Here is a 54,874-nt window from a genome sequence, read left to right as displayed (position 1 = left end):
CTGGCACGACAGGACAACTTGAATATTCAGGTTGTCTTTTTTGTGTTTAAAAGCAAAATCATTGCAAAGAATATATTCTATCCTTTATAATTATCGTCAAATATAGTCAAGGTCAAGGTGGGGAAACCAATGAGAAACGTTTCTGATATTATTGAACAGTATTTGAAACAAGTACTCGAACTTAATGGAAGCGAAATCGTTGAAATTAAAAGAAGCGAAATCGCTGATAAATTTCAATGTGTCCCTTCTCAAATTAACTATGTCATTAATACTCGGTTTACTATCGAACGTGGATATGTAGTCGAAAGCAAAAGGGGCGGCGGTGGCTACATCAGAATTATTAAAGTGACCGTCCATGAACAAAGTGACTTACTGGATCAACTGCTTGGACTTGTCGGCACTGGACTTTCACAAGCCAGCGCGGAAAATTTTGTGTATCGTCTGCTTGAAGAAGAGGTAATTTCCACCCGTGAAGCGAAATTAATGGTAGGAGTAATGGAACGTTCCGTGCTCAATACTGAATTACCCGAACGGGATGAATTGAGAGCAAGAATGATGAAGTCTTTTTTAGCATCACTTAAATATGTGTAAGGCAGGTGGGGAAGTTGATATGTCAAGAATGCCATGAGCGGCCAGCAGCACTCCATTTCACTAAGACGGTGAATGGGGAAATGAGGGAAGTTTATTTGTGTGAGCATTGTGCACAGGAGAAGGGAGAGCATTTATTTAGTGGACATCCCGCTTTTTCTTTAAACAACTTATTGGGAGGACTATTTAATCCGGAGCCACATTTTGCTTCAAACCCTTCGTTTCATCAAAAAGAAATACATTGCGAAAACTGCCATATGACATTCCAGCAATTCCTGCAAAGTGGCAAGTTTGGCTGTGCTCAATGTTACCAATCATTTGATTCAAAGCTGTCATCTATTTTAAAACGCCTCCATGGTGGTAATACTATTCACCATGGAAAGATTCCAGCACGTATGGGCGGTACTCTTCATTTACAAAAAGAGCTCCAGCAATTACGTGAACAGCTTCAGGAAATGATAACAAATGAACATTTTGAACAGGCGGCGAATGTTCGTGATGAAATCCATGCGCTGGAAAAGAAATTGCTGGATGAAGGGGGCGTTCAGTAATGTCTCTTGAACGATTTATAAATCAACAAACAAGTGCCTGGATGAGCGGTACGGGTCCTGACTCGGATGTTGTGCTCAGTACTCGTGTGAGGCTGGCTCGTAATTTAGATAACGTTATGTTTCCAACAATCTTTGCACTGGAAGAAGCCAAAAAAGTGGTGGAACGAATAAACGAAGCCGCTTTTGATAAGTTATCTCTCGAACTTTTAAAAATGGAAGATTTGTCATCGCTTCAAAAAAGAGTCCTGGTGGAAAAACATTTAATCAGCCCCTTTCTAGCGGAAACGTCTCTCTACGGCGCGGCGCTTATTTCAGACCAAGAAGATGTAAGTATTATGGTAAATGAAGAAGACCATGTGCGTATTCAGTGTCTTGCTTCGGGTTTGCAGCTAAAAGAAACGCTGGATAAGGCAAATCGAATTGACGATGTGATTGAACAACAAGTGCAATATGCTTTTGATGAAAAAAAGGGTTATTTAACTGCTTGTCCGACAAATGTGGGCACAGGGCTCCGCGCATCCGTAATGATTCACTTACCCGGTTTAGTGTTGACGCGTCAGATGAACCGGATTATCCCGGCAATTAGTCAATTAGGGCTTGTTGTTAGAGGAATTTACGGGGAAGGAAGCGAAGCTTTAGGTAACATCTTTCAAATTTCAAACCAGTTGACACTGGGTAAATCAGAAGAAGATATTATTAATGATCTTGATAGTATCGTCCATGAGTTAATGTCTCGTGAGCAATCTGCTCGTGATGCATTAATGCAGACGTCCCCTACGCAGCTGGAAGACCGTATTTTTCGGTCTTATGGAATTTTGTCCAACAGCCGTGTTATCGAAACAAGTGAAGCGTTTCAATGTCTGTCAGATGTTAGGTTAGGGATTGATTTGGGGTATATTACTCATATATCGAAAAGCATTTTAAGTGAGTTAATGGTTTTAACACAGCCGGGCTTTCTGCAGCAATATGCAGGCGGGCCGCTTCGGGCGGAAGAGCGGGATATTCGTCGGGCGGCACTAATTCGTGAACGGCTTGAATTTGAAGGAACGAATTGAGATAAGGGGGAAATGGATATGATGTTTGGACGTTTTACAGAGAGAGCACAAAAGGTATTGGCATTAGCGCAGGAAGAAGCGATTCGTCTGGGCCACAATAACATTGGAACAGAACACATCTTACTCGGCCTCGTTCGTGAAGGTGAAGGAATTGCCGCAAAAGCGCTTTATGGTTTAGGTCTTAGCGCGGAAAAGATCCAAGAAGAAGTAGAAGAATTGATTGGAAAAGGTGACGGTGCTTCCAAAACGGTTCATTATACGCCGCGTGCGAAAAAAGTGATTGAGCTTTCAATGGATGAAGCGCGGAAATTAGGTCACTCTTATGTAGGAACAGAGCACATTTTACTTGGTCTTATTCGTGAAGGTGAAGGTGTAGCAGCGCGGGTACTTGGCAATCTCGGTGTCAGTTTGAACAAAGCGCGCCAGCAAGTGCTGCAGCTGCTTGGAAGCAGTGAATCTGGAGGAAGCCAAGGAGGACAGGCATCGAATGTGAGCACACCGACACTTGATGGTCTTGCCCGTGATTTAACGGTCATTGCTCGTGAAGGAAGCCTTGATCCGGTCATTGGCCGCAGTAAAGAAATTCAGCGTGTTATTGAAGTATTAAGCCGCCGCACGAAAAACAATCCTGTTTTAATCGGTGAGCCGGGGGTCGGTAAAACAGCCATTGCTGAAGGTCTGGCCCAACAGATTATTAACAATGAAGTACCGGAGACGCTGCGTAATAAGCGGGTTATGACACTTGATATGGGAACAGTTGTAGCGGGAACAAAATATCGCGGTGAATTTGAAGACCGTCTTAAAAAAGTAATGGATGAAATTCGCCAGGCAGGCAACATTATTTTGTTCATTGATGAACTGCACACATTGATTGGCGCTGGTGGAGCAGAAGGCGCAATTGATGCGTCAAATATTTTAAAACCATCGCTTGCACGCGGAGAGCTGCAGTGCATCGGAGCAACAACACTCGATGAGTACCGGAAATACATTGAAAAAGATGCCGCACTGGAGCGCCGTTTCCAGCCGATTCAAGTGGATGAACCAACGCTTGACGAATCTATTCAAATTTTAAAAGGGCTGCGTGACCGCTACGAAGCGCATCACCGTGTAGCGATTTTAGACGAAGCGATTGAAGCAGCTGTGAAAATGTCCGACCGTTATATTTCTGACCGGTTTCTTCCGGATAAAGCGATCGATTTAATCGATGAAGCGGGTTCAAAAGTTCGTCTTCGCTCCTTTACAACACCGCCGAATTTAAAAGAGCTGGAAGTGAAACTGGAAGCACTGAAGCATGAAAAAGATTCTGCGGTTCAAAGCCAGGAGTTTGAAAAAGCGGCTTCATTGCGTGATGCCGAGCAGAAACTTCGTGAAGAGCTGGAACAAACGAAAAACAGCTGGAAGGAAAAGCAGGGTACAGAAAACAGTGAAGTAACGATGGAAGATATCGCGATGGTTGTCTCAAGCTGGACAGGAATTCCGGTGTCGAAGCTCGCTCAAACGGAAACCGATCGCCTGCTGAACTTGGAGGAAATTCTTCATTCCCGCTTAATTGGCCAGGAAGAGGCAGTCACGTCTATTTCTAAAGCTGTCCGCCGCGCTCGTGCCGGACTCAAAGATCCAAAGCGTCCAATCGGTTCTTTTATTTTCCTCGGACCAACAGGTGTCGGGAAAACAGAACTTGCTAAAGCGCTCGCTGAATCAATGTTTGGTGATGAAGATGCGATGATTCGTATTGATATGTCTGAATACATGGAGAAACATTCAACATCTCGTTTAGTCGGTTCGCCTCCAGGTTATGTAGGCTATGAAGAAGGCGGTCAGCTGACAGAGAAAATCCGCCGCAAGCCGTATTCGGTGGTGCTGCTTGATGAAATTGAAAAAGCGCATCCGGATGTGTTCAACATTTTGCTTCAAGTGCTTGAGGACGGCCGCTTAACAGATTCAAAAGGCCGGACTGTTGACTTCCGCAACACTGTGCTCATTATGACATCAAATGTTGGGGCACAGTCACTGCAAAAAAATAAATATGTTGGCTTTAATATTCAAGACGCAACGCAGGATCATAAAGATATGAAAGGAAAAGTGATGGAAGAATTAAAACGTGCATTCCGTCCAGAATTCCTGAATCGTATCGATGAAATTATCGTGTTCCATGCGCTTGAAAAGAAACATTTGAAAGAAATTGTTACCCTTATGACGGATCAGTTGACAGCACGTTTGAAAGAGCAGGACATTAATGTAGAACTGACAGATAAAGCGAAGGAAAAAATTGCGGATGAAGGATATGATCCGGAATATGGTGCACGTCCATTGCGCCGGGCTCTTCAAAAGCAAGTAGAGGACAGATTGTCAGAAGAGTTACTAAAAGGCAATGTGTTAACCGGACAGCAAGTTGTTGTTGATGTAGATGAAAAAGGAGACTTTATCGTTCGCACAGCAGCTGGATCAGCTTCGTAACGCAATACTAATTATTCGGCGGGTCTATCATGGACCCGCCGTTTTTTATGGAAAGGAGCAGAAATTTGGCTAAAGCAAAAACAAAATTTGTCTGTGGGTCTTGTGGATATGAATCACCAAAATGGATGGGAAAATGCCCAGGCTGCGGTCAATGGAATCAAATGGTTGAAGAAATGGAGATTACCGGAAAACCGAAGCGGACTTTTATGCATTCAGATACCGTCATGGACAAGCCATCCCGGTTGATTGACGTAGAAACGTCCCAGGAACCGAGAGTCGAAACGGACTTAAAAGAATTAAACCGCGTGTTAGGCGGCGGTGTTGTACCTGGCTCACTTGTTTTAATTGGCGGTGATCCAGGAATAGGGAAATCAACCCTTCTTTTGCAAGTTTCTTCCCAGCTTTCTTCAAAAGGAAGCAATGTACTGTACATATCGGGTGAGGAATCGGTTAAGCAAACAAAAATGCGGGCGTCTCGCATGGGGATTAACGATAAGAGTCTTTATATTTATGCGGAAACAAATTTGCAGCTTATTCATTCAGCTATCGAAAACATGAAGCCGGAATTCGTGATCATTGACTCCATTCAAACCGTTCACCATCCGGAAGTAACGTCCGCGCCAGGCAGTGTATCGCAAGTACGTGAATGTACAGCCGAATTAATGCGCATTGCTAAAATGAACAACATTGCTATTTTCATTGTCGGGCATGTGACGAAAGAAGGGGCCATTGCCGGGCCTCGACTGCTTGAGCATATGGTTGATACAGTTCTTTATTTTGAAGGAGAGCGCCATCATACGTATCGTATTTTGCGTGCGGTAAAAAACCGGTTCGGATCAACGAATGAAATGGGTATTTTTGAAATGAAAGAAGCCGGTCTTGAAGAAGTAGCAAATCCATCTGAAATTTTCTTAGAAGAACGGACGAAAGGAACATCCGGTTCTACAGTTGTCGCTTCCATGGAAGGGACAAGGCCGGTGCTTGTGGAAATACAAGCGCTCATTTCGCCAACCGTATTCGGTAATCCAAGGCGGATGGCAACAGGGATTGATCACAACCGGGTCACGCTTATTATGGCTGTACTTGAAAAAAGAGTTGGTCTTCTCCTGCAAAACCAAGATGCTTATTTAAAGGTTGCAGGCGGTGTAAAGCTGGATGAACCGGCGATTGACCTGGCAGTAGCCGTAAGCATTGCGTCCAGCTTTCGGGATGAGCCGACAGGTGCTGCTGATTGTTTGATAGGTGAAGTGGGCCTGACTGGTGAAGTGCGGCGTGTGTCACGCATTGAGCAGCGTGTAAATGAAGCAGCAAAACTTGGCTTTACCCGCGTTATTGTGCCAGCAAATAATATCGGCGGCTGGGCAGCTCCCGCAGGTATAGAGATCATTGGTGTGTCAACGGTGAATGAAGCGCTGAAAACGGTATTTGGCAAATAAGAAAATGAAACTAATCGTATTCGAGTCTCGTATTAATAGCGCGGGGCTCGAAACGTGTTTATAATAAAAAGAATAGGAGGTGAAATAAATATGTTGAAGCGTCTTGTACAGGGTGGGTTCATTATTTTAGGTGGTACGCTTGGCGTATTTCTTCTTTCGGACTTATTTCTTTATTTTCATCTTGATCATCCATTTATAAACAACCCATATGTAACAGCGCTTTTAGGGGCACTCCTTTTCTACCTGCTTACATTTTGGGCGGTAGACTACATCGTGGAGTTTATTAAGTGGATTGAAGATCGGATCGTAAATGCGCCGTTGACAGATATCGTCACTGGTGGACTCGGGTTATTGGTAGGCCTGCTTGTTGCAATGCTGGTCGGCATCCCGCTTTCACAGCTTCAGCTGCCAATCGTCAATACGGTCGTTCCAATTCTTTTGACCATTGGGCTAGGATATCTCGGCTTCCAGTTCGGATTTAAACGCCGTGATGAGCTGACATCTCTTTTTTCATCTAGTAAAGCATCAAAACGGAAAGAAGTTCAGGCAGAAGAAGTATTACCGGCGCCGCCAGCCAAGTCGTTTAAAATCTTGGATACAAGCGTCATTATTGACGGACGGATTGCGGACATCTGTGAGACAGGCTTTTTAGATGGAACGATTGTTATCCCACAATTTGTCCTTGAAGAATTACAGCATATCGCGGATTCTTCTGATACATTAAAGAGAACGAAAGGGCGCCGCGGACTTGATATTTTAAACCGCATGCAAAAAGACGTCCCGATTGATGTGGAAATGACGGAAAAAGATTACGAAGATGTTCACGAAGTAGATTCAAAACTTGTGAAGCTGGCAAAGGATATTGACGGCATCGTCGTGACGAATGACTTTAATTTAAACAAAGTGTGTGAATTTCAAAAAGTGCAGGTGCTCAATATAAACGATCTCGCAAACGCGGTAAAACCGGTCGTCATTCCAGGAGAAGAAATGCACGTGCTAGTAATTAAAGATGGAAAAGAGCAACGCCAGGGCATTGCGTATCTTGATGATGGAACAATGATCGTCGTAGAAGACGGTCGTGATTTTATCGGCAAGCATATTGACGTAATTGTTACAAGCGTTCTGCAGACATCTGCCGGCCGAATGATTTTTGCTAAACCAAAGCATGCATGATGAGAAAGGAAAGGTTTAAACGAATGGATTATTATGTCGTGATTCCGGCTGCCGGAAAAGGGAAGCGCATGAAAGCTGGCATGAATAAAGTGCTGCTTGAGCTTGAAGGACGGCCGCTTATTATTCATACGCTCGCTGTGTTTGAATCGGACACATTCTGTAAAGGAATTGTGTTATCCGTTCATCCTGAGGAACGGATGGAATTTAAGCAGCTTCTAACTGCGCATCAAATTACAAAAGTATGCGCATTGGCTGACGGCGGAAAAGAGCGGCAGCATAGCGTTTACAGCGGCTTAAAAGTACTCCCGCCGGAATCAGACATTGTCCTCGTTCACGATGGGGCAAGGCCGTTTATTACAAAAGAAACGATCACCCTGCTCGTCGAAAGTGCCCGAAATACCGGGGCTGCCATCGCAGCTGTTCCGGTAAAAGACACAATTAAAAAAGCGGAAAGCGGTGCAGTTTCTGAGACGGTGGATCGGGCGAGTCTCTGGTCTGTGCAGACACCGCAAGCTTTTCAAAAAGCAGTTCTCCTTGCCGCACAGCGAAAAGCGGAAGAAGAGAAGTTTTTAGGAACAGACGAATCATCGCTCGTTGAACGGACCGGGTACCCTGTTCAAATTGTCGAAAGTGATTATGATAATATTAAATTGACGACGCCCGAAGATTTATACTTTGCCCGGGCGATTATAGCAAAAAGAAACGAAAGTCAGGTGTGAATAAAATGTTTCGAATTGGACAAGGATTTGATGTACACCAGCTGACAGAAGGGCGGCCGCTTATTATTGGCGGCGTAACCATTCCTCATGAAAAAGGCTTGCTCGGCCACTCGGATGCTGATGTGCTCCTTCATACTGTAGCGGATGCCTGTCTCGGTGCTATTGGAGAAGGTGATATCGGCCGTCACTTTCCGGATACAGACGAAGCGTTTAAAGACGCGGATTCTGCGAAGCTGCTTGAGCATGTTTGGCAGCTCGTAAAAGAAAAAGGCTATGAGCTTGGTAATATTGACTGTACGATCATTGCCCAAAAGCCGAAAATGGCGCCTTACATTGGCGCGATGCAAGAACGAATTGCCCAGCTGCTTGAAGCACAAACAGATCAGGTAAATGTAAAAGCAACAACAACAGAAAAACTTGGATTCCCGGGACGGGGCGAAGGGATTGCTTCGCAGGCCGCCGTCCTATTAGTAAAAAAACAAAGGTAAAAAAGCATCGGAGGAAAAAGCTATGACAAATAACGTGCGTGTTCGTTACGCGCCGAGCCCGACTGGTCATTTACATATTGGGAACGCGCGGACGGCGCTTTTTAATTATTTATATGCTCGTAATCTTGGCGGAACATTCATTATCCGTATTGAAGATACAGACCAAAAGAGAAATATTGAAGGCGGCGAACAAAGCCAGCTGGACTATTTAAAATGGCTTGGCGTTGATTGGGATGAAGGACCCGATGTTGGCGGTGAGTATGGACCATACCGCCAATCAGAGCGTAACGATTTATATAAAAAATATTACGAACAGCTTTTAAAAGAAGGCAAAGCGTATAAATGTTACTGTACAGCGGAAGAGCTTGAAGCAGAGCGTGAGGCGCAGCAAGACCGAAACGAGATTGCGGGTTACTCCGGGAAATGTCGACATTTGACGAATGAAGAGCAAGCCGCCTTAGAAGCCGAAGGACGTCGTCCAAGCATCCGTTTCCTCGTTCCGTCAAGTGAAACCATTTCTTTTAATGATATAGTTAAAGGGGACGTATCCTTCGACTCTGATGGCATCGGCGGCGATTTTGTCATTGTAAAGCAGGATGGGACGCCGACCTACAACTTCGCGGTAGCTGTGGATGACCACTTAATGAAGATGACCCACGTTCTTCGCGGCGATGATCATATTTCCAATACACCAAAGCAGCTGCTTATTTATAAAGCGCTGGGCTTTGAACCGCCAGTATTCGGCCATATGACGTTGATTGTCAATGAAAGCCGGAAGAAATTAAGCAAGCGTGACGAGTCGATTATTCAATTTATCGAACAATATAAAGAACTCGGTTATTTGCCGGAAGCACTCTTGAATTTCATTACGCTGCTCGGCTGGTCACCGAAAGAAGAAGAAGAAATGTATACGAAAGAACAGTTTATCGAACAGTTTGACGCGGATCGTTTATCAAAATCACCAGCATTTTTTGATAAACAAAAGCTTCTTTGGATGAACAATCAGTACATGAAAGAGCAGTCAGTGGAACGGGTTGTTGAGCTTGCCCGCCCACATCTTGTAAAAGCGGGCTTGATTGAAGATTCTCTTTCCCCAGAACAGGAAGAATGGGTGACAAACTTAATCGCGCTGTACCAGGAAAAAATGAGCTATGGTGCGGAAATTGTCGAATTGGCAGACCTTTTCTTTAAAGAAGACCTTTCTTACGAAGACGAAGCAAAAGGCGTTTTGGCAGAAGAACAAGTACCGGAAGTGCTTCGGGCTTTTGCGGACAAAGCGGCTGCCCTTGATCCGTTTGAAGCAGACGGTGTGAAGAAAGCGATGAAAGACGTGCAAAAAGAGACCGGGCATAAAGGGAAAAAGTTATTTATGCCGATTCGAGCTGCAGTCACCGGACAAACGCATGGACCGGATCTTCCAAAAGCGATCGAACTGCTGGGCCGGGAAAAAGTGCTGCAAAGACTAAATAACATTCTTGATTAAACGTCTTTCCTGTATATAATAGAGTATATATTCAAAAAACGTTGAAGAGGAAAAGTAAGCGGCAGATGCCTTTCAGAGAGAACCGCCATGGCTGCGAGCGGTTTAGGCCTCTCTGTCCGCAGAAATGCCCCTCTGAGTCTGCGGCTGAACAAAAGTAAGCGGCGGCGGGTACATTCCGTTATCAATTTGGAGTTGGGAAGATGGCACTGCCATTTTTCAAACAGAGTGGAACCGCGTGTACAAAACGTCTCTGTCTATCAGAGGCGTTTTTTTATATGTCTGAAAAAGGGTTTGAGAGGAGTGGCAAGGAAATGTTTAAGGTGTTAAAGCAAGATATTGATACAATTTTTGAGCAGGACCCGGCGGCGAGAAGCTATCTGGAGGTAATTTTAACGTATTCAGGTCTGCACGCTATTTGGTCGCACCGGCTTGCACACGGATTTTACAAACGGAAATTTTATTTTATTGCCCGGGTCATTTCACAGATCAGCCGCTTTTTTACGGGCATTGAAATTCATCCAGGCGCCCGGATTGGCCGCGGCCTTTTTATTGACCACGGTATGGGTGTTGTAATTGGAGAAACTTGTGAGATTGGCGATAATGTAACGCTGTATCAAGGGGTCACGCTTGGCGGGACCGGTAAAGAAAAAGGAAAACGACATCCGACTGTTCTTGATGGGGCATTAATTGCAACGGGTGCTAAAGTGCTCGGTTCCATTACCGTTGGAGAATGTGCACGAATTGGTGCTGGGTCGGTTGTTTTAAAAGACGTGCCGCCGAATTCAACAGTCGTTGGCATCCCAGGACGAATTGTTGTGCAAAATGGAAAAAAGGTAGAGCCAACCGTGAAAGACTTGAACCACAGCAACATGCCCGACCCGGTAGCTGACCGCTTGAAAAGCCTGGAAGCAGAAATTGTTCGTTTAAAAGAAGAAATCAAGAGAGGGGAACATACGAATGTCCGTTAAATTGTACAATACGCTGACGCGCAGTAAAGAAGAATTTGTCCCAATGGAAAAGGGGAAAGTAAAAATGTATGTGTGTGGACCAACCGTTTACAATTACATTCATATCGGCAACGCGCGGCCGGCGATCGTGTTTGACACGGTACGCCGGCATCTTCAATACCGTGGATATGAGGTCACATACGTATCAAATTTTACGGATGTGGACGACAAGCTGATCCGGGCAGCAAATGAACTTGGGGAAGAAGTTCCCGCTGTTGCAGAACGATTCATCAATGCGTATTTTGAAGACACGCATGCGCTCGGCTGCCAAAAAGCAGACGTACATCCGCGCGTAACAGAAAACATTGAGCTGATCGTTGATTTTATTTCAGAACTGGTCAACAAAGGATTTGCATATGAGTCTGGCGGCGACGTGTATTACCGGACACGTAAATTTGACGGCTATGGCAAGCTGTCCCATCAATCGATTGACGAATTAAAAGTTGGTGCCCGCATTGGCGCTGGCGAGAAAAAAGACGATGCGCTTGATTTTGTTTTATGGAAAGCAGCAAAAGAAGGAGAAATATCATGGAACAGCCCGTGGGGGGAAGGGCGCCCAGGCTGGCACATTGAGTGCTCTGCAATGGCGCGCAAATATCTCGGTGATTCCATCGATATTCATGCCGGCGGCCAGGACCTCACATTCCCGCATCATGAAAACGAAATTGCCCAATCAGAAGCATTGACAGGCAAACCGTTTGCCCGCTACTGGCTGCACAATGGGTATATTAATATTGATAATGAAAAAATGTCGAAATCACTGGGCAACTTTGTCCTTGTGCATGACATTATTAAAGAAATTGATCCGCAGGTACTCCGCTTTTTCATGCTGTCTGTTCACTACCGCAATCCAGTCAACTACAACAAAGACTTGCTGGACAGCGCAGCTGCGTCGCTTGACCGGTTGAAAATTGCCTATAAAAACCTAAAGCATCGGAAAGAATCAAGCACCAATTTAACAGAGCATGACGATCAGTGGGTCGGAAAAGTGGATAGCCACCATGTTCGTTTCTTACAAGAAATGGATGATGATTTTAACACGGCCAATGCCATTTCCGTCCTATTTGATTTATCAAAAGATGCGAATGTATATTTGCTCCAAGCGCATACATCAGCTGTCGTTATTGATGCCTTTTTGTCGAAATTTGAAGATATGTTTTTCGTACTCGGTCTGCAGGTGCAGCAGGAAGAATTGCTTGATGAAGAAATTGAAGCGTTGATTGAACAGCGAAACGAGGCGCGTAAAAATCGGGATTTTTCCCGCGCTGACAGCATTCGTGATCAGCTGAAGGACTTAAATATTATCCTTGAAGATACAGCGCAAGGAATTCGGTGGAGACGCGGATGATGAAGCAGCTAGCAGAGCCGTTAAAAGACGCAAGACAGCTGAATGGGCTGGCTCTTGCGTATATGGGGGATGCTGTATACGAAGTATATATACGCAAATTTTTGCTGGAATCGGGCCGGCTAAAACCGAATGACCTGCACCGGGCTTCGACGAAATTTGTATCAGCGAAAGCGCAGGCGGCTCAGCTTCACCGCTTGCGCGAGAATAATTTTTTAACCGAAGAAGAAATAACTGTAGCAAAGCGCGGCCGCAATGCAAAGTCAGGTCATATTCCGAAAAACACAGATGTGCAGACATACAATCACAGTACCGCATTTGAAGCGGTCATCGGTTTTTTATTTTTGACTGGCCAGCTTGAACGAATGGAAGCCATCATATACGACATCTTAGAGAATGGAGGGACGAGCGGATGACACAGGAACAGGAATGGATCGGGGGCCGAAACCCCGTCATGGAAGCGCTGCGTGCCGGACGCGATATTAATAAGCTATGGGTGCAGGAAGGTGCGCAAAAAGGATCGATTCAGCAAATTTTAACGAAAGCAAAAGAGCTGGGCATTCCAGTACAAATAGTGCCGAAGCGAAAAATCGAGCAAATGGTGCCGGAAAATCATCAAGGAGTTGCAGCATCAGTGGCAGCGTATCAATATGCCGAATTGGATGACTTGTTTATGAAAGCAGAAGAGAGCGGACAGCCGCCATTTTTTCTTTTGCTGGATGAACTGGAAGATCCGCATAATCTCGGTTCGATTATGCGGACAGCTGACGCTGTGAGTGCACACGGCATTATTATTCCGAAGCGCCGGTCGGTCAGCTTAACCGCAACAGCCGCAAAAGCGTCAACAGGTGCGATTGAATATATTCCGGTGGCGCGTGTGACGAATCTTGCCCGCACGATAGAAGAACTAAAAGAACGCGGTGTTTGGATTGCAGGAACGGATGCAACAGGCGCGGAAGATTATCGTCGTTTTGACGGGACAATGCCGCTTTGTCTTGTTATTGGAAGCGAAGGCCGCGGCATAAGCCGTCTCGTCAAAGAAAAATGTGATTTTCTCATTCAGCTGCCGATGAGCGGCCACGTTACGTCACTCAATGCTTCAGTTGCGGCATCGCTGCTCATGTATGAGGTGTACCGGAAGCGTCATCCGCTGGAGAACTGACGATGGATATTCTCCTTGTCGACGGCTATAACATGATTGGTGCTTGGCCTGAGCTTCGCCGGCTAAAAGATACAGACTTTGCCGGCGCCCGCGACCGCCTTGTCACCCTAATGGCAGAGTATCAAGGTGTGCATGGATGCCGTGTGATCATTGTGTTTGATGCGCATTTCGTTAAAGGAACAGAAAAAAAATACCGTGATGCTAAAGTAGAGGTTATTTTCACGCGCGAAAATGAAACAGCGGATGAGCGGATTGAAAAAATGGCCATTGAATTAAATAACGTACGTGACCAGGTAACAGTGGCTACATCTGACTATACAGAGCAATGGGCTGTGTTTGGACAAGGGGCTCTCCGCATCTCGGCTCGGGAACTTTTAACAGAGTTGTCCATTACACAAAAAGCGATTCAAAAAAACCTTGGCGAGATCAGTGAGGTCAAGCCGCATGCAAGAATTCCGCTCAGCAAGGAAACTGCTGAAACATTTGAAAAGTGGCGCAGAGGAAAAAAATGAAAGATTGACGAAGAAAAAAATGGTACTGTATACTAATCTTAGATAAGATTGACAGGCGGAGGGGGATGTGTAGGCGTGAACCGTTTATTAAGTGCAGAGATGGATATGTGTAGTGATGAACAACTAGTGGAGCTTGTGCACAACGGAAATAGCGAAGCCCTCGATTTTGTCATTCATAAATACAGGAATTTTGTCAGGGCAAAAGCCCGTTCCTATTTTCTAATTGGAGCCGATAAAGAAGACATTGTGCAAGAAGGCATGATCGGGTTGTATAAAGCTGTCCGCGATTATAAAGGGGACAAGCTTAGCACGTTTCGGGCTTTTGCCGAACTGTGCATTACCCGGCAGATTATTACCGCCATTAAAACGGCCACCCGCCAGAAACATATCCCGCTTAATTCCTATGTATCACTCGATAAACCGATTTATGACGAAGAATCGGATCGGACGCTTATGGATGTGCTGACAGGAACAAAAGCGAGCGACCCACAGGAATTAATTATTAACCGCGAGCAATTTTCAAGCATTGAAGGAAAAGTGAACGAGCTTTTAAGTGATTTAGAGCGGCGGGTGCTTGCTCTTTACCTCGACGGCCGTTCGTATCAGGAAATTTCACAACAGTTGAACCGTCATGTGAAATCAATCGATAATGCCCTGCAGCGAGTAAAGCGGAAACTGGAACGGTATTTGGAATTTAAAGAAATCACCATTCAGTGAAAACTTGACGAAAGACCGCTTTCAATGATACGTTTTAAGAATTGAAATGGTAAGGTGATAAATATGGCGAAAAAAGTGCCTCTTGCGTGTTCTATATGCGGATCACGCAATTACTCGACGACGGTGAATATAACCAGCGGCGAGCGCCTTGAAATAAAAAAATTTTGCGGTGTCTGCAATCAGCATACTGTGCATAAACAGACGAAATGACACCGGCGCATTTCTTTTGGAGGTTTCAGCAAATGTCACGCATCACGCAGTTTTTCCGTAACGTGCGTTCTGAATTGGCCAAGGTCAGCTGGCCGAAACGAAAAGAGCTTACGACATATACGATTACCGTCATTTCGACAGTAGTTTTTCTTGCTCTTTTTTTCTCGGTCGTCGATCTCGGGATTTCGACGCTCGTCCGCTGGGTTTTAGAAATGTAACAGCTGTCTAAAAAATTACTTGAATACACAGTGTTTTTTCCGTGGTATAATGGATAATATGATTGGAATGACGCATCTTGTGTCAGCGCCTTTATGACCCGCATCATGCGGACCTGAAAAGCCCGTTTAACGGGTTTTTTCATTTGGTTCAAATTTACTTTTGTCTAGCTTCAAGCACCATCAGCGATAAACATAAGCGGAGCCTTCTGGAGGCATAAAACGCCTCCGTCAGTGCCCATCTTATGCTTGTCGCTGATAAACAGGCGCCTTGCGCTTTTCATCTTAAAAAGGAGGGAAGGACACAAGTCCCTTTCTATGGAAAAAAATTGGTATGTTGTTCACACGTATTCAGGGTATGAGAATAAAGTAAAAGCAAATTTAGAAAAACGCGTCGAGTCAATGGCAATGCAGGATAAAATTTTTCGTGTCATCGTACCAGAGGAAGAAGAACGCGATGTTAAAAACGGAAAAGAAAAAATTACGAAACGAAAAGTGTTTCCTGGTTACGTCCTTGTTGAAATCGTTATGACGGATGATTCATGGTATGTTGTCCGAAATACACCGGGCGTCACAGGTTTTGTAGGCTCAGCTGGTCACGGCTCTAAGCCAACTCCGCTTCTTCCGGATGAAGTAACATCCATTCTAAAACAGATGGGAATGGAAGATCGCCGTCATGATGCGGACTATGAGCTTGGTGAAACCGTTGTCGTGAAAGACGGTCCATTTGCAGATTTTGAAGGCGTTGTAGAAGAAATTGATCAGGATAAAGGCAAGCTGAAAGTGCTCGTCAATATGTTTGGCCGTGAAACGCCGGTTGAACTTGATTTTGATCAAGTGAATAAATTATCCTGAAAAATGGGTTGAAATCTTGCGTGGAAAGTGATACTATTTTTTAGGTCAGTATGTCTTGTACTGCCTAAGACTCATTTTATAATCATCTTTATCTAAATAAAGATAGACAGAGTGGGAGGGGCAAAGCCCCATGTACCACATCACGGACTTAAGGAGGTGTGTCTCGTGGCTAAAAAAGTAATTAAAGTCGTAAAACTGCAAATTCCTGCAGGTAAAGCAAACCCTGCGCCGCCGGTTGGTCCGGCACTCGGTCAAGCTGGTGTTAACATCATGGGATTCTGTAAAGAATTCAATGCGCGCACAGCAGATCAAGCAGGATTGATCATTCCGGTTGAAATTTCGGTTTTTGAAGACCGTTCATTTACATTCATCACAAAAACTCCGCCTGCAGCTGTTCTATTGAAAAAAGCGGCTGGTATCGAATCAGGATCTGGAGAACCGAACCGCAACAAAGTTGCAACGGTTAAGCGTGATAAAGTGCGTGAAATTGCTGAAACAAAAATGCCTGATCTAAACGCAGCAGACGTTGAAGCGGCTATGCGTATGGTTGAAGGTACTGCCCGCAGCATGGGTATTGTGATCGAAGACTAATCAGTTGTCTGTTTTTTTGGAGGTTGCGATTGAAGTAGGGATACTTTACTCGCAGCCTTTATTCGTGGGAGGTAAATTCCGCTAAAACCACATAAGGAGGAAACAAAACATGGCTAAACAAGGTAAAAAGTTTCAAGATGCGGCGAAACTCGTTGACCGCACGAAACAATATTCAGTAGAAGAAGCAATCGAACTTGTAAAACAAACAAGCACGGTGAAATTTGATGCAACAGTTGAGGCGGCATTCCGTCTTGGCGTTGACCCGAAAAAAGCGGATCAACAAATCCGCGGTGCGCTTGTTCTTCCAAATGGAACAGGTAAAACACAACGCGTTCTTGTATTTGCAAAAGGCGAAAAAGCAAAAGAAGCAGAAGCTGCGGGTGCAGACCACGTAGGCGACAGCGACTTCATTAACAAAATCCAACAAGGCTGGTTTGAATTTGATGTAATCGTGGCAACACCTGACATGATGGGTGAAGTTGGTAAATTAGGTCGTGTTCTCGGACCAAAAGGCTTGATGCCGAACCCGAAAACAGGAACAGTTACATTCGACGTTACAAAAGCCATTCAAGAAATCAAAGCAGGTAAAGTGGAATACCGTGTTGATAAAGCCGGTAACGTTCACGTGCCAGTTGGTAAAGTTTCATTTGAAAGCAGCAAGCTGATCGAAAACTTTACAGCGATTTTTGATACAATGATGAAAGTAAAGCCTTCTGCAGCAAAAGGCGTTTACATGAAAAACATTGCTATTACGTCAACAATGGGTCCTGGCGTAAAAGTAGATGCTTCATCTTTCACAGCAGTTAAAAACTAAGTTGACAACGTGAGGGTTTTCTGTTAAAGTAAAATCTGTTGGGCTCACAAACGTGAGTTATAAGAACATTATGTTCTTGATCCACTTAACCACATATGTACATTTGTACCGAAGACAGCAGGGGCTCTACGCTTAATCATCCTGCCGAGGACTAACGAGATAGATTATGCGGCTTTTTCCGCTTTTCGTGCCTCCGTGTCTTTCGGGATACGGAGGCCTTTTTACGTCTGATGGTATCAAATGATGAGCGGTTCCGCTCGTACAAATATTACAGGAGGTGTAGCAGATGAGCAGCGTTATCGAGAAAAAGCAAGCACTTGTTGGTGAAATCGCCGACAAACTAAAAAACAGCCCATCGACAGTTATCGTTGACTACCGCGGACTTTCCGTGGCACAAGTAACGGAACTTCGTAAGCAGCTTCGTGAAGCAGGCGTTGAGTTCAAAGTATACAAAAATACAATGACTCGCCGTGCAGCTGAGCAGGCAGGCATTGAAGGACTTCAAGAGTTTCTTACAGGTCCAAACGCAATCGCGTTCGGTGCTGAGGATGTTGTCGCTCCAGCGAAGATTTTGAATGAATTCGCGAAGAAAAATGACGCACTTGAAATCAAAGCGGGTGTTCTTGAAGGCAACTTCGTATCTGTTGAGGAAGTTAAAGCACTTGCAGAACTTCCATCACGCGAAGGACTTCTTTCTATGGTACTCAGCGTTCTTCAAGCGCCAATCCGCAACTTCGCTCTTGCAGCGAAAGCAGTGGCCGACCAAAAAGAAGAGCAAGGCGCATAAAAAAGTGCAAGAGGCCGTTTAGATGCGGCAAGCATAGGATGGCTGATGGAAGCGGCCTGAGCCGCTGGATTCGGACAGCCTATGACCTTGAGCATCTGGCCTCTGGAACTGGATTCGAATAAAAAAACATTTTTAAAACACACTAAGGAGGAAATATAAAATGTCTAAAGAGCAAATCATTGAAGCAATCAAAGAAATGTCCGTTCTTGAGTTGAACGACCTTGTAAAAGCAATCGAAGAAGAATTCGGCGTAACAGCAGCTGCGCCAGTTGCAGCAGCAGGTGCTGCAGGCGGCGCAGCAGCAGAAGAACAAACAGAATTCGACCTTATCCTTGCTGGAGCAGGCGACCAAAAAATCAAAGTTATCAAAGCAGTTCGCGAAATCACAGGTCTGGGCTTGAAAGAAGCGAAAGAGCTAGTTGATAACACACCAAAAGCGCTTAAAGAAGGTATCGCGAAAGAAGAAGCTGAAGAGCTTAAAGCGAAACTTGAAGAAGTTGGCGCTTCTGTAGAAGTGAAGTAATTCTTTGATGCAATGGCACAAAAGTCCGCTGGTTTTACAGCGGACTTTTGTTTATTGAAAGGGGAAATAGATTGTGGGAGACCATTATTTTTCCAAAAACCCGAATAGTGAGCACCGTCCGCAGCATTTCACATTTACATTGCGCGGCAAATCGTATACGTTTGAAACAGATTCCGGTGTTTTCTCAAAATCAGAGGTAGACTTCGGTTCCAGGCTGCTGATTGAAACATTTGAATGGCCGGAAATTGATGGACCGATATTGGATGCGGGCTGCGGTTATGGTCCAATCGGCCTTTCGATCGCCTCCGAACAGCCAAATCGAACCATTCATATGATTGATGTGAATGACCGGGCGCTGGTGCTGGCACGTGAAAATGCAAAACGAAATCGTGTTGACAATGTGCATATCTATGAAAGTGATCGGTTGCAAAACGTGTCGGAAGAAGGGTTTGCGGCTGTATTGACAAATCCGCCGATCCGCGCGGGTAAACAAGTTGTTTTTGATATATTACAAACAGGGTTTGCGAAACTTTCAGATGGCGGTGAACTATGGGTCGTTATTCAGAAAAAACAGGGAGCGCCATCTGCTATAAAAGAAATTGAACGGCTGGCCGGTTCATGTGAAGTTGCAGCGAAAGAGAAAGGCTATTTTATTTTGCGCGGGAAAAAATAATTGACCCTAAAAAAACCGTATGCTATTATTGTAAAATGCCAATATAATATTTGGGCCCATTTGTCAATGAGAATATTTTTTTGCCGAAATGGGAACAATGACAACAAAATAGGGCCAATTGTGATAAAAATGAGGTTTTCTTTGACAAAACCTTTTTCTTTTTGTCTTGTTGAGTATGAAAATACTCCGCCTAAAGATAAATTATAGGCAATAATAACGCTTGATTTGAGGGGTGAATCAGTTGACAGGTCAACTAGTTCAGTATGGACGACACCGCCAGCGCAGAAGCTATGCGCGCATTAGTGAAGTATTAGAGTTACCGAATTTGATTGAAATTCAAACAGCCTCCTATCAATGGTTTCTTGATGAGGGTCTGCGTGAAATGTTCCAGGACATTTCTCCAATTGAAGATTTCACAGGTAATCTGGCACTGGAATTTATCGATTACAGCCTGGCAGAACCGAAATATCCCGTAGATGAGTCGAAAGAGCGTGATGTTACGTACTCTGCGCCGCTCCGCGTGAAAGTCCGTCTTTTAAATAAAGAAACGGGCGAAGTGAAAGATCAAGAAGTTTTTATGGGCGATTTTCCGCTTATGACCGAAACAGGAACATTCATTATTAACGGTGCAGAGCGCGTTATCGTTTCCCAGCTCGTTCGTTCTCCGAGTGTATATTATAACGGAAAACTGGACAAAAATGGAAAACGAGGGTTCACTGCGACTGTTATTCCAAACCGCGGTGCGTGGCTCGAGTATGAAACAGACGCCAAAGATATCGTTTATGTTCGTATCGACCGGACACGTAAATTGCCGATTACGGTTTTATTACGTGCGCTCGGGTTTGGCACTGATCAAGAAATCATCGATTTGCTTGGTGATAACGAATATTTACGGAATACGCTTGAAAAAGATAACACGGAAACAACGGAAAAAGCGCTTATTGAAATTTATGAGCGTCTTCGCCCGGGTGAACCGCCGACAGTTGAAAATGCGAAAAGCCTTTTAGTTTCCCGCTTCTTTGACCCGAAACGGTACGATCTTGCCAGCGTAGGCCGTTATAAAATGAATAAAAAGCTTCACACGAAAAACCGTTTGTTCGGACAACGTTTAGCCGAAACGCTGGCAGATCCGGAAACAGGTGAGATTATCGCAGAAGCAGGCACAGTACTTGACCGCCGCGCACTTGATAAAATCATCCCGCATCTGGAAAATGGCGCTTCATTTAAATCATACCGTCAAACAGGCGGCGTGATTGAAGATGACATGACCGTTCAAACAATTAAAGTATATGCGCCAAACAGTGAAGAAGAGCAGGTTATCAATATTATCGGCAACGGTTTCCCGGAAATGAACGTGAAGAACATCACACCAGCAGACATTATCGCGTCAATCGGTTACTTCTTCAACCTTCTTTACGGTGTAGGCGATACAGACGATATTGACCACCTCGGCAACCGTCGTCTTCGTTCGGTTGGGGAATTGTTGCAAAACCAATTCCGTATCGGGTTATCCCGTATGGAACGGGTTGTTCGCGAGCGTATGTCGATTCAAGACACGCAAACGATCACACCGCAGCAGCTGATTAACATCCGTCCGGTTATTGCGTCAATTAAAGAGTTTTTCGGAAGCTCTCAGCTTTCCCAGTTCATGGATCAGACGAATCCGCTTGGTGAATTAACGCATAAACGCCGTCTATCTGCGCTCGGTCCGGGTGGTTTGACACGTGAGCGTGCAGGCTTTGAAGTCCGTGACGTTCATTACTCCCACTATGGCCGTATGTGTCCAATTGAAACACCTGAGGGTCCAAATATCGGGTTGATCAACTCATTGTCATCTTTTGCGAAAGTAAACCGTTTCGGCTTTATTGAAACACCGTACCGCCGTGTTGATCCAGATACAGGGTGTGTAACGGAACGCATAGATTATTTGACAGCAGATGAAGAAGATAACTATGTTGTCGCACAGGCGAATGTGCCTCTAAACGATGACGGGTCTTTTGCTGAAGAAGAAGTCGTTGCCCGTTTCCGCGGTGAAAATACCGTCGTCAAACGTGAGCGTGCAGATTACATGGACGTATCACCGAAGCAGGTCGTATCGGCTGCGACCGCATGTATCCCGTTCTTGGAAAATGATGACTCCAACCGTGCTCTTATGGGAGCGAACATGCAGCGTCAGGCTGTGCCATTGATGCAGCCGGAAGCGCCAATTGTCGGAACAGGTATGGAATACGTATCTGCAAAAGACTCTGGAGCTGCTGTTATTTGCAAACATGAGGGAATTGTTGAACGAGTAGAAGCCCGCCAAATTTTTGTCCGCCGCATTCAAGAAGTAGATGGACAGGAAATAAAAGGCGATCTTGATAAATATAAACTGCAAAAATTCATCCGTTCTAACCAAGGAACTTGCTACAACCAGCGTCCAATTGTTGCAGTGGGCAACCGTGTAACAAAAGGCGAAATTTTAGCAGATGGCCCGTCAATGGAGCTTGGTGAACTTGCCCTTGGCCGTAACGTTCTCGTTGCGTTCATGACATGGGATGGCTACAACTATGAAGATGCGATCATTATGAGTGAGCGCCTTGTAAAAGATGATGTCTATACATCGATTCATATTGAAGAATACGAGTCAGAATCACGTGATACGAAGCTTGGACCTGAAGAAATTACACGTGATATTCCAAACGTTGGTGAAGATGCGCTTCGCAATCTTGACGACCGCGGCATTATTCGTGTTGGTGCGGAAGTAAAAGACGGAGATTTGCTTGTCGGAAAAGTAACGCCTAAAGGGGTTACGGAACTAACGGCAGAAGAACGCCTGCTTCATGCAATCTTCGGTGAAAAAGCACGTGAAGTGCGCGATACATCACTTCGTGTTCCTCACGGCGGCAGCGGGATTGTCCTTGATGTCAAAGTATTCAACCGTGAAGATGGGGATGAATTGCCACCAGGTGTGAATCAACTGGTGCGTGTTTACATCGTTCAGAAGCGGAAGATTTCTGAAGGGGATAAAATGGCCGGTCGTCACGGTAACAAAGGGGTAATCTCCCGTATTTTGCCTGAAGAAGACATGCCGTTCCTGCCAGATGGCACACCGGTTGATATCATGCTTAACCCACTAGGTGTACCGTCCCGTATGAACATCGGACAAGTGCTTGAGCTTCACTTAGGTATGGCTGCGCGCTACCTTGGCATTCATGTTGCATCACCGGTATTCGATGGTGCATCCGAGGATGACGTGTGGGAAACAATTGAAGAAGCCGGCATGAGCCGTGATGCGAAAACCGTCTTGTACGATGGACGCAACGGTGAGCCGTTTGACAACCGTGTATCCGTTGGAATCATGTATATGATCAAGCTTGCGCACATGGTTGACGATAAGCTACATGCCCGTTCAACTGGACCATACTCCCTTGTTACACAGCAGCCTCTTGGCGGTAAAGCCCAGTTCGGCGGCCAGCGCTTTGGTGAGATGGAAGTGTGGGCACTTGAAGCATACGGTGCCGCTTATACATTGCAAGAGATCTTAACCGTAAAATCTGATGATATCGTTGGACGTGTAAAAACATACGAAGCGATTGTCAAAGGCGAAAACGTTCCAGAACCAGGTGTTCCTGAATCATTTAAAGTATTGATCAAAGAGCTTCAAAGTCTTGGTCTCGACGTGAAAATTATGTCGGGCGACGATCAGGAGATTGAAATGCGTGATCTTGAAGATGAAGATGATGTGCAGCAGACCGATACGTTAAATATCGCTCCTGAAGCCGCTGGAATTGAACCAATTGGCTCAACAGATTGAATCATAAATAAAATATAGCATTTCGTCCAAAAAGCGCTCTTAGCGCTTTTTGGGCGCTTTCAAGGAAATCGGTAAAAAGAAAAGGGAGGTAGGCCCCTTGCTGGATGTCAATAATTTTGAGTATATGAAAATTGGTCTTGCTTCACCTGATAAGATTCGTTCGTGGTCTTATGGAGAAGTCAAAAAACCTGAAACAATTAATTACCGTACACTTAAGCCGGAAAAAGATGGCTTGTTCTGTGAACGAATTTTTGGCCCTACGAAAGATTGGGAGTGCCATTGCGGCAAATATAAACGTGTCCGCTATAAAGGCGTCGTCTGTGACCGCTGTGGCGTTGAAGTAACAAAAGCGAAAGTACGCCGTGAGCGTATGGGTCACATTGAGCTGGCAGCACCAGTTTCGCATATTTGGTATTTCAAAGGAATCCCAAGCCGCATGGGTCTTGTTTTGGACATGTCTCCCCGCGCTTTAGAAGAAGTCATTTATTTCGCTTCGTACGTGGTTACGGAATCAGGTGATACAGCACTTGAGAAGAAGCAGCTTCTTTCTGAAAAAGAATTCCGCACTTACCGTGATAAATACGGAAGTAAATTCCAAGCGTCTATGGGAGCAGAAGCAATTAAAAAGCTTTTGCAGGATATTGACCTTGATAAAGAAACAGAGCAGTTAAAAGAAGAATTGAAGTCAGCACAGGGCCAGCGCCGTACTCGTGCGATTAAACGTCTTGAAGTGATCGAAGCATTCCGTCATTCGGGCAACCATCCAGACTGGATGATTTTAGACGTACTGCCGGTTATTCCACCGGAACTTCGCCCGATGGTACAGCTAGATGGTGGTCGTTTTGCTACATCCGATTTAAATGATTTGTATCGCCGTGTTATTAACCGGAACAACCGTTTAAAACGTCTTTTGGATCTTGGTGCCCCAAGCATTATCGTTCAAAATGAAAAACGGATGCTTCAAGAAGCCGTTGATGCACTAATTGATAATGGACGCCGCGGCCGCCCTGTTACAGGTCCAGGTAACCGTCCGTTGAAATCACTTTCACACATGCTGAAAGGAAAACAAGGCCGTTTCCGTCAAAACTTGCTCGGAAAACGGGTCGATTATTCTGGCCGCTCAGTAATCGTCGTCGGTCCAAACTTAAAAATGTATCAATGTGGCCTTCCGAAAGAAATGGCGCTTGAACTCTTCAAGCCGTTCGTGATGAAAGAACTCGTTGAACGTGGTCTTGCACACAACATTAAGAGTGCTAAGCGTAAAATTGAGCGTGTTCAGTCCGATGTGTGGGATGTACTTGAAGAAGTGATCCGTGAGCATCCTGTTTTATTGAACCGCGCACCGACGCTTCACCGTCTCGGTATTCAGGCATTTGAACCAACATTGGTTGAAGGGCGCGCAATTCGTCTTCACCCGCTCGTGTGTACAGCATACAATGCGGACTTTGATGGTGACCAAATGGCCGTTCACGTCCCGCTTTCTGCTGAGGCACAGGCGGAAGCCCGTATGCTGATGCTGGCTGCACAAAACATTTTGAACCCGAAAGACGGGAAGCCGGTTGTTACACCATCACAGGATATGGTTCTTGGAAACTACTACTTAACGCTTGAGCGTGAAGGGGCAGTAGGAGAAGGGTCTATCTTTAAAGACACAAATGAAGCGATTTTGGCGTATCAAAACGGATACGTTCACTTGCACACACGTGTAGCAGTGGCGGCATCATCACTGGAAAACCAAACATTTACAGAAGAACAAAATAAACAGCTGCTTATCACAACGGTTGGTAAATTGATCTTTAACGAAATTTTGCCGGATACATTCCCGTACATTAACGAACCGACAAGCAGCAATCTTGAAGTGAAGACACCAGAGAAATATTTTGTTGATGCGGGTATGAACGTTCCTGAGCATATTGCTAAGCAGGAAGTTGTTGAGCCGTTTAAAAAGAAAATTCTCGGTAACATTATCGCAGAAGTGTTTAAACGCTTCAAGATTACTGAAACATCTAAAATGCTTGACCGCATGAAAGACCTTGGCTTCAGACACTCGACAAAAGCGGGTATTACAGTAGGGGTTGCGGATATCGTTGTTTTAGGTGAAAAAGAAGAAATCTTAAAAGAAGCACAGGCAAAAGTAGATAACGTTATGAAGCAGTTCCGTCGTGGTTTAATTACGGAAGAGGAACGGTATGACCGCGTTATTTCTGTCTGGAGTGCAGCGAAAGATGTTATTCAAGGCAAATTGATGGCGTCTCTTGATAAGCGCAATCCGATCTTCATGATGAGTGATTCCGGAGCCCGTGGTAACGCGTCCAACTTCACACAGCTTGCTGGTATGCGCGGACTCATGGCCAACCCGGCCGGACGTATTATCGAACTTCCGATCAAATCTTCGTTCCGTGAAGGTCTGACGGTACTCGAGTACTTTATTTCAACACACGGTGCGCGTAAAGGTCTTGCCGATACCGCTCTAAAAACAGCCGATTCTGGTTACTTAACACGCCGTCTCGTTGACGTAGCGCAAGACGTTATCGTCCGCGAAGATGATTGTGGAACAGACCGCGGCTTGGAAATCAGTTCGATTAAAGATGGAACAGAAATTATCGAAGCGCTAGAAGAACGTCTTGTTGGCCGCTATTCACGTAAAGCGATCAAGCATCCGGAAACGGGTGAAGTGCTTGTCCGTGAAAACGAACAAATCGATGAAGACTTGGCAAAAATAGTGGTAGAAGCTGGGGTTGAAAAGGTTTGGATCCGTTCTGCCTTTACATGTAATACACGCCACGGCGTATGTAAAAAATGCTACGGACGCAACTTGGCAACCGGCCAGGAAGTAGAAGTGGGTGAAGCAGTCGGTATTATCGCTGCCCAATCAATCGGGGAGCCGGGAACACAGCTTACAATGCGCACATTCCATACAGGCGGTGTAGCTGGAGACGATATTACCCAGGGTCTTCCGCGTATTCAGGAGATTTTCGAAGCGCGTAATCCAAAAGGTCAGGCCATTATCTCGGAAATCAACGGTAACATTACGTCGATTACAGAAGGCCGCGACCGTCAGCAGGAAATTACAATTCAGGGAGATGTGGAGACACGTTCCTATACTGCTCCTTATACAGCTCGCTTGAAAGTAGCAATCGGAGATCAAATTGAACGTGGTCAAGTATTAACGGAAGGGTCAATCGATCCGAAAGAATACTTGAAAATTAAAGATGTGACCTCTGTACAGGAATACTTGTTGCGTGAAGTGCAAAAAGTATACCGTATGCAAGGGGTTGAAATTGGCGATAAGCACGTTGAAGTAATGGTCCGCCAGATGCTTCGTAAAGTACGCGTCCTTGAAGCGGGAGACACCGATGTTCTTCCAGGCAGCCTGCTTGAAATTCATCAGTTCCGTGACGCAAATGAAAAAGTGCTTCTTGAAGGCGGAATTCCGGCAACAGGCCGTCCAATCCTTCTCGGTATTACAAAAGCGTCGCTTGAAACAGATTCCTTCTTGTCTGCTGCATCCTTCCAGGAAACAACTCGTGTCCTGACAGATGCCGCAATTAAAGGAAAACGCGACGAATTGCTCGGCTTGAAAGAAAACGTCATTATCGGAAAACTCGTTCCGGCAGGTACCGGTATGCAGCGTTACCGGCAATCTGAAGCGAATCTAAAAGAAGAAGAATCCGTCACAGTCGAATAATTTTTTATCGGCGCTTGGGATCCTGCAAGCGCCGATAAATTTTTTTGAAAAGAATAGTTGACACTGAAAAACGAAAATGATACTATGATCAAGGTGTTCCTATAAGACCGTATTTTTTGTTCGGAAATAGGAGCAAAACAATCATTGCCACTATTCGCAAAGAACGTTTTTGCAGGTTTGCTGCAAGAACTTTGTTTTTGCCCAAAAATGAGCCACCTGGAAGTGTGGGCTTAGAAAAAAAGGAAGGGAGGATCTTTACATGCCTACTATTAATCAGTTAGTACGTAAGCCTCGTAAATCAAAGATCACTAAATCGAAGTCTCCGGCGCTTAATAAAGGATTCAACAGCTTCAAGAAATCCCAAACAGATGTACTTTCCCCGCAAAAACGCGGTGTTTGCACACGTGTTGGTACAATGACGCCGAAAAAACCGAACTCAGCGCTTCGTAAATATGCACGTGTGCGTTTGAGCAACGGTATTGAGGTAACAGCTTATATCCCTGGTATTGGCCATAACCTTCAAGAGCATAGTGTTGTTTTGATTCGCGGCGGACGCGTAAAAGACTTACCGGGAGTACGTTACCACATCGTTCGTGGTGCGCTTGATACTGCCGGCGTTGAAACTCGTCGCCAAGGCCGTTCTAAATACGGTACAAAACGCCCTAAAGCACCAAAAGCATAATTTTAAAAATGCACATAACTTGAATTTCCGAAAGGAGGAAAAAATATGCCACGTAAAGGCCCAGTAGCAAAAAGAGATGTATTGCCTGATCCGCTTTACAACTCAAAACTCGTTTCTCGCCTCATTAACAAAATGATGGTTGACGGTAAAAGAGGAAAATCCCAAGCAATTCTTTACGCAGCTTTTGACACAATCCGTGAACGTACGGGAAATGATCCAATGGAAGTATTCGACCAGGCGATGAAAAACATCATGCCGGTACTAGAGGTAAAGGCACGCCGTGTCGGCGGAGCTAACTACCAGGTGCCGATTGAAGTTCGTCCGGAACGCCGTACAACACTAGGCCTCCGCTGGTTGGTAAACTATGCGCGCCTTCGCGGTGAAAAAACAATGGAAGAACGCCTTGCAGCGGAAATTATGGACGCAGCAAACAACAGCGGAGCTTCTGTGAAAAAACGCGAAGATACACACAAAATGGCGGAAGCGAACAAAGCATTCGCTCACTACCGCTGGTAATTTTTAAACTAAACTTACACCTAACCTAATTCAGGAAGGAGAAAGATAATAGATGGCAAGAGAGTTCTCCTTAAAAAACACTCGTAACATTGGAATTATGGCTCACATCGATGCTGGTAAAACGACAACGACTGAGCGTATCCTTTATTACACAGGCCGTATCCACAAAATTGGTGAAACGCACGAAGGTGCATCACAAATGGACTGGATGGAGCAGGAGCAGGAGCGTGGTATTACAATCACGTCTGCTGCAACAACTGCTCAATGGAAAGGCCACCGTGTTAACATCATCGATACACCCGGACACGTAGACTTCACTGTTGAAGTTGAGCGTTCACTTCGTGTGCTTGATGGTGCCGTAACGGTTCTTGATGCTCAATCAGGCGTAGAACCGCAAACGGAAACAGTATGGCGTCAAGCGACAACATACGGTGTTCCACGTGTCGTATTCGTCAACAAAATGGACAAATTGGGTGCGGACTTCCTTTACTCTGTTCGTACAATCCATGACCGTTTAATGGCGAACGCACATCCAATTCAATTGCCGATCGGTGCTGAAGACGAGTTCTCAGGCATCATTGACTTAATTGAAATGAAAGCAACTGTATATGGAAATGACCTTGGTACTGAAATAGAGGTTGTAGACATTCCTGCAGATTACCAGGATCAAGCAGAAGAATACCGTGAAAAACTAATTGAAGCGGTTGCTGAGCTTGATGAAGAATTAATGGAGAAATACCTTGGTGGCGAAGAATTGACGAATGATGAAATCAAAGCTGCGATCCGTAAAGGTGTTATCAACGTAGAATTCTTCCCAGTAATGGTTGGTTCTGCATTTAAAAACAAAGGTGTTCAGCTTATGCTTGACGCTGTTATCGACTACCTTCCAGCACCAGTAGATGTACCGGCAATTAAAGGTACGCTTCCGGACAGCGAGGAAGAAGTGGAACGTGAATCTAGCGATGAAGCGCCGTTCTCGGCTCTTGCATTTAAAGTTATGACGGATCCATACGTTGGTAAATTGACGTTCTTCCGTGTATACTCAGGTGTTCTTGCATCTGGTTCATACGTTCAGAACTCAACAAAAGGCAAGCGTGAGCGTGTAGGTCGTATCCTGCAAATGCACGCGAACTCTCGTGAAGAGATTTCGCAAGTATACGCTGGCGATATCGCTGCTGCAGTTGGATTGAAAGATACAACAACAGGCGATACGCTTTGCGACGAGAAAAACCTTGTTATTCTTGAGTCTATGGAGTTCCCTGATCCAGTTATCTCGCTTTCAGTTGAGCCGAAATCAAAAGCTGACCAAGATAAGATGACAATCGCACTTCAAAAACTGCAAGAAGAAGATCCTACATTCCATGCGCATACTGATCCTGAAACGGGTGAAGTTATTATCGCGGGTATGGGTGAGCTTCACCTTGACATTCTCGTTGACCGTATGCGCCGCGAGTTCAAAGTAGAAGCTAACGTTGGTGCACCGCAGGTATCATACCGCGAAACGTTCCGTTCAAGCGCTCAAGTTGAGGGTAAATTTGCCCGTCAATCTGGTGGCCGTGGACAGTTCGGTCACGTTTGGATCGAATTCTCTCCTAACGAAGAAGGAGCAGGCTTCGAATTCGTAAATGGCATCGTTGGTGGTTCTGTACCACGTGAATATGTTCCAGCAGTTCAAGCAGGTCTTAAAGACGCTATGCAAAACGGCGTTCTTGCCGGTTACCCGCTGATCGATGTTAAAGCCCGTTTGTTTGACGGATCTTATCATGATGTCGATTCATCTGAGATGGCATTTAAAATCGCTGCGTCAATGGCGCTGAAAAATGCAATTTCAAAATGTAACCCAGTGCTTCTTGAGCCGCTTATGAAAGTTGAAGTTGTTATTCCAGATGAATATCTTGGCGATATCATGGGTGATATTACATCACGCCGTGGACGTGTAGAAGGTATGGAAGCGCGCGGTAATGCACAAGTTGTTAAAGCGTTCGTTCCACTTTCTGAAATGTTCGGTTACGCAACGTCACTTCGTTCAAACACGCAAGGGCGCGGTAACTACTCTATGCACTTCGATCATTACGAAGAAGTTCCTAAGAGTGTTATGGAAACAATCATCAAAAAAAATAAAGGCGAATAATTGATTTATACTTCCTAATCAAGTATAAATACTATTGTAAGCTTTCCCTTCTTTCGAAAAACGAGCGTTTTTCGAAAGAAGACCAATATAAACAACTACTAATTTCTATATTTTGAAGGAGGACTTCCTAATGGGAAAAGCAAAATTCGACCGTTCAAAACCACACGTTAACATTGGTACAATTGGCCACGTTGACCATGGTAAAACAACTCTAACAGCTGCAATCACAACTGTTCTTGCAAAAACTGGTGGTGCGGAAGCACGTGCATACGATCAAATCGATGGTGCACCAGAAGAGCGCGAGCGCGGTATCACAATCTCAACTGCACACGTTGAGTACGAAACTGAAACTCGTCACTATGCGCACGTTGACTGCCCAGGACATGCTGACTATGTTAAAAACATGATCACTGGTGCTGCACAAATGGACGGTGGTATCCTAGTAGTATCTGCTGCTGATGGTCCAATGCCACAAACACGTGAGCACATTCTTCTTTCACGTCAAGTAGGTGTACCATTCCTAGTTGTATTCATGAACAAATGTGACATGGTAGATGACGAAGAGCTTCTTGAACTAGTTGAAATGGAAGTGCGCGATCTTCTTTCTGAATATGATTTCCCTGGCGATGACATTCCTGTTATCAAAGGTTCTGCTCTTAAAGCACTTGAAGGCGATGCTGCATGGGAAGAAAAAATCCATGAACTTATGGCTGCGGTTGATGAGTACATCCCAACACCAACACGCGACACTGACAAACCATTTATGATGCCTGTTGAGGATGTTTTCTCAATCACTGGCCGTGGTACAGTAGCAACAGGACGCGTTGAGCGTGGACAAATCAAAGTTGGTGACGTAATCGAAATCATCGGTTTCACTGAAGAGCCGAAATCAACAACTGTAACAGGTGTTGAGATGTTCCGTAAGCTTCTTGATTATGCTGAAGCTGGCGACAACATTGGTGCGCTTCTTCGTGGTGTAGCTCGTGAAGATATCCAACGTGGCCAAGTATTGGCTAAACCAAGCACAATCACACCGCATACAACTTTCAAAGCGGAAGTTTATGTTCTTTCTAAAGAAGAGGGTGGACGTCACACTCCATTCTTCACAAACTACCGTCCACAGTTCTACTTCCGTACAACTGATGTAACTGGTATCTGCAACCTTCCTGAAGGCGTAGAAATGGTTATGCCTGGTGACAACGTAGAAATGTCAGTAGAATTGATTGCTCCAATCGCGATTGAAGAAGGTACTAAATTCTCAATCCGTGAAGGCGGCCGTACAGTAGGCGCTGGCGTTGTAGCAACAATCCAAAAATAAGTTTTCACCCGAAACAGCCCGGTTCCGGCCGGGCTGTTTTTTGTTTGTAAAAAACTTTCGCTCTTGTGTTGCATTCAAAGGAGAAAGCATGTATAATAATCAATGTTGGTTTTTGACAGCGATGATGCGAAAGGTTGCTGACACACCCGGCCGCTTTGCCATGGCGGTGTCGTCAGGGAAAAATTTTCGCGGAGTATGTCTATTAGCTAAATAGGCGATAAAGGAGGGAAAATAATGGCAAAACAAAAAATTCGTATTCGTTTGAAAGCATATGATCATCGTATTCTTGATCAATCAGCTGAGAAAATCGTTGAGACAGCTAAACGTTCTGGTGCAAGTGTATCCGGTCCGATCCCGCTTCCAACTGAGAAATCAATCTACACGATTCTTCGTGCGGTTCATAAGTACAAAGATTCTCGTGAGCAGTTTGAAATGCGTACTCATAAACGTTTAATCGATATCGTGAACCCAACTCCAAAAACAGTTGATTCATTGATGCGTTTAGACTTGCCGTCAGGCGTTGACATCGAAATTAAACTTTAATAAATACATTACTAAAAAATCAGGAGGTGTGACTCATGACCAAAGGAATCTTAGGAAGAAAAATCGGTATGACGCAAGTGTTTGCTGAAAACGGCGAACTGATCCCAGTAACTGTGATCGAAGCAGCACCAAACGTTGTACTTCAAAAGAAATCAGTCGAAAGCGACGGCTACTCAAGTGTTCAACTAGGTTTTGAAGACAAGCGCGAAAAGCTTGCAAACAAACCATTGCTTGGACACGTGAAAAAAGCAGGCGAAGGCATCGCACCTAAGCGCTTCATTCGTGAGTTCCGTAACATCGACAGCGATCTTGAAATTGGTCAAGAAGTCAAAGTTGATATTTTTGCAGAAGGCGACATCGTCGACGTAACAGGGATTTCGAAAGGGAAAGGCTTCCAGGGTGCGATTAAACGCCACGGACAAAGCCGCGGACCTATGTCCCATGGTTCACGCTACCATCGTCGTCCAGGTTCAATGGGACCTGTAGCGCCAAACCGCGTGTTTAAAAACAAACTTCTCCCTGGCCGTATGGGTGGAGAGCAAGTAACAGTACAAAACCTGCAAGTCGTAAAAGTGGACGCTGAGCGCAACGTTCTTTTAATTAAAGGTAACGTTCCAGGATCCAAAAAAGCCTTGATCCAGGTTAAAACTGCGATTAAAGCAAACTAATTAACTTTTACAGGGAAGGAGGAAACAGAAATGGCTAAAGTTAAAGTATTAAACCAAACAGGTTCTGAAGTCGGCGATATCGAACTAAACGATGCTGTATTCGGAATCGAACCAAATGAACACGTCGTATTTGAAGCAGTGGTTATGCAGCGCGCATCTTTGCGTCAAGGTAACCACAAAGTTAAAAATCGTTCGGAAGTTCGCGGCGGCGGTCGTAAACCTTGGAAACAAAAAGGAACTGGACGTGCGCGTCAAGGTTCTATCCGTTCTCCACAATGGCGCGGCGGTGGTGTGGTCTTCGGTCCAACTCCACGCAGCTACAGCTACAAATTGCCAAAGAAAGTACGTCGTCTTGCATTGAAATCTGCTTTGTCATCAAAAGTACAAGAGCAAAACATTCTTGTGTTGGAAGCTTTGTCATTCGACGCGCCAAAAACAAAAGAATTCATTGCAGTATTGAAAAACTTGTCTGTTGACTCAAAAGCATTGATCGTAACAGACACAGTAAATGAATTCGTTGCATTGTCAGCTCGCAACATCCCTGGTGTAACAGTGGTTGAAGCATCTGGCATCAACATCCTTGACCTGCTTGGGCATGATAAACTTATCATGACAAAAGCAGCGGTTGAAAAAGTAGAGGAGGTGCTTGCATAATGGATGCACGCGATGTGATTAAGCGCCCCGTTATTACTGAACAATCTATGGCTGTAATGGCTGACAAAAAATATACTTTTGAAGTGGACGTACGGGCAAACAAAACGCAAGTGAAGACTGCTGTTGAAGAAATCTTCGGCGTGAAAGTTAAAAACGTTAACGTCATGAACTACAAAGGTAAATTCAAGCGTATGGGACGTCATGCTGGCTATACAAACAAACGCCGTAAAGCAATCGTTACATTAACGCAAGACAGCAAAGAAATCGAACTTTTCGAAGCGTAATAAACGCATAAAATAGAAGAGGAGGGACACGAAATGGCGATTAAAAAGTACAAACCGACCACAAATGGTCGTCGTAATATGACATCTTTGGATTATGCTGAAATTACAACAAGCACACCAGAGAAATCATTGCTTGAGCCGTTGAAAAAGAAAGGCGGCCGTAATAACCAAGGTAAAATCACAGTTCGTCATAGAGGCGGCGGTCATAAGCGTCAATACCGTATCATTGACTTTAAACGTGATAAAGATGGCATTCCAGGACGCGTTGCTACGATCGAATACGATCCGAACCGTTCGGCGAACATCGCACTCGTGAATTATGTTGACGGAGAAAAACGCTACATCCTAGCTCCGAAAAACATCCAGGTTGGAACGGAAATCATGGCTGGACCGGAAGCAGATATTAAAGTAGGAAACGCACTTCCACTTGTAAATATCCCGGTTGGTACAGTGATCCACAACATTGAATTGAAACCAGGCAAAGGCGGACAATTAGTTCGTTCTGCAGGAACTTCAGCTCAAGTACTTGGTAAAGAAGGTAAATATGTTCTTGTACGCTTAAACTCTGGCGAAGTGCGCATGATTCTTGCAACATGCCGCGCAACAATCGGCCAAGTTGGTAACGAGCAGCATGAACTTGTAAACGTTGGTAAAGCAGGACGTTCACGCTGGTTGGGCAAACGCCCTACAGTACGTGGTTCTGTAATGAACCCTAATGACCATCCACACGGTGGTGGTGAAGGACGCGCGCCAATTGGGCGTAAAGGTCCTGTTACACCATGGGGCAAACCAGCTCTTGGTTACAAAACTCGTAAAAAAGTTAACAAATCCGATAAATTCATCGTTCGTCGTCGTAAAAAATAACGTAATTGTCCTACGGTTCCTAGAGCGAACCGTAGACCAATCACGAAGGGAGGTACACAAATGGGCCGCAGTTTGAAAAAAGGACCTTTTGTTGATGATCACTTATTCAATAAAGTTGAAAAGTTAAACGAGACGGAAAAGAAACAAGTTATTAAAACTTGGTCACGCCGTTCTACAATTTTCCCAACATTCATCGGACACACTATCGCAGTGTATGATGGGCGTAAACACGTACCTGTATACGTAACTGAAGATATGGTTGGACATAAACTTGGTGAATTCGCGCCAACGCGTATGTATAAAGGACACGTTGCTGACGATAAGAAAACAAGACGTTAATTGAGAGGAGGATAACACAATGGAAGCTAAAGCTGTCTTAAGAACAGTACGCATTGCTCCTCGTAAGGTGCGTCTAGTGATTGACCTGATCCGAGGCAAGCAAGTTGGAGAAGCGGTGGCGATCTTGAAGCATACGCCTAAAACGTCATCTCCTGTAATTGAAAAACTTTTAAACTCTGCTATTGCAAATGCAGAGCACAACTATGATCTTGATATAAACAACCTTGTTGTTACACAAGCTTTCGTAGACGAAGGACCAACATTGAAACGTTTTCGTCCACGTGCAATGGGACGTGCAAGCGCAATTAACAAACGCACAAGCCACATCACAATCGTCGTGGCAGAAAAAAAGGAGGGATAATTCGTGGGTCAAAAAGTACATCCTCATGGACTGCGCGTCGGGATCATTCGCGACTGGGATTCTAAATGGTACGCTGAAAAAGACTACGCTGATCTTCTTCACGAAGATTTGAGAGTACGCGGATACATCGAAGAACGTCTTAAAGATGCTTCTCTATCCCGTGTTGAAATCGAACGTGCTGCAAACCGCGTGAACGTCACTGTTCATACTGCTAAACCTGGTATGGTTATCGGTAAAGGTGGTTCTGAAGTAGAAGCACTTCGTAAAGCTTTAAATGAAATTACAGGCAAACGTGTTCACATTAACATTGTTGAAGTGAAACGTGCTGACCTTGATGCAAAACTAGTAGCGGAAAACATCGCTCGCCAGCTTGAAAACCGTGTATCATTCCGCCGCGCTCAAAAGCAGGCTATTCAACGGACAATCCGTTCTGGTGCAAAAGGAATTAAAACACAAGTTTCAGGACGTCTTGGCGGAGCTGAGATTGCCCGTGCTGAACATTACAGTGAAGGATCAGTTCCACTTCATACTCTTCGCGCCGACATCGACTATGCACATGTTGAAGCAAATACAACATACGGCAAGCTTGGCGTAAAAGTATGGATCTACCGTGGAGAGGTTCTTCCAACGAAGAAGCAAATTCAGGGAGGAGGCAAATAATATGTTGTTGCCAAAACGCGTGAAATATCGTCGTGTACACCGCGGCAAAATGCGCGGTCAAGCGAAAGGCGGAACAGAAGTGGCATTTGGTGAATATGGTCTTCAGGCTGTTGAAGCTTCATGGATCACAAACCGTCAAATCGAATCTGCCCGTGTCGCAATGACTCGTTACATGAAACGTGGCGGTAAAGTGTGGATTAAAATTTTCCCTCACAAACCATATACGAAAAAACCTCTTGAAGTACGGATGGGTTCCGGTAAAGGGGCACCTGAAGGATGGGTAGCGGTTGTTAAACCAGGTAAGATCATGTTTGAAATTGCCGGCGTTTCTGAAGAAGTGGCACGCGAAGCACTTCGCTTAGCTGCACATAAGCTTCCAATCAAATGCAAAATCGTAAAACGCGAAGAAATTGGTGGTGAATCAAATGAAAGCTAATGAAATCCGTGAACTTACCACTGCTGAAGTTGAACAACAAGTAAAGTCGCTCAAAGAAGAACTTTTCAATCTTCGCTTTCAATTGGCTACGGGACAGCTTGAGAATACGGCCCGTATTCGTGAAGTACGTAAAGCAATCGCCCGCATGAAAACCGTGATTCGTCAACGGGAAATTGATAATCGATAATTGAAAGGAGGTTTGCACGATGAGCGAACGCAATCAGCGCAAAGTTTACACGGGCCGTGTTGTTTCTGACAAAATGGATAAAACAGTAACGGTTCTTATTGAAACATATAAAACACACAAGCTTTATGGCAAACGCATAAAGTACACTAAAAAGTTTAAGGCTCATGATGAGAACAACGAAGCGAAAATCGGTGACGTAGTGCGCATCATGGAAACACGCCCGCTTTCTGCAACAAAACGTTTCCGCCTTCTAGAAGTAGTGGAAAAAGCAGTAATCATCTAATTAATGTTCGGATAGATGTTATAGTCCGAAAGGAGGTAACCTAAATGATCCAGCAAGAATCACGTTTAAAAGTAGCTGACAACTCTGGTGCTCGTGAAGTACTAACGATTAAAGTCCTCGGTGGTTCCGGCCGTAAAACAGCTAATGTCGGTGATGTAATCGTATGTACAGTAAAACAAGCAACACCAGGTGGCGTTGTCAAAAAAGGTGAAGTGGTAAAAGCGGTTATCGTTCGTACGAAACGCGGCGTTCGCCGTAATGACGGTTCCTACATCCGCTTCGACGAAAACGCGTGCGTCATCATTCGTGACGACAAAAGCCCACGTGGCACACGTATTTTCGGCCCGGTTGCCCGCGAACTTCGCGACAGCAATTTCATGAAGATTGTTTCCTTAGCTCCGGAAGTAATCTAATTGAACTGAATAAATAAAAGGCCATCAAGGAGGTGCGCAACATGCACGTGAAAAAAGGCGATAAAGTCATGGTCATCACAGGTAAAGATAAAGGCAAAACAGGCGTTGTTCTTGCAGCTTTCCCTAAAAAAGACCGTGTCCTTGTTGAAGGAATCAACATCGTGAAAAAGCACGCGAAACCTTCACAATTAAATCCGCAGGGCGGCATCCTAAGCCAGGAAGCAGCTATTCACGTATCCAACGTTATGCTGTTGGATCCGAAAACAAACGAACCTACTCGTGTAGGTTATAAAGAAGTGGACGGCAAAAAAGTCCGCGTAGCAAAAAAATCCGGTGAAATTCTAGATAAATAAAAAGTTCAAGAAGGGAGGTATTCTAAATGAACCGCCTTAAAGAAAGATATCAAAAAGAAATTACACCTGCTCTTGTGAGCAAGTTCAACTATATGTCAGTTATGCAAGTGCCTAAAATTGAAAAAATCGTTGTAAACATGGGTGTTGGTGAAGCAGTCCAAAACGCTAAAGTGTTGGATACAGCTGTTGAAGAATTAACTCAAATCACTGGCCAAAAGCCAATGGTTACAAAAGCGAAAAATTCAATCGCAGGATTCCGTCTTCGTGAAGGTATGCCAATCGGTGCGAAAGTAACTCTTCGCGGCGAGCGCATGTACGAATTCCTTGATAAACTTGTTTCTATTTCACTTCCACGTGTACGTGACTTCCGCGGCGTTTCTAAAAAAGCGTTCGACGGTCGTGGCAACTACACTCTTGGTGTAAAAGAACAGTTAATCTTCCCTGAGATTGATTACGATAAAGTATCAAAAGTACGCGGCATGGACATTGTTATCGTCACTACTGCCAACACGGACGAAGAAGCTCGTGAATTGTTAACACAAATTGGAATGCCGTTCCAAAAGTAATCGCTATATAAGGGAGGCGAAAACGTGGCTAAAAAATCAATGATTGCGAAACAAAAACGTACACAAAAGTTTAAAGTGCAAGAGTACACACGTTGCGAACGCTGCGGACGTCCACACTCTGTATTACGCAAATTTAAACTTTGCCGTATTTGTTTCCGTGAACTAGCTTATAAAGGTCAAATTCCTGGCGTTAAAAAAGCCAGCTGGTAATACACTGATTCCGGAAGGAGGTAATTATAAATGGTTATGACAGATCCGATTGCTGACTTGCTGACTCGCATCCGTAATGCGAACATGGTTCGTCATGAAAAACTGGAAGTACCTGCTTCCAAAATTAAACGTGAAATCGCTGAAATCTTAAAACGTGAAGGATTCGTCCGTGACGTTGAGTTCATCGAGGATGACAAACAAGGTGTTATCCGTATTTTCTTGAAATACAGCGGCAACGAGCGTGTAATCACAGGCTTAAAGCGTATTTCTAAACCAGGTCTTCGCGTTTATGCGAAAGCTGATGAGGTACCACGTGTTCTTAACGGACTTGGTATTGCGATTCTTTCTACATCCACTGGTGTAGTAACTGATAAAGAAGCCCGCGCTAAACAAGTAGGCGGCGAAGTACTCGCTTACGTTTGGTAATAATCTTTTAAAGAATGGAGGTGCGAAACTATGTCACGCGTAGGTAAAAAAGTAATCGAGCTTCCAGAAGGCGTTACGATTACAAACAATAATAATGAAGTGACTGTCAAAGGTCCTAAGGGAGAATTGACTCGTCAGTTTAATAAAGCTTTGACAATTGAAATTGAAGGCAGCAACGTAACTGTCGTTCGTCCTTCAGATTCAAAAGAACACCGTACAATCCACGGAACAACTCGTGCGCTTATTGCCAATATGGTAGAAGGCGTATCAAAAGGGTTCGAACGTAACCTTGAGTTAGTTGGGGTCGGTTACCGTGCACAAAAACAAGGAACAAAACTTGTTTTGAGTGTAGGTTATTCACACCCAGTAGAATTCGAAGCTGAAAACGGCATCGAAATCGACGTTCCTGCAAATACAAAAATCAGCATTAAAGGGATCGACAAAGAGCGCGTTGGAGCAATCGCTGCCAACATCCGCCAAGTTCGTCCTCCTGAGCCGTACAAAGGCAAAGGTATCCGTTATGAAGGCGAGCAAGTTCGCCGCAAAGAAGGTAAAACAGGTAAATAATGCCGCATAGGCATCAGAAAGGAGTGACCTCGGGATGATCACAAAAGCTGATAAAAACAAAACGCGTAAAAGACGCCACGCCCGTGTACGTGCGAAAATCGCCGGTACAGCTGCGCGTCCTCGCTTGAACGTATTCCGTTCAAACAAGCACCTTTACGCTCAATTGATTGATGATGCAAATGGTGTTACACTTGCAAGTGCTTCAACTATTGAAAAAGATTTCGGTCTTGAATCAACAGGCAACCAGGAAGCTGCTGCGAAAGTTGGCGAATTGCTCGCTAAACGCGCAACTGAAAAAGGTGTCGCTTCTGTTGTATTCGACCGTGGGGGCTACCTTTACCACGGCCGCGTTAAAGCCTTGGCTGACGCTGCACGTGAAAATGGCCTTGAATTCTAATAAAAGGAGGGACACATTTAATGCGTCGCATTGATCCAAACAAACTCGAACTTGAAGAACGCGTAGTAACGGTCAACCGTGTTGCGAAAGTTGTAAAAGGTGGACGTCGTTTCCGCTTCACTGCACTCGTTGTCGTTGGCGATAAAAATGGTAATGTCGGTTTTGGAACTGGTAAAGCACAAGAAGTTCCAGATGCAATTCGTAAAGCAATTGAAGATGCGAAGAAAAATCTAGTATTCGTACCGATGGTTGGCACAACTTTGCCACACCAAGTAATCGGTCAATTTGGTGCGGGTTCAGTCCTATTAAAACCTGCTTCTGAAGGTACTGGAGTTATCGCAGGCGGACCTGTCCGTGCGGTACTTGAACTTGCTGGTGTTGGTGACATTCTCTCCAAATCACTTGGTTCAAACACACCGATCAACATGGTTCGTGCTACAATTGAAGGACTTAAAGAATTGAAAACAGCTGAAGAAGTGGCAAAACTTCGCGGCAAGTCTGTAGAAGAACTGTTAGGATAAGGAGGGAATCATAATGGCTGAAAAATTACAAATTACCCTCACTCGCAGCCTGATCGGACGTACGCAGGATCAGCGCGAAACTGTTAAGGCACTTGGTCTCCGCAAAATGCATCAAACGGTTGAGCAAAACGACAACCCGGCAATTCGCGGCATGATCAACAAAGTGTCTCATCTTGTGACTGTTACAGAAAAATAATTTCATTTTATAGAACAAGGAGGTGCAAGAGCATGAAACTTCATGAATTGAAACCAGCTGCAGGTTCCCGCAAAGAACGCAACCGTGTTGGACGCGGTACAGGTTCCGGTAACGGTAAAACGGCAGGTAAAGGTCATAAAGGTCAAAACGCACGTTCAGGCGGTGGTGTCCGTCTTGGATTTGAAGGTGGACAAACTCCTTTATTCCGTCGTCTTCCAAAACGCGGCTTCACAAACGTGAATCGTAAGGAATACGCAGTTGTGAACATCGATACATTGAATCGTTTCGAAGAAGGAACAGAAGTTACACCTGAACTTCTTATCGAAAGCGGCATTGTGAAAAGCGAAAAAGCAGGAATCAAAATTCTTGCGAACGGCAACGTAGAGAAAAAGCTTACTATTAAAGCGCACAAATTCTCTGCTGCTGCGAAAGAAGCAATTGAAGCGGCTGGCGGTAAGATTGAGGTGATCTAATGTTTCGCACAATCTCCAATTTTATGCGTGTGGGTGATATAAGAAATAAGATTATATTCACCCTCCTTATGTTAATCGTGTTCCGGATCGGCACATTCATTCCTGTTCCCTATGTTAATGCGGATGTTCTCCGCATGCAGGAGCAGGCTGGACTTATTGGATTCCTTAATACGTTCGGCGGAGGAGCGCTTCAAAACTTCTCAATTCTCGCAATGGGGATTATGCCTTACATTACCGCGTCCATTATCGTACAGCTTTTGCAAATGGATGTTGTTCCTAAATTTACTGAATGGTCGAAGCAAGGTGACGTTGGACGGCGCAAACTTACTCAGTTTACCCGCTATTTCACAATCGTGCTCGGCCTCATTCAAGGTTTTGGAATGTCGTATGGGTTTAACCGTTTATATGGCGGATTACTTGTCGAAAATAGCAGTGTTGGCGGCTATGTGCTTATTGCATTAGTGCTGACGGCAGGTACTGCTTTTCTTATGTGGCTTGGAGAACAAATCACAGCTAAAGGAGTCGGCAACGGAATCTCGATTATCATTTTCGCCGGAATTGTGGCGGCCATTCCTGGAGCAGTAAACCAAATTTATGCACAGCAAATTGAAGGGGCGGGCGATCAGCTCTTCCTGCGCATTGTTGTTCTTCTTTTGATTTTGCTTGCGGTACTGGCGATTGTTGTTGGGGTTATTTTCTTTCAGCAGGCGCTGCGGAAAATCCCGATTCAATACGCGAAACGTGTTGGAGCAGGTGGCGGCATGGCACCGGTTGGCGGCCAGTCGACCCATCTTCCATTGAAAGTAAACGCGGCGGGGGTTATCCCGGTTATCTTTGCTATTTCGTTCTTGATCACCCCGCAGACTATTGGTTCATTTTTTGGTTCAAATGATGTGACGACAACCATTCAGAACATCTTTGACTACACGAAACCGGTCGGCATGGCGATCTACGTTGCATTGATTGTTGCGTTTACGTATTTCTATGCTTTCATTCAAGTAAACCCTGAACAAGTTGCTGATAACTTGAAAAAACAGGGTGGGTATATTCCGGGCATTCGCCCTGGGAAGAACACACAGGATTATTTGACAAATGTGCTTTACCGTCTGACTTTTGTCGGTGCAATTTTCCTTTCAGCCGTTGCTGTGCTGCCTGTTTTCTTCATTCAATTCGCGGGTCTTCCACCAGCGGCGCAAATTGGCGGTACTAGTCTTTTGATCGTCGTCGGTGTGGCACTTGAAACAATGAAGCAGCTTGAAGCACAACTTGTAAAGCGTCATTATAAAGGCTTTATGAAGTAAGCAAGGTGATAGTGTGTGACTCACTTCACTCAATCAGACTGAGGGGGTATATCGATGAATCTCGTGTTAATGGGATTGCCTGGTGCCGGTAAAGGGACTCAGGCAGAGAAAATTGTTGAAAAGTACGGCGTGCCGCACATTTCAACAGGGGACATGTTCCGTGCTGCAATGAAGGATGAAACGGAGCTGGGCTTAAAAGCAAAATCATTTATGGATAAAGGCGAACTCGTTCCGGACGAAGTAACGATCGGGATTGTCAACGAACGCCTTGCGAAAGCGGACTGTGCAAAAGGCTTTCTATTAGATGGCTTCCCGCGTACAGTGGCGCAGGCAGAAGCGCTTGAAGACATTCTGGCCGGCCTTAACCGTAAAATTGATTACGTTATTAATGTCGAGGTTGACCAAGACATTTTAATGGGACGCTTAACAGGCCGCCGCATTTGTAAAAGCTGCGGTGCAACGTATCATCTGGAATTCAACCCGCCATCTCAGGAAGATAAATGCGACCGCTGCGGCGGCGAATTGTATCAACGTGCAGATGATAATGCGGAAACGGTTCAGAACCGTCTTGACGTGAATGTAAAGCAAACTGCACCATTGCTTGCTTTCTATAGCGAAAAAGGATATTTGAAAAACATTAACGGCCAGCAGGATATCAATGTTGTCTTTGAAAATATTGATGAGCTCCTTAAAGGTCTCCGTAACTAATGATCATTTGTAAAACCCCTCGTGAACTGGAGATTATGAAAGAAGCGGGGCGTATTGTCGCGCTTACACATCAGGAACTGCAAAACCATATTTCTCCCGGGATAAGTACGATGGAGCTGGATGCTGTTGCTGAAAACTTCATTCGAAGCATGGATGCAGCACCTTCTTTTAAAGGGTATAATGGTTTTCCTGGCAGCATTTGCGCTTCTGTAAATGAAGAGCTTGTGCACGGGATTCCCGGCAGCCGTACATTAAAAGAAGGGGACATTATCAGCATTGATATCGGTGCTTATTATAAGGGGTATCATGGCGACTCGGCCTGGACATACGCTGTCGGCCGGATTGCACCTGAGACGGAGAAGCTTCTCGACGTAACAGAGGAATCGCTTTACATCGGACTCAATGAAGCGAAACCGGGTGAACGTCTTTCTACCATCTCCCATGCGATTCAAACGTATGTGGAATCGAATGGCTTTTCAATCGTTCGTGAGTATGTTGGGCACGGTGTTGGGCAGAACCTCCATGAGGCTCCGCAAATTCCTCATTACGGTCCGCCGGGAAAAGGGCCGTTGCTAAAACCTGGTATGGTGCTCGCGATCGAACCGATGGTCAATGCCGGTCGTCGTTACGTAAAAACACTTGAGGATAATTGGACTGTCGTTACACAGGATGGAAAAATGTGTGCTCATTTTGAACATACAATTGCGATAACCGAAACAGGCTTCGACATTTTGACGAAAGCCTAGGCAGCAGCCAAACGGATGAAAAGTGAAGGGAGATGAACTAAATGGCGAAAGACGATGTAATTGAAATTGAAGGTACAGTCACTGAAACTTTGCCAAACGCCATGTTTAAGGTAGAATTGGAAAATGGGCATACTATTTTAGCGCACGTTTCAGGCAAAATCCGTATGCATTTTATCCGTATCTTGCCTGGTGATAAAGTAACAGTAGAACTTTCACCGTATGACTTAACACGCGGACGGATCACGTACCGTTACAAATAACATATATGGCGCTCCGGACTATGAAGGAGGTTGGAGAAATGAAAGTAAGACCATCAGTTAAGCCAATCTGTGAGAAATGCAAAGTCATTCGCAGACGCGGCAAAGTTATGGTTATTTGTGAAAACCCTAAGCATAAACAAAAACAAGGCTAATATTAAAGGGAGGTGCACATTTTATGGCACGTGTAGCAGGTGTTGATATTCCACGCGATAAGCGTGTAGTTATCTCATTAACTTATATTTTCGGAATCGGCAGACCAACGTCTGAACAAATTCTTGAAGAAGCAGGCGTTTCACAGGACACTCGTGTACGCGATTTAACGGAAGATGAATTAAACAAAATCCGTGAAATCGTTGACCGCTTGAAAGTAGAGGGTGACCTTCGTCGTGAAGTATCTCTTAACATTAAACGTTTGATGGAAATCGGTTCATTCCGTGGTATCCGTCATCGCCGTGGACTTCCAGTACGTGGACAGAACACGAAAAACAACGCGCGTACTCGTAAAGGCCCGCGTAAAACTGTAGCGAACAAGAAAAAATAATTGGTAAAGGAGGCAGAATTAAGACATGGCTCGTAAACAACAAACTCGTAAGCGTCGTGTGAAAAAGAATATCGAATCTGGTATTGCTCACATCCGCTCAACGTTCAACAATACAATCGTCACTATTACAGACGTTCACGGTAACGCTCTATCTTGGTCAAGTGCAGGTGCCCTTGGTTTCAGAGGATCACGTAAATCCACTCCGTTTGCTGCTCAAATGGCTGCTGAAACAGCTGCGAAAGCATCAATCGAACATGGTATGAAAACTCTTGAAGTAACAGTAAAAGGTCCAGGTTCAGGCCGTGAAGCTGCTATTCGTGCGCTTCAAGCAGCAGGTTTGGAAGTTACTGCAATTAAAGACGTAACTCCAGTACCTCACAATGGCTGCCGTCCTCCAAAACGTCGTCGTGTTTAATCTTCCTGCATAAAGGAGAACTATTCCGGTTATAATGGAAAATTGACTGTTTTGATTCAGGAATTGACCACTTGTTTTGTAAAATCGGGAATGGTAAACATGGGGAATTTCGGATTACCGGAATTTCGACGTATTCAAGGAGGGAAAATGGAATGATCGAAATTGAAAAGCCAAAAATTGAAACGGTTGAGATCAGCGATGATGCTACGTTTGGAAAGTTCGTCGTGGAACCACTTGAACGCGGATATGGTACAACTCTAGGGAACTCCTTGCGTCGTATTTTATTATCTTCACTTCCGGGTGCCGCAGTGACAGCCATTCAGATTGATGGTGTACTGCACGAATTCTCAACAATTGAAGGCGTCGTAGAAGATGTTACGTCGATCATTTTGAACATTAAAAAATTAGCGCTTAAGATTTATTCCGATGAGGAAAAAACGCTTGAAATTGATGTTCAAGGTCCAGGAACGGTAACGGCTGCCGACATTACTCATGACAGCGATGTGGAAATTTTAAATCCTGATCTGCATATTGCGACATTGGGCGAAAATGCCAATTTCCGTATGCGCTTGACGGCACAACGCGGCAGAGGGTACAACCGGGCTGATCACAACAAAAAAGAAGATCATCCAATCGGCGTCATTGCGATCGACTCCATCTATACACCTGTATCGCGTGTGAACTTCCAAGTGGAAAACACTCGTGTCGGGCAGCTTTCAAACTTTGATAAATTGTCACTGGACGTTTGGACAGATGGCAGCATCGGACCAAAAGAAGCCATTTCTTTAGGTGCGAAAATTTTAAATGAACATCTTAACATTTTCGTAGGATTAACAGATGAAGCACAGCATGCGGAAATCATGGTAGAAAAAGAAGAAGACCAGAAAGAAAAAGTACTTGAGATGACGATCGAAGAACTTGATCTATCTGTCCGTTCTTACAACTGCTTAAAACGCGCTGGTATTAATACTGTTCAAGAACTTGCGAACAAGAGCGAGGACGACATGATGAAAGTCCGTAACCTTGGCCGTAAATCACTTGAAGAAGTAAAAGCGAAACTGGACGAGCTTGGCCTCGGCTTACGAAAAGAAGATTGATTGACTAAACGACATCAATAAAGGAGGGTATCTTCATGGCTTACAGAAAGCTAGGACGTACAAGCGCTCAGCGCAAAGCGATGCTTCGTGATTTGACTACAGATCTTATCATCAGCGAACGCATTGAAACGACTGAAGCACGTGCAAAAGAATTGCGCTCAGTTGTAGAAAAAATGATTACACTCGGTAAACGTGGTGACTTGCATGCCCGCCGTCAGGCTGCTGCATTCCTTCGTCACGAAGTCGCTTCTACTGTAGAAGTAGAGAAAAAAGGCAAAATGAAAGAGCAGCCTGTATACGCTCTTCAAAAATTGTTTGATGATGTGGCACCACGCTACACAGAACGTCAAGGTGGCTACACTCGCATTATGAAAGTCGGTCCACGCCGCGGCGATGGCGCACCAATGGTGATTATTGAGCTAGTGTAAGTCAATAAGACCGCGAAATGGGCAGAACAAAACGAACGTTGCTTTGTTTTGCCCTTTTTTTATACTTTAAAAAAGTGCAAGTTTTTGGACATTTTCCAGCTCCAGTCGATCAGTCTCTTGGTCGTAAGCCGTCATGGCTGGCAAAGATGCTACTCTGCTGGACCTGAATGGCAGAGCCTTGCGCTTTTCTATCAACAAGCTTAGAGCGTTACGATGGGCGTACCCCGGCGCTTCATGTGCGACCCGTCTAGCTCATGCACCCCCTGCCACGCTGCTTTAGCAGCAAGAAGAGATGTATTCTTCGGTTCGGGGTGCGGGCTTTTTTTGTTTTTGTCGAAAATAGGAGGGGTCAGCTTGAGTGAAACGGTAATTTCCATTCAAGAGGTGTCATTTCAATATCCGGATCAAACAGCTTTTGCGCTCCAAAATGTATCATTGCATGTACAGCGCGGCGAATGGCTGGCTATCGTCGGTCATAACGGATCAGGAAAGTCAACGCTTGCGAAAATGCTGAACGGCCTTCATTATCCACAAAAAGGACAGGTCATGATTAGCGGATTTATGCTTTCTGAAGAGAATGTTTGGTCTATACGCGAAAAGCTTGGAATGGTCTTTCAAAATCCAGATAATCAATTCGTTGGTACAACGGTACAGGATGATGTGGCTTTTGGGTTAGAAAACAACGGTGTAGAACAAACAATGATGAAAGAACGCGTGCTGGCGGCGCTCCAAAAAGTCGGCATGACCGCTTTTCTGAATCAAGAGCCCCACCATCTGTCTGGCGGCCAAAAGCAGCGGGTAGCAATTGCGAGCGTCATTGCGCTACGTCCGGACATTATTTTGCTTGATGAAGCGACGTCAATGCTTGACCCGCTGGGACGTGATGAAGTGATGGAAACGATTCGTGAACTAAAAGAAAAAGAAGGATTGACCGTGATTTCGATTACACATGACCTCGAAGAAGCGGCGAAAGCAGATCGGGTCATCGTGCTGAATGAAGGCAGCATATACACGGAAGGAACACCACAGGCGATTTTCCAGATGGACCAGGAATTGCTCCAGCTTGGTCTTGGTGTGCCATTTTCGGTCCGGATGAGTCAGCTGCTTGCGGATGAAGGACTTTTATTAACGCAGCGGCATTTTAATCAAGAAGAGCTGGTGAGAGACATATGGACATTAAACTTCGCGAAGTAGAATACCGATACGCGGCGGGTACGCCTTTTGAACGGCTGGCCATAACAGATGTATCATTTCATATCCCTTCAGGCGAGTATATGGCGATCATTGGCCATACAGGCTCAGGTAAATCAACGGTCCTTCAGCATTTAAATGTACTGTTAAAACCGCTAAAAGGCGAAATTGATATCGGCAGCCGGACCATTGCGGCAGGTCGGAAAGAAAAAGACTTAAAAGAAGTAAGGCGCCGTGTCGGCATTGTATTTCAATTTCCAGAGCATCAGCTGTTTGAAGAAACAGTGGAGAAAGATATTTGTTTTGGCCCGATGAATTTTGGCGTAAAGGAAGAACAGGCAAAGCAGCGCGCGCGTGATGCCATTCGTCTCGTTGGACTGCCGGAAAGTGTGCTCGAACGGTCTCCCTTTGATCTGTCAGGCGGACAAATGAGACGCGTGGCAATTGCCGGCGTACTGGCAATGAAACCGGATGTGCTCGTACTGGATGAACCGACAGCAGGACTCGATCCGCGCGGCCGGCTGGACATGATGGAGATGTTTGCTTCCTTACAGAAGAACAACGGCCTGACATGTGTCCTCGTTACACACAGCATGGAAGATGCAGCCCGTTACGCGGATAAAATTGTAATGATGCACAAAGGCCGAGTTTACAAAACCGGCACACCCCGTGAAATTTTCAGTGACCGTGACAGTTTAAGAGCGATTGGACTTGATGTGCCGGAAACAATCCACTTCCAGCATTTATTTGAAGAAAAACTAGGTTTTCCACTTAAGCGTCTTTGTTTGACGCCAGAAGAACTGGCACAAGAAATCCGCGATCTGCGTGGTGAGCGCCGATGATGGAGAAAGTGATTTTAGGCCGTTATTTGCCGGCGGACTCCATTGTGCACCGAATGGACCCGCGGGCAAAGCTGTTATTTATTTTCGTTTTTGTTTTAATTGTCTTTTTGGCTAACAACGTCGCAACATATGCGCTGCTGGGCGCTTTTACACTTTTCATTGTTTTTTCATCGAATGTAAAGCTCCGGTTTTTAATTGCCGGTTTAAAGCCGGTGATCCTGCTTATTTTGTTTACCTTTTTTCTGCATGTGTTTTTTACGAAAGAGGGAGAGGTTCTGACGCAGGTTGGTTTTTTAAGCATTTATGAAGGCGGCGTCATCAAAGGAATTTTTATTTCATTACGCTTTTTTCTATTGATTCTGGTGACGTCTCTTTTAACTTTGACGACACCGCCCATCTCCGTCACAGATGGAATTGAGTCATTATTCGGTCCGCTGAAAAAAATTAAAGTGCCGGTCCATGAGCTTGCGCTGATGATGTCCATTTCACTTCGGTTCATTCCAACGCTTCTGGATGAAACGGATAAGATTATGAAAGCGCAAATGGCCCGTGGTGCTGATTTTACGAGCGGCTCCATAGCCGATCGGGTAAAGGCGGTTATCCCGCTTTTAATCCCCCTCTTTGTCAGTGCGTTTAAGCGGGCGGAGGAGCTCGCGGTCGCAATGGAAGCCCGCGGTTATAAAGGCGGCCAGGGACGGACGAAATACCGTGTTTTGGCGTGGCATGTGCGTGATACAATGGCGTTGCTGCTTCTTGCTGTATTGGCCGTCGTATTATTTATGCTGAGAAGCTGATAGGAGGATTAGCGTGAAACGAATTAAATGTGAGATTATGTATGACGGATCGCGCTTCTCCGGCTATCAGTCGCAGCCGAAAGACCGGACTGTGCAGCGGGAGTTAGAGAAGGCGCTCTGGAAGATTCATAAAAAAGTGCCGGTTAAAACACATGCCTCTGGCCGGACAGACGCCGGTGTGCACGCGATGGGGCAGGTAGTTCATTTTGATACACCCATTACGATGCTGGCGGAGCGGTGGGCCCGTGCGTTAAACGGTGAGCTGCCAAGCGATATATCGGTTAAGCGGACGGAAGAAGTATCTGAGAAGTTTCATGCGCGCTATTCGGTTAGTGGCAAGGAATATCGGTATCGCATTTACCGCACGCGCTACCGCGATCCATTTCGTACCGTATATGCGTACCACTATCCGTACCCGCTTGATGTGAGCCGAATGAAAGAAGCAGCCGCCTATTTAATGGGGGAACACGATTTCACGTCTTTCTGCTCCACGAAAAGCGATAAAGAAAACAAAGTACGCACTGTCACAGATATTTCATTTTTCGAACAAGGTGACGATCTTGAAATCCGCTTTAAAGGCACAGGCTTTTTATACAATATGGTCCGGATCATGGTTGGTACGCTTATGAAAGTAGGCAATGGCCGGCTGGAGCCGGAAGACGTCGCACGTATTTTAGCGCAGCGTGACCGGAACCGCGCTCCCCAGACTGCACCTGCCGAAGGGCTTTATCTGTGGGAGGTATTCTATGAATAATCGCTTTACGTATTCGCCGGCAGACAGCATGAGAGAATGTCTTTTTAACGTCTAAAGTTGTTTCTCTTAGAACTTTTTCGTGACAACTTCACCAAGTGTTGCATTTTGTCTTGACATTGACTAGCAGGCGGTATATTATAGCATATGGTATGTTATTTGACCCCACGATCAGCCCCGGAAAGTTAATCGTGATATAAATACATGGAACCGTAAAACATAAACAAATCAGGAGGGTAAACAATGCGTACGACTTATATGGCTAAAGCAGGCGAAATCGAGCGTAAATGGTTCGTGATCGATGCTGAAGGCAAAACATTGGGCCGTCTTTCAAGCGAAGTAGCATCTATTTTGCGCGGCAAACATAAACCAACTTTCACACCACACGTTGACACTGGCGATAACGTTATTATTCTTAATGCGTCTAAAATCGAATTAACAGGTAACAAACTTCAAGGAAAAATTTACTACCGTCACAGCATGTATCCAGGTGGTTTGAAAACAACTACTGCAGGTCAAATGCGTGATAAAAATCCTGAAAGAATGCTTGAGCTTGCCATTAAAGGTATGCTTCCAAAAGGTTCTTTAGGCCGTCAAATGTTCAAAAAACTTCACGTTTACGCTGGAGCAGAACATAAACACGAAGCACAACAACCAGAAGTTTACGAACTTCGCGGATAATTTTAATTATTAAAAGGAGGAAATGACATTGTCACAAGTTCAATACTTAGGCACAGGACGCCGTAAAAGTTCAGTAGCCCGCGTACGTCTCGTACCAGGCGAAGGTAAAATCATCATTAACGGCCGTACTGCTGAAGATTATATCCCATTCGAAGCGCTGCGCACTGTGATCAACCAGCCGCTCGTTGCGACTGAAACAGTAAACAGCTATGATGTACACGTAAATGTAAACGGAGGCGGCTACACAGGTCAGGCAGGAGCGATCCGTCACGGTATCGCCCGCGCTCTTCTGCAAGCTGATCCGGAATTCCGTCCAACACTTAAACGTGCTGGCTACCTTACTCGTGATGCACGTGCGAAAGAACGTAAAAAATACGGTCTTAAAGGCGCTCGTCGCGCACCTCAGTTCTCAAAACGTTAATAATGCGTTTGGAAATCCTTTCTCCATTTGGAGAGAGGATTTTTTTCATGTACGGCGTTTTCTCTCATATAGTGGTAATGACGGGAGGGGAGACGATGAAAAAAATCTTGTTCATTGTCGTACTCGTGGCAATTGCCGCTTTTGTATATAACGATGTGAAGCCGGCTTTTAATGCGTGGCGTCCGCCGCTTGCCGGTATTACCATTATGATCGATCCGGGTCATGGGGGCATGGATGGGGGCGCAGGAAGTGAACCGGCGCTTGAAAAAGATATCGCTCTGTCTGTATCTGAGAAGCTACGGGAGTTTTTAAACGGACAAGGAGCCGTTGTGCTCATGACGAGGGAAGAAGATATGGATTTAGCGCAGGAGAAGACAGAAAGCGTCAGAACCCGAAAAACCGAAGACTTGAAAAAAAGAAGGCAATTGATTAATGAATCGAATGCAGATTTATTTGTGAGTATTCATTTAAACGCCATTCCGGCAGAACAATGGCGGGGGGCGCAAACCTTTTATTCTTCGCATCTCCCAGAAAACCAACAGATTGCAGCGGATATACAAAAAGAACTGATCGGCAACTTGGGTAATACCGACCGGCAGCCAGCTGAAATTGGGCACGTCTATGTTTTAAAAGAAGCGGATATTCCAGGTGCGCTCGTGGAAATTGGCTTTTTATCCAATCCCGTTGAACGGCGGCTGTTAGAAAGTGAAGAGTACCAGGAAAAAACAGCAGCCTCCATTTCTCGTGGCATTCTTCGTTATCTTACACAAAAGTAACCGTTTCCCATCCTTCTTTGAAGAGTATGCTATACTAAAGAACGAGAACAATATAGTCAAAGGATGGTGCTCCCATGATTACAGAAGCGCAAGTGCGCAATATCGTGAATGCCCTTGAAGACCCATTTTTACATAAAAAACTTGCAGAAACGGGCGGCTTGGAAGAGGTATCAATCAAAGAAGAAAAGAACCATGTAAGTGTGAAAATTGCGATTGCGCAGACAGGCACTCCGGAACAGCTTCAGCTGCAAATGCGCATTGTCAATTCGTTAAAAGAAGCTGGAGTAGAAACGGTGGGGATCCGTTTTAAAGAGCTGTCTGACGAAGCGATGGCGAAATTCCGCGGTGCCGATGCTGTCGGAAAAGATGAGAGTCTGCTTTCCCCAAACAGCGAAACAACCTTTTTGGCGATTGCGAGTGGAAAAGGCGGTGTCGGCAAATCGACCGTATCGGTTAACCTTGCCGTATCTCTTGCGCGTCTCGGCAAAAAGGTCGGACTCGTTGATGCCGATATTTATGGATTCAGCGTGCCGGATATGATGGGCATCACAACACGCCCAGTCGTACGCGGCGAAAAGATTTTTCCGGTTGACCGCTTCGGTGTCAAAGTCATTTCAATGGGTTTTTTTGTAGATGATAACGCACCGGTTATTTGGCGCGGCCCAATGCTCGGTAAAATGCTGAATAACTTTTTCTCAGAAGTGGAATGGGGCGACTTGGACTATTTGCTTCTTGATTTGCCGCCGGGCACAGGCGATGTGGCGCTTGATGTGCATACGATGCTTCCGCATTGTAAAGAAGTCATTGTATCAACGCCTCATCCGACTGCCGCTTTTGTTGCAGCCCGTGCCGGTGCCATGGCGCTTCAAACGGATCATGAAGTTGTTGGCGTTATTGAGAACATGGCATACTTCGAAAGCAAAACAACAGGTGAAAAAGAGTATATTTTCGGACGCGGCGGCGGAGACAAGCTGGCCGATGAACTGCGTACAGAGGTACTTGGCCGTCTGCCGCTTCAGCAGCCGGATTGGAATGAAGAAGACTTTGCTCCATCGGTTTATGCAGAAGATCATCCACTCGGCACGATTTATCAGGAGATCGCGAAAAAACTGGATGGCAAAATTTCATCTAACTAAAAGCTCCCGGGCAGCAGCCCGGAAGCTTTTTTTAAAGTTGTCCAGCTCCAGGCTCTTTCCGCTTTTCTTTTGGGCAGACAAAAAATGTACATAGCACATGAAAGCGCGTATTGGTACAATCGAAACAGAACAATATACAGGAGGATTTTTTGCGTGGGTATACGAAATTGGATCCGCTTTTTTACACATACATTGCTGATTGGCGGCGCAGTGACCGGTATTTTAGGCTTTATTATCCGTTGGAATGAATTTTCGCCACTGTTTGCGAATGGAGAATGGAAAGAAGTATTATCTGTGTTAACATGGCTCATTGGGGTTGGGTTTACATTCAGCGTCATCAGCCAAATGGGCTTTTTTGCGTATTTGACTATTCATCAATTTGGTCTTGGCTTATTTCGTTCTTATTGGAACTTTATCCAAATCGCATTAGTTATCGTCGTGTTATTTGATCTTGTTTATTTTCGTTTTAAAGCGTTCAGTAACGGTGAAGCGATTGGCTCATACTTAATATTGGCCGCAACCTTGCTTATTTTTGGCCTGATAACGGCTTACATAAAAGCGAAAGGAAAAAGCAAAAACGTTTTTATCGCTGCTCTTTTCTTTATGGTCGTCGTGACAACACTTGAGTGGCTTCCTGTCCTGCAGGCAAATGAAAAAAGCTGGCTGTATCTAATGCTTTTCACACTTCTGCCATGTAACGCCTTTCAGTTGCTTATGCTTCCTCAATACAATCAAAAAACCTCGAAAGCAGGGTAATGTCCTGTTTTCGAGGTTTTTTCATGGAACGTACTCAATTCGTGTCTCTCCCCCAGCCATTTCCGATAAGCTGACTGCTTCTTCCTTCTTCACTAAAAGAGAGAGCCATTTCTCTGTAATGCGGAAATCTTCTTCCGGGTTTAGCAGCACAATATCTCCTTGTTCAACGTGACGGATAAAATCAGAGGGAGTCTGTTTTGCTAAATCAACACTCCACTGTATTGTCAAATAGCCGTGTGAAGCAGTAGATTCTGGTAATTCCCCAACATCCTCAGCCGCCCTTATATAAAGAGTGCCTTCTTTATGATAACCACTTAGTATTTTTTGGACAGAAGCGATTTCTTTTTCAATCTCTCTATCGTCCGAAATGTCCGTCAGCAGGACGCCTATATCGAATGCACGATCTACAAGAAGCTTTGTGGTTTTAGGGTGTTTCTCAAGCCAGGCAGACGTTACAAAAAAAGAAGCCGTTATCTTGTGCTTGATGAATAGTTTTGCGAGTTTTGCCGCATTTTTTTCAGAATCATCCACATTTACAGTCAGGGCGACATGCTTGTCCCCTTTGTAAATAGCAGAAGGGCGGTCAACAACTGAAACAACAGGCTGTTCGGCAGAAGGAGGAATCATCATTAAAAAAAAGATTGCAGAGCAAAAGAAAAGAACGGTCCATTTCAACTGCTTTAGTCGAATAAATAACCAAGGCATCACGGCTTCAGCCTCCGTTTTAAGGTGTTTTGAAAAAGTATATGAAAAAAAATAAAAAAAAGAAGAAAAAGTATTGACCTTTTGTTCTAATGCATGGTAAATTAAATCTTGCCCGTTACGAGAAACGTAAGAATGAAAAACATTTAAAAAAGATGTTGACATTCAAAAGGGTGAAATGATATTGTATAAAAGTTGCTATTAAGCAGCGGATTGAACATTGAAAACTGAACAAAATCAATAAAACGTCAACGTTTTAATTTTTAACTTCTATTAAAAGTACACCCCGTATTTTTAGTAGAAACAATTGAGCAAGTCAAACACTTTTTGGAGAGTTTGATCCTTGCTCAGGACGAACGCTGGCGGCGTGCCTAATACATGCAAGTCGAGCGGACTTGACGGAGCTTGCTCCGTTCAGGTCAGCGGCGGACGGGT

Annotated in this window: 69 protein-coding genes, 1 rRNA gene and 2 other annotated features; of the genes, 69 read left to right on the top strand and 1 reads right to left on the bottom strand. The window is 44.9% G+C overall.

Annotated features, from left to right (window positions below):
* The first annotated feature begins 129 nt into the window (after nucleotides 1–129).
* The 68 genes from BA724_RS04340 to BA724_RS04010 all read left to right on the top strand — a co-directional run bounded on the left by BA724_RS04340 (nucleotide 130) and on the right by BA724_RS04010 (nucleotide 53,737).
* Entirely contained in the window at nucleotides 130–591 is a 462-nt protein-coding gene (locus tag BA724_RS04340) for a CtsR family transcriptional regulator (RefSeq protein ID WP_069937451.1), read from the top strand.
* 14 nt (nucleotides 592–605) lie between these two features.
* Entirely contained in the window at nucleotides 606–1,139 is a 534-nt protein-coding gene (gene mcsA / locus BA724_RS04335; protein WP_069937450.1) for a protein-arginine kinase activator protein McsA, read from the top strand.
* Nucleotides 1,139–2,194 carry a protein-arginine kinase McsB gene (mcsB, locus tag BA724_RS04330; protein ID WP_069937449.1) on the top strand — a complete coding sequence of 352 codons (1,056 nt, stop codon included), beginning with the start codon at nucleotides 1,139–1,141 and terminating at the stop codon, nucleotides 2,192–2,194. Before mcsA ends, mcsB begins: the two co-directional genes overlap by 1 nt.
* A gap of 18 nt (nucleotides 2,195–2,212) precedes the next feature.
* Complete coding sequence (clpC, locus tag BA724_RS04325; RefSeq protein ID WP_069937448.1) at nucleotides 2,213–4,651, top strand: ATP-dependent protease ATP-binding subunit ClpC; 2,439 nt, start codon at nucleotides 2,213–2,215, stop codon at nucleotides 4,649–4,651.
* A 65-nt stretch (nucleotides 4,652–4,716) separates the two neighbouring features.
* Entirely contained in the window at nucleotides 4,717–6,087 is a 1,371-nt protein-coding gene (gene radA / locus BA724_RS04320; protein WP_069937453.1) for a DNA repair protein RadA, read from the top strand.
* A 90-nt stretch (nucleotides 6,088–6,177) separates the two neighbouring features.
* Nucleotides 6,178–7,260: a PIN/TRAM domain-containing protein gene (locus tag BA724_RS04315; RefSeq protein WP_069937447.1), complete on the top strand. Its 1,083-nt coding sequence runs from the start codon at nucleotides 6,178–6,180 to the stop codon at nucleotides 7,258–7,260.
* A gap of 23 nt (nucleotides 7,261–7,283) precedes the next feature.
* Complete coding sequence (gene ispD / locus BA724_RS04310; RefSeq protein ID WP_069937446.1) at nucleotides 7,284–7,979, top strand: 2-C-methyl-D-erythritol 4-phosphate cytidylyltransferase; 696 nt, start codon at nucleotides 7,284–7,286, stop codon at nucleotides 7,977–7,979.
* Nucleotides 7,980–7,984: 5 nt separating this feature from the next.
* On the top strand, nucleotides 7,985–8,467 hold the full coding sequence (gene ispF, locus BA724_RS04305; RefSeq protein WP_069937445.1) for a 2-C-methyl-D-erythritol 2,4-cyclodiphosphate synthase: 483 nt from the start codon (nucleotides 7,985–7,987) through the stop codon (nucleotides 8,465–8,467).
* A 22-nt stretch (nucleotides 8,468–8,489) separates the two neighbouring features.
* On the top strand, nucleotides 8,490–9,950 hold the full coding sequence (gene gltX / locus BA724_RS04300; RefSeq protein ID WP_069937444.1) for a glutamate--tRNA ligase: 1,461 nt from the start codon (nucleotides 8,490–8,492) through the stop codon (nucleotides 9,948–9,950).
* A 32-nt stretch (nucleotides 9,951–9,982) separates the two neighbouring features.
* Nucleotides 9,983–10,205 (top strand) — a binding site (T-box leader).
* A gap of 20 nt (nucleotides 10,206–10,225) precedes the next feature.
* Nucleotides 10,226–10,918 carry a serine O-acetyltransferase gene (gene cysE, locus BA724_RS04295; protein WP_083256053.1) on the top strand — a complete coding sequence of 231 codons (693 nt, stop codon included), beginning with the start codon at nucleotides 10,226–10,228 and terminating at the stop codon, nucleotides 10,916–10,918.
* Nucleotides 10,908–12,305 carry a cysteine--tRNA ligase gene (cysS, locus tag BA724_RS04290; RefSeq protein ID WP_069937443.1) on the top strand — a complete coding sequence of 466 codons (1,398 nt, stop codon included), beginning with the start codon at nucleotides 10,908–10,910 and terminating at the stop codon, nucleotides 12,303–12,305. Before cysE ends, cysS begins: the two co-directional genes overlap by 11 nt.
* Complete coding sequence (locus tag BA724_RS04285; protein ID WP_281181989.1) at nucleotides 12,305–12,718, top strand: Mini-ribonuclease 3; 414 nt, start codon at nucleotides 12,305–12,307, stop codon at nucleotides 12,716–12,718. The genes cysS and BA724_RS04285 overlap by 1 nt, the downstream gene beginning before the upstream one ends.
* A complete protein-coding gene (gene rlmB / locus BA724_RS04280; RefSeq protein WP_069937441.1) occupies nucleotides 12,715–13,464 on the top strand; it encodes a 23S rRNA (guanosine(2251)-2'-O)-methyltransferase RlmB in 750 nt (249 codons plus the stop codon). The genes BA724_RS04285 and rlmB overlap by 4 nt, the downstream gene beginning before the upstream one ends.
* Nucleotides 13,465–13,466: 2 nt before the next feature.
* Nucleotides 13,467–13,976, top strand: a complete 510-nt coding sequence (locus BA724_RS04275; protein ID WP_069937440.1) for an NYN domain-containing protein — start codon at nucleotides 13,467–13,469, stop codon at nucleotides 13,974–13,976.
* 99 nt (nucleotides 13,977–14,075) lie between these two features.
* Nucleotides 14,076–14,693, top strand: coding sequence for an RNA polymerase sporulation sigma factor SigH (gene sigH / locus BA724_RS04270; RefSeq protein ID WP_069937452.1), 618 nt, complete (start codon nucleotides 14,076–14,078; stop codon nucleotides 14,691–14,693).
* 63 nt (nucleotides 14,694–14,756) lie between these two features.
* Nucleotides 14,757–14,903 carry a 50S ribosomal protein L33 gene (gene rpmG, locus BA724_RS17815; RefSeq protein ID WP_083256052.1) on the top strand — a complete coding sequence of 49 codons (147 nt, stop codon included), beginning with the start codon at nucleotides 14,757–14,759 and terminating at the stop codon, nucleotides 14,901–14,903.
* Between the two features lie 32 nt (nucleotides 14,904–14,935).
* Nucleotides 14,936–15,121 (top strand): preprotein translocase subunit SecE, encoded by a 186-nt coding sequence (gene secE, locus BA724_RS04265; protein ID WP_069937439.1) that lies wholly within the window; start codon nucleotides 14,936–14,938, stop codon nucleotides 15,119–15,121.
* 315 nt (nucleotides 15,122–15,436) lie between these two features.
* Nucleotides 15,437–15,973: a transcription termination/antitermination protein NusG gene (gene nusG / locus BA724_RS04260; RefSeq protein ID WP_069937438.1), complete on the top strand. Its 537-nt coding sequence runs from the start codon at nucleotides 15,437–15,439 to the stop codon at nucleotides 15,971–15,973.
* A 165-nt stretch (nucleotides 15,974–16,138) separates the two neighbouring features.
* On the top strand, nucleotides 16,139–16,564 hold the full coding sequence (gene rplK / locus BA724_RS04255; protein ID WP_045851841.1) for a 50S ribosomal protein L11: 426 nt from the start codon (nucleotides 16,139–16,141) through the stop codon (nucleotides 16,562–16,564).
* A 109-nt stretch (nucleotides 16,565–16,673) separates the two neighbouring features.
* Nucleotides 16,674–17,378 (top strand): 50S ribosomal protein L1, encoded by a 705-nt coding sequence (rplA, locus tag BA724_RS04250; protein ID WP_069937437.1) that lies wholly within the window; start codon nucleotides 16,674–16,676, stop codon nucleotides 17,376–17,378.
* Nucleotides 17,379–17,468: 90 nt separating this feature from the next.
* Nucleotides 17,469–17,609: a sequence feature (ribosomal protein L10 leader region), on the top strand.
* A gap of 55 nt (nucleotides 17,610–17,664) precedes the next feature.
* Complete coding sequence (gene rplJ, locus BA724_RS04245) at nucleotides 17,665–18,165, top strand: 50S ribosomal protein L10 (RefSeq protein ID WP_045851843.1); 501 nt, start codon at nucleotides 17,665–17,667, stop codon at nucleotides 18,163–18,165.
* A gap of 160 nt (nucleotides 18,166–18,325) precedes the next feature.
* Entirely contained in the window at nucleotides 18,326–18,688 is a 363-nt protein-coding gene (rplL, locus tag BA724_RS04240) for a 50S ribosomal protein L7/L12 (protein ID WP_069937436.1), read from the top strand.
* Between the two features lie 73 nt (nucleotides 18,689–18,761).
* The gene (locus tag BA724_RS04235; RefSeq protein WP_069937435.1) at nucleotides 18,762–19,361 is read left to right on the top strand and encodes a class I SAM-dependent methyltransferase; all 600 of its coding nucleotides are present in this window, start codon (nucleotides 18,762–18,764) and stop codon (nucleotides 19,359–19,361) included.
* A gap of 241 nt (nucleotides 19,362–19,602) precedes the next feature.
* Complete coding sequence (gene rpoB, locus BA724_RS04230; protein WP_069937434.1) at nucleotides 19,603–23,157, top strand: DNA-directed RNA polymerase subunit beta; 3,555 nt, start codon at nucleotides 19,603–19,605, stop codon at nucleotides 23,155–23,157.
* 97 nt (nucleotides 23,158–23,254) lie between these two features.
* Nucleotides 23,255–26,845 (top strand): DNA-directed RNA polymerase subunit beta', encoded by a 3,591-nt coding sequence (rpoC, locus tag BA724_RS04225; RefSeq protein WP_069937433.1) that lies wholly within the window; start codon nucleotides 23,255–23,257, stop codon nucleotides 26,843–26,845.
* A 259-nt stretch (nucleotides 26,846–27,104) separates the two neighbouring features.
* Nucleotides 27,105–27,527: a 30S ribosomal protein S12 gene (rpsL, locus tag BA724_RS04220; protein ID WP_045851848.1), complete on the top strand. Its 423-nt coding sequence runs from the start codon at nucleotides 27,105–27,107 to the stop codon at nucleotides 27,525–27,527.
* Nucleotides 27,528–27,572: 45 nt separating this feature from the next.
* Complete coding sequence (gene rpsG / locus BA724_RS04215) at nucleotides 27,573–28,043, top strand: 30S ribosomal protein S7 (protein ID WP_069937432.1); 471 nt, start codon at nucleotides 27,573–27,575, stop codon at nucleotides 28,041–28,043.
* Nucleotides 28,044–28,095: 52 nt separating this feature from the next.
* Nucleotides 28,096–30,174 (top strand): elongation factor G, encoded by a 2,079-nt coding sequence (gene fusA / locus BA724_RS04210; protein WP_069937431.1) that lies wholly within the window; start codon nucleotides 28,096–28,098, stop codon nucleotides 30,172–30,174.
* Nucleotides 30,175–30,304: 130 nt separating this feature from the next.
* A complete protein-coding gene (gene tuf / locus BA724_RS04205) occupies nucleotides 30,305–31,492 on the top strand; it encodes an elongation factor Tu (RefSeq protein WP_069937430.1) in 1,188 nt (395 codons plus the stop codon).
* 234 nt (nucleotides 31,493–31,726) lie between these two features.
* Nucleotides 31,727–32,035: a 30S ribosomal protein S10 gene (gene rpsJ / locus BA724_RS04200; protein WP_018395154.1), complete on the top strand. Its 309-nt coding sequence runs from the start codon at nucleotides 31,727–31,729 to the stop codon at nucleotides 32,033–32,035.
* A gap of 35 nt (nucleotides 32,036–32,070) precedes the next feature.
* Nucleotides 32,071–32,703 carry a 50S ribosomal protein L3 gene (gene rplC / locus BA724_RS04195; RefSeq protein WP_069937429.1) on the top strand — a complete coding sequence of 211 codons (633 nt, stop codon included), beginning with the start codon at nucleotides 32,071–32,073 and terminating at the stop codon, nucleotides 32,701–32,703.
* Nucleotides 32,704–32,733: 30 nt separating this feature from the next.
* The gene (gene rplD, locus BA724_RS04190) at nucleotides 32,734–33,357 is read left to right on the top strand and encodes a 50S ribosomal protein L4 (RefSeq protein WP_069937428.1); all 624 of its coding nucleotides are present in this window, start codon (nucleotides 32,734–32,736) and stop codon (nucleotides 33,355–33,357) included.
* Nucleotides 33,357–33,641, top strand: a complete 285-nt coding sequence (gene rplW / locus BA724_RS04185; RefSeq protein ID WP_046176550.1) for a 50S ribosomal protein L23 — start codon at nucleotides 33,357–33,359, stop codon at nucleotides 33,639–33,641. Before rplD ends, rplW begins: the two co-directional genes overlap by 1 nt.
* 33 nt (nucleotides 33,642–33,674) lie before the next feature.
* Nucleotides 33,675–34,505, top strand: coding sequence for a 50S ribosomal protein L2 (rplB, locus tag BA724_RS04180; protein WP_069937427.1), 831 nt, complete (start codon nucleotides 33,675–33,677; stop codon nucleotides 34,503–34,505).
* A gap of 60 nt (nucleotides 34,506–34,565) precedes the next feature.
* Nucleotides 34,566–34,844, top strand: a complete 279-nt coding sequence (rpsS, locus tag BA724_RS04175) for a 30S ribosomal protein S19 (RefSeq protein ID WP_069937426.1) — start codon at nucleotides 34,566–34,568, stop codon at nucleotides 34,842–34,844.
* Nucleotides 34,845–34,863: 19 nt separating this feature from the next.
* Nucleotides 34,864–35,205, top strand: a complete 342-nt coding sequence (gene rplV / locus BA724_RS04170) for a 50S ribosomal protein L22 (RefSeq protein WP_069937425.1) — start codon at nucleotides 34,864–34,866, stop codon at nucleotides 35,203–35,205.
* 3 nt (nucleotides 35,206–35,208) lie between these two features.
* Nucleotides 35,209–35,865, top strand: a complete 657-nt coding sequence (gene rpsC, locus BA724_RS04165) for a 30S ribosomal protein S3 (protein WP_069937424.1) — start codon at nucleotides 35,209–35,211, stop codon at nucleotides 35,863–35,865.
* A 1-nt stretch (nucleotide 35,866) separates the two neighbouring features.
* Entirely contained in the window at nucleotides 35,867–36,301 is a 435-nt protein-coding gene (rplP, locus tag BA724_RS04160) for a 50S ribosomal protein L16 (RefSeq protein ID WP_045851859.1), read from the top strand.
* Entirely contained in the window at nucleotides 36,291–36,488 is a 198-nt protein-coding gene (gene rpmC / locus BA724_RS04155) for a 50S ribosomal protein L29 (RefSeq protein WP_069937423.1), read from the top strand. The genes rplP and rpmC overlap by 11 nt, the downstream gene beginning before the upstream one ends.
* Before the next feature lie 19 nt (nucleotides 36,489–36,507).
* A complete protein-coding gene (gene rpsQ, locus BA724_RS04150) occupies nucleotides 36,508–36,771 on the top strand; it encodes a 30S ribosomal protein S17 (RefSeq protein WP_045851861.1) in 264 nt (87 codons plus the stop codon).
* 44 nt (nucleotides 36,772–36,815) lie between these two features.
* Nucleotides 36,816–37,184 carry a 50S ribosomal protein L14 gene (gene rplN / locus BA724_RS04145; protein WP_018395165.1) on the top strand — a complete coding sequence of 123 codons (369 nt, stop codon included), beginning with the start codon at nucleotides 36,816–36,818 and terminating at the stop codon, nucleotides 37,182–37,184.
* Between the two features lie 41 nt (nucleotides 37,185–37,225).
* A complete protein-coding gene (gene rplX / locus BA724_RS04140) occupies nucleotides 37,226–37,537 on the top strand; it encodes a 50S ribosomal protein L24 (RefSeq protein WP_069937422.1) in 312 nt (103 codons plus the stop codon).
* 26 nt (nucleotides 37,538–37,563) lie between these two features.
* A complete protein-coding gene (rplE, locus tag BA724_RS04135; protein ID WP_069937421.1) occupies nucleotides 37,564–38,103 on the top strand; it encodes a 50S ribosomal protein L5 in 540 nt (179 codons plus the stop codon).
* A 24-nt stretch (nucleotides 38,104–38,127) separates the two neighbouring features.
* Nucleotides 38,128–38,313: a 30S ribosomal protein S14 gene (gene rpsN / locus BA724_RS04130; RefSeq protein ID WP_010285078.1), complete on the top strand. Its 186-nt coding sequence runs from the start codon at nucleotides 38,128–38,130 to the stop codon at nucleotides 38,311–38,313.
* A 30-nt stretch (nucleotides 38,314–38,343) separates the two neighbouring features.
* Nucleotides 38,344–38,739 carry a 30S ribosomal protein S8 gene (gene rpsH / locus BA724_RS04125; protein ID WP_046180679.1) on the top strand — a complete coding sequence of 132 codons (396 nt, stop codon included), beginning with the start codon at nucleotides 38,344–38,346 and terminating at the stop codon, nucleotides 38,737–38,739.
* A gap of 30 nt (nucleotides 38,740–38,769) precedes the next feature.
* Nucleotides 38,770–39,306 carry a 50S ribosomal protein L6 gene (gene rplF / locus BA724_RS04120; protein ID WP_069937420.1) on the top strand — a complete coding sequence of 179 codons (537 nt, stop codon included), beginning with the start codon at nucleotides 38,770–38,772 and terminating at the stop codon, nucleotides 39,304–39,306.
* Nucleotides 39,307–39,340: 34 nt separating this feature from the next.
* Entirely contained in the window at nucleotides 39,341–39,703 is a 363-nt protein-coding gene (rplR, locus tag BA724_RS04115) for a 50S ribosomal protein L18 (RefSeq protein WP_069937419.1), read from the top strand.
* A 20-nt stretch (nucleotides 39,704–39,723) separates the two neighbouring features.
* Entirely contained in the window at nucleotides 39,724–40,224 is a 501-nt protein-coding gene (gene rpsE, locus BA724_RS04110; protein ID WP_069937418.1) for a 30S ribosomal protein S5, read from the top strand.
* 13 nt (nucleotides 40,225–40,237) lie between these two features.
* Nucleotides 40,238–40,420, top strand: a complete 183-nt coding sequence (gene rpmD, locus BA724_RS04105) for a 50S ribosomal protein L30 (protein ID WP_069937417.1) — start codon at nucleotides 40,238–40,240, stop codon at nucleotides 40,418–40,420.
* 32 nt (nucleotides 40,421–40,452) lie between these two features.
* Nucleotides 40,453–40,893, top strand: coding sequence for a 50S ribosomal protein L15 (rplO, locus tag BA724_RS04100; protein WP_069937416.1), 441 nt, complete (start codon nucleotides 40,453–40,455; stop codon nucleotides 40,891–40,893).
* A complete protein-coding gene (gene secY / locus BA724_RS04095) occupies nucleotides 40,893–42,194 on the top strand; it encodes a preprotein translocase subunit SecY (RefSeq protein ID WP_069937415.1) in 1,302 nt (433 codons plus the stop codon). The genes rplO and secY overlap by 1 nt, the downstream gene beginning before the upstream one ends.
* Before the next feature lie 54 nt (nucleotides 42,195–42,248).
* A complete protein-coding gene (locus tag BA724_RS04090) occupies nucleotides 42,249–42,902 on the top strand; it encodes an adenylate kinase (protein ID WP_069937414.1) in 654 nt (217 codons plus the stop codon).
* Nucleotides 42,902–43,648: a type I methionyl aminopeptidase gene (map, locus tag BA724_RS04085; RefSeq protein ID WP_069937413.1), complete on the top strand. Its 747-nt coding sequence runs from the start codon at nucleotides 42,902–42,904 to the stop codon at nucleotides 43,646–43,648. Before BA724_RS04090 ends, map begins: the two co-directional genes overlap by 1 nt.
* A gap of 41 nt (nucleotides 43,649–43,689) precedes the next feature.
* Nucleotides 43,690–43,908 carry a translation initiation factor IF-1 gene (infA, locus tag BA724_RS04080; RefSeq protein WP_018395177.1) on the top strand — a complete coding sequence of 73 codons (219 nt, stop codon included), beginning with the start codon at nucleotides 43,690–43,692 and terminating at the stop codon, nucleotides 43,906–43,908.
* A gap of 38 nt (nucleotides 43,909–43,946) precedes the next feature.
* Nucleotides 43,947–44,060, top strand: a complete 114-nt coding sequence (gene rpmJ, locus BA724_RS04075) for a 50S ribosomal protein L36 (RefSeq protein ID WP_000868344.1) — start codon at nucleotides 43,947–43,949, stop codon at nucleotides 44,058–44,060.
* Nucleotides 44,061–44,083: 23 nt separating this feature from the next.
* On the top strand, nucleotides 44,084–44,449 hold the full coding sequence (rpsM, locus tag BA724_RS04070; RefSeq protein ID WP_069937412.1) for a 30S ribosomal protein S13: 366 nt from the start codon (nucleotides 44,084–44,086) through the stop codon (nucleotides 44,447–44,449).
* A 25-nt stretch (nucleotides 44,450–44,474) separates the two neighbouring features.
* Nucleotides 44,475–44,864 carry a 30S ribosomal protein S11 gene (gene rpsK / locus BA724_RS04065; RefSeq protein ID WP_045851874.1) on the top strand — a complete coding sequence of 130 codons (390 nt, stop codon included), beginning with the start codon at nucleotides 44,475–44,477 and terminating at the stop codon, nucleotides 44,862–44,864.
* A 152-nt stretch (nucleotides 44,865–45,016) separates the two neighbouring features.
* Entirely contained in the window at nucleotides 45,017–45,961 is a 945-nt protein-coding gene (locus tag BA724_RS04060; protein WP_046180667.1) for a DNA-directed RNA polymerase subunit alpha, read from the top strand.
* 35 nt (nucleotides 45,962–45,996) lie between these two features.
* The gene (gene rplQ / locus BA724_RS04055; RefSeq protein ID WP_069937411.1) at nucleotides 45,997–46,389 is read left to right on the top strand and encodes a 50S ribosomal protein L17; all 393 of its coding nucleotides are present in this window, start codon (nucleotides 45,997–45,999) and stop codon (nucleotides 46,387–46,389) included.
* 354 nt (nucleotides 46,390–46,743) lie between these two features.
* Nucleotides 46,744–47,583, top strand: coding sequence for an energy-coupling factor ABC transporter ATP-binding protein (locus tag BA724_RS04050; RefSeq protein ID WP_069937410.1), 840 nt, complete (start codon nucleotides 46,744–46,746; stop codon nucleotides 47,581–47,583).
* Complete coding sequence (locus tag BA724_RS04045) at nucleotides 47,559–48,422, top strand: energy-coupling factor ABC transporter ATP-binding protein (RefSeq protein WP_069937409.1); 864 nt, start codon at nucleotides 47,559–47,561, stop codon at nucleotides 48,420–48,422. Before BA724_RS04050 ends, BA724_RS04045 begins: the two co-directional genes overlap by 25 nt.
* Entirely contained in the window at nucleotides 48,419–49,216 is a 798-nt protein-coding gene (locus tag BA724_RS04040; protein WP_069937408.1) for an energy-coupling factor transporter transmembrane component T family protein, read from the top strand. Before BA724_RS04045 ends, BA724_RS04040 begins: the two co-directional genes overlap by 4 nt.
* Before the next feature lie 13 nt (nucleotides 49,217–49,229).
* Entirely contained in the window at nucleotides 49,230–49,970 is a 741-nt protein-coding gene (gene truA, locus BA724_RS04035) for a tRNA pseudouridine(38-40) synthase TruA (protein ID WP_069937407.1), read from the top strand.
* A gap of 240 nt (nucleotides 49,971–50,210) precedes the next feature.
* Nucleotides 50,211–50,648 carry a 50S ribosomal protein L13 gene (gene rplM / locus BA724_RS04030; RefSeq protein ID WP_069937406.1) on the top strand — a complete coding sequence of 146 codons (438 nt, stop codon included), beginning with the start codon at nucleotides 50,211–50,213 and terminating at the stop codon, nucleotides 50,646–50,648.
* 28 nt (nucleotides 50,649–50,676) lie between these two features.
* Entirely contained in the window at nucleotides 50,677–51,069 is a 393-nt protein-coding gene (rpsI, locus tag BA724_RS04025; RefSeq protein ID WP_045851882.1) for a 30S ribosomal protein S9, read from the top strand.
* Between the two features lie 95 nt (nucleotides 51,070–51,164).
* Nucleotides 51,165–51,845, top strand: a complete 681-nt coding sequence (cwlD, locus tag BA724_RS04020; protein ID WP_069937405.1) for an N-acetylmuramoyl-L-alanine amidase CwlD — start codon at nucleotides 51,165–51,167, stop codon at nucleotides 51,843–51,845.
* A gap of 74 nt (nucleotides 51,846–51,919) precedes the next feature.
* Nucleotides 51,920–52,981, top strand: coding sequence for a P-loop NTPase (locus BA724_RS04015; RefSeq protein WP_069937404.1), 1,062 nt, complete (start codon nucleotides 51,920–51,922; stop codon nucleotides 52,979–52,981).
* A gap of 153 nt (nucleotides 52,982–53,134) precedes the next feature.
* A complete protein-coding gene (locus BA724_RS04010) occupies nucleotides 53,135–53,737 on the top strand; it encodes a KinB-signaling pathway activation protein (protein ID WP_069937403.1) in 603 nt (200 codons plus the stop codon).
* Nucleotides 53,738–53,758: 21 nt separating this feature from the next.
* Here the strand turns inward: BA724_RS04010 and BA724_RS04005 are convergent, their stop codons facing one another.
* Nucleotides 53,759–54,442: a polysaccharide deacetylase family protein gene (locus BA724_RS04005; protein ID WP_342669985.1), complete on the bottom strand. Its 684-nt coding sequence runs from the start codon at nucleotides 54,440–54,442 to the stop codon at nucleotides 53,759–53,761.
* Nucleotides 54,443–54,763: 321 nt separating this feature from the next.
* Between BA724_RS04005 and BA724_RS04000 the strand changes: the two genes are divergently transcribed.
* Nucleotides 54,764–54,874 (top strand): 16S ribosomal RNA (locus BA724_RS04000); the annotation flags it as partial.

Origin of the sequence: Domibacillus iocasae (genome assembly GCF_001750285.1) — a bacterium.
GTDB lineage: Bacteria > Bacillota > Bacilli > Bacillales > Domibacillaceae > Domibacillus > Domibacillus iocasae.
Note: the sequence above shows the minus strand (reverse complement) of the source record. Positions and strands in the feature narration are given on the sequence as shown.

Bases quoted from the DNA above. Each gene is read 5' to 3' on its own strand.
- rpsS (WP_069937426.1), top strand. From the start codon at position 34,566: ATGGGCCGCAGTTTGAAAAAAGGACCTTTTGTTGATGATCACTTATTC.
- rplQ (WP_069937411.1), top strand. From the start codon at position 45,997: ATGGCTTACAGAAAGCTAGGACGTACAAGCGCTCAGCGCAAAGCGATG.
- rpsH (WP_046180679.1), top strand. From the start codon at position 38,344: ATGGTTATGACAGATCCGATTGCTGACTTGCTGACTCGCATCCGTAAT.
- cwlD (WP_069937405.1), top strand. From the start codon at position 51,165: ATGAAAAAAATCTTGTTCATTGTCGTACTCGTGGCAATTGCCGCTTTT.
- map (WP_069937413.1), top strand. From the start codon at position 42,902: ATGATCATTTGTAAAACCCCTCGTGAACTGGAGATTATGAAAGAAGCG.
- ispD (WP_069937446.1), top strand. From the start codon at position 7,284: ATGGATTATTATGTCGTGATTCCGGCTGCCGGAAAAGGGAAGCGCATG.
- rpmJ (WP_000868344.1), top strand. From the start codon at position 43,947: ATGAAAGTAAGACCATCAGTTAAGCCAATCTGTGAGAAATGCAAAGTC.
- rplW (WP_046176550.1), top strand. From the start codon at position 33,357: ATGGATGCACGCGATGTGATTAAGCGCCCCGTTATTACTGAACAATCT.
- BA724_RS04040 (WP_069937408.1), top strand. From the start codon at position 48,419: ATGATGGAGAAAGTGATTTTAGGCCGTTATTTGCCGGCGGACTCCATT.
- rpsJ (WP_018395154.1), top strand. From the start codon at position 31,727: ATGGCAAAACAAAAAATTCGTATTCGTTTGAAAGCATATGATCATCGT.
- rplO (WP_069937416.1), top strand. From the start codon at position 40,453: ATGAAACTTCATGAATTGAAACCAGCTGCAGGTTCCCGCAAAGAACGC.
- rplB (WP_069937427.1), top strand. From the start codon at position 33,675: ATGGCGATTAAAAAGTACAAACCGACCACAAATGGTCGTCGTAATATG.
- BA724_RS04275 (WP_069937440.1), top strand. From the start codon at position 13,467: ATGGATATTCTCCTTGTCGACGGCTATAACATGATTGGTGCTTGGCCT.
- mcsB (WP_069937449.1), top strand. From the start codon at position 1,139: ATGTCTCTTGAACGATTTATAAATCAACAAACAAGTGCCTGGATGAGC.
- rpsK (WP_045851874.1), top strand. From the start codon at position 44,475: ATGGCTCGTAAACAACAAACTCGTAAGCGTCGTGTGAAAAAGAATATC.
- rpmC (WP_069937423.1), top strand. From the start codon at position 36,291: ATGAAAGCTAATGAAATCCGTGAACTTACCACTGCTGAAGTTGAACAA.
- rplL (WP_069937436.1), top strand. From the start codon at position 18,326: ATGTCTAAAGAGCAAATCATTGAAGCAATCAAAGAAATGTCCGTTCTT.
- rpsQ (WP_045851861.1), top strand. From the start codon at position 36,508: ATGAGCGAACGCAATCAGCGCAAAGTTTACACGGGCCGTGTTGTTTCT.
- rplX (WP_069937422.1), top strand. From the start codon at position 37,226: ATGCACGTGAAAAAAGGCGATAAAGTCATGGTCATCACAGGTAAAGAT.
- rplD (WP_069937428.1), top strand. From the start codon at position 32,734: ATGGCTAAAGTTAAAGTATTAAACCAAACAGGTTCTGAAGTCGGCGAT.
- BA724_RS04015 (WP_069937404.1), top strand. From the start codon at position 51,920: ATGATTACAGAAGCGCAAGTGCGCAATATCGTGAATGCCCTTGAAGAC.
- BA724_RS04090 (WP_069937414.1), top strand. From the start codon at position 42,249: ATGAATCTCGTGTTAATGGGATTGCCTGGTGCCGGTAAAGGGACTCAG.
- rplF (WP_069937420.1), top strand. From the start codon at position 38,770: ATGTCACGCGTAGGTAAAAAAGTAATCGAGCTTCCAGAAGGCGTTACG.
- infA (WP_018395177.1), top strand. From the start codon at position 43,690: ATGGCGAAAGACGATGTAATTGAAATTGAAGGTACAGTCACTGAAACT.
- rplR (WP_069937419.1), top strand. From the start codon at position 39,341: ATGATCACAAAAGCTGATAAAAACAAAACGCGTAAAAGACGCCACGCC.
- BA724_RS04060 (WP_046180667.1), top strand. From the start codon at position 45,017: ATGATCGAAATTGAAAAGCCAAAAATTGAAACGGTTGAGATCAGCGAT.
- rpsM (WP_069937412.1), top strand. From the start codon at position 44,084: ATGGCACGTGTAGCAGGTGTTGATATTCCACGCGATAAGCGTGTAGTT.
- fusA (WP_069937431.1), top strand. From the start codon at position 28,096: ATGGCAAGAGAGTTCTCCTTAAAAAACACTCGTAACATTGGAATTATG.
- cysE (WP_083256053.1), top strand. From the start codon at position 10,226: ATGTCTGAAAAAGGGTTTGAGAGGAGTGGCAAGGAAATGTTTAAGGTG.
- BA724_RS04340 (WP_069937451.1), top strand. From the start codon at position 130: ATGAGAAACGTTTCTGATATTATTGAACAGTATTTGAAACAAGTACTC.
- sigH (WP_069937452.1), top strand. From the start codon at position 14,076: ATGGATATGTGTAGTGATGAACAACTAGTGGAGCTTGTGCACAACGGA.
- BA724_RS04045 (WP_069937409.1), top strand. From the start codon at position 47,559: ATGGACATTAAACTTCGCGAAGTAGAATACCGATACGCGGCGGGTACG.
- BA724_RS04315 (WP_069937447.1), top strand. From the start codon at position 6,178: ATGTTGAAGCGTCTTGTACAGGGTGGGTTCATTATTTTAGGTGGTACG.
- ispF (WP_069937445.1), top strand. From the start codon at position 7,985: ATGTTTCGAATTGGACAAGGATTTGATGTACACCAGCTGACAGAAGGG.
- rplV (WP_069937425.1), top strand. From the start codon at position 34,864: ATGGAAGCTAAAGCTGTCTTAAGAACAGTACGCATTGCTCCTCGTAAG.
- rplM (WP_069937406.1), top strand. From the start codon at position 50,211: ATGCGTACGACTTATATGGCTAAAGCAGGCGAAATCGAGCGTAAATGG.
- clpC (WP_069937448.1), top strand. From the start codon at position 2,213: ATGATGTTTGGACGTTTTACAGAGAGAGCACAAAAGGTATTGGCATTA.
- rplC (WP_069937429.1), top strand. From the start codon at position 32,071: ATGACCAAAGGAATCTTAGGAAGAAAAATCGGTATGACGCAAGTGTTT.
- rplP (WP_045851859.1), top strand. From the start codon at position 35,867: ATGTTGTTGCCAAAACGCGTGAAATATCGTCGTGTACACCGCGGCAAA.
- rplE (WP_069937421.1), top strand. From the start codon at position 37,564: ATGAACCGCCTTAAAGAAAGATATCAAAAAGAAATTACACCTGCTCTT.
- BA724_RS04285 (WP_281181989.1), top strand. From the start codon at position 12,305: ATGAAGCAGCTAGCAGAGCCGTTAAAAGACGCAAGACAGCTGAATGGG.
- BA724_RS04005 (WP_342669985.1), bottom strand. From the start codon at position 54,442: ATGCCTTGGTTATTTATTCGACTAAAGCAGTTGAAATGGACCGTTCTT.
- gltX (WP_069937444.1), top strand. From the start codon at position 8,490: ATGACAAATAACGTGCGTGTTCGTTACGCGCCGAGCCCGACTGGTCAT.
- tuf (WP_069937430.1), top strand. From the start codon at position 30,305: ATGGGAAAAGCAAAATTCGACCGTTCAAAACCACACGTTAACATTGGT.
- rplA (WP_069937437.1), top strand. From the start codon at position 16,674: ATGGCTAAACAAGGTAAAAAGTTTCAAGATGCGGCGAAACTCGTTGAC.
- rpsE (WP_069937418.1), top strand. From the start codon at position 39,724: ATGCGTCGCATTGATCCAAACAAACTCGAACTTGAAGAACGCGTAGTA.
- rpmD (WP_069937417.1), top strand. From the start codon at position 40,238: ATGGCTGAAAAATTACAAATTACCCTCACTCGCAGCCTGATCGGACGT.
- nusG (WP_069937438.1), top strand. From the start codon at position 15,437: ATGGAAAAAAATTGGTATGTTGTTCACACGTATTCAGGGTATGAGAAT.
- rplN (WP_018395165.1), top strand. From the start codon at position 36,816: ATGATCCAGCAAGAATCACGTTTAAAAGTAGCTGACAACTCTGGTGCT.
- rlmB (WP_069937441.1), top strand. From the start codon at position 12,715: ATGACACAGGAACAGGAATGGATCGGGGGCCGAAACCCCGTCATGGAA.
- rplJ (WP_045851843.1), top strand. From the start codon at position 17,665: ATGAGCAGCGTTATCGAGAAAAAGCAAGCACTTGTTGGTGAAATCGCC.
- cysS (WP_069937443.1), top strand. From the start codon at position 10,908: ATGTCCGTTAAATTGTACAATACGCTGACGCGCAGTAAAGAAGAATTT.
- secY (WP_069937415.1), top strand. From the start codon at position 40,893: ATGTTTCGCACAATCTCCAATTTTATGCGTGTGGGTGATATAAGAAAT.
- secE (WP_069937439.1), top strand. From the start codon at position 14,936: ATGTCACGCATCACGCAGTTTTTCCGTAACGTGCGTTCTGAATTGGCC.
- rpmG (WP_083256052.1), top strand. From the start codon at position 14,757: ATGGCGAAAAAAGTGCCTCTTGCGTGTTCTATATGCGGATCACGCAAT.
- rpsL (WP_045851848.1), top strand. From the start codon at position 27,105: ATGCCTACTATTAATCAGTTAGTACGTAAGCCTCGTAAATCAAAGATC.
- rpsG (WP_069937432.1), top strand. From the start codon at position 27,573: ATGCCACGTAAAGGCCCAGTAGCAAAAAGAGATGTATTGCCTGATCCG.